Here is a 55,725-nt window from a genome sequence, read left to right as displayed (position 1 = left end):
CCGACGAGTTGGAATCCTTCAAGGTAGATGTCACCTGGGCGCCGGTAGCTGCCGGAGAACAACCGGACGCCGATCTTCCAGGGATCGGCTCGCGTGTCGGCGGTCACTCTCCGACCGTCCTTGAAGATCAGTGCGACCCGAGTGGTCTGGGCGGTGGTGACGCCGAACCAGCGGTCGCCATGGTCCCGGAACTCAACGGGGTACTTACGGTCGCCCATGTCGGTCATCAGGTCCTTCGACCGGACCAGGTGGATGCCGACTTCCTGGCCATCCAGCGTCCAGATGAGCGTTTTGTCGGGAGTCTCGTACGCGTTGGCTGTGAGGCCTCCGGGCATCCGCATGGCCGAACCGAGGGGGTTGCTGTTGGCTTCCGGCCCGAGATGGTCGGTCTGCTTCTTAACCCGTTCGATGACCCGCCCCTCGGTGTCGGTGAACGTGAATGCCGTTATATGCGCCTTCGATGGCACGCTCACCGTCCAGATCGACAGGGGTGCGCCCTCGGGCCGTTGGAGCCTACCGACAACTGTGGAGCCGTCCTCGGCAACGGCCGAGACCCCCGCCACACCCTCACGGGCGACCCCGTAATACAGCACCGCCTCCGGCAACGGCCATGACGCTGTCGCCCCTTCCTCCCAGGCCTGTTCCTCCTGTGGCCGGGTGTCGATGAGAACGTTGCCGCAGGATGCGTCGCTTCCACCGTCTCTTGACTGAGTGGCCGTACAGAACGCCGTGCCGGCCACACCTTGTGCGTCTGTCGTCTTTGCAAACCAAAGGAGCATCGGTCTGTGCTCCGATGGGTTGTCGAGGATCAGTCGGTCACCAAGCGCTGTCTTGTCCTGCATGACATCCGCATAGATGTCACCATCACGTGCTGTGCTGGCATAAGCGGTCACAACACCGGTGCCGGCCTCGTCGTTCTGTGCGCTTCCTATGGCCAGGAACATCGGTAGAGCGGTTGCGGCCGCAGCCATTGGGACCAGCGTGAGTAGCCAGATGCGGCGCTGCCGCGAGCGGAGAGTGCGCTTGCGCACCTCGATCCACGCCTGAGGGCTGGTTCCGTAGGTGTGGGCGCGTGCTTCGAGTGCCGAACGCAGACGGTCTTCGAGCTCAGTCATGACGTCTCCAGTACTTTGCTCAGAGCGGCGATGCCGCGGCTGGCGTGTGTTTTCACCGAGCCCGGCGATACACCAATGGCCTCGGCGATCTCACGTTCGGATAGATCCAGCCAATAACGCAGGACAAGAACCTCACGCTGACGGCGCGGCAGGCCGTCCAGGGCGGCAAGCAACTCACGATGCTCTTCAGAGACGATCGCGATGTGCTCGCTGCTGGGCATCGGACCGGACGGTTCTATGCGGCACAGCCTTGCCACTCGTAGATGACGCAGCCGTTTACGGGTCAGGTTGCAGACAGTCACGCGCAAGTAGCCAAGCGCGGCCCCGTCGTCCCGTAGCCGACGCGAGTGCAGGCGAGCGAACGCCTCCTGAACGATGTCTTCTGGATCATCCGCGCCGAGCAGCCCCGCCAGCCGTACCAATGCCCGGCACTGGCTCGCGAACAGCTCCGCGAATGCCGAGACCTCGCTCGTCCTCGTCGAGGTGTCTATCACACCTTCAAGACCCTCGAAGGGGCGGTTCGTTGACACGTCGAAGGACAAGGATCAAAGGTACGTGTTTCGCACGTGCGATCAGAGCGTGCAGCCACGGCGGCCAGCACCAAGGCGGATCATGGAAGTGGAGGCCGGGGAGACCCATCTCCTTGACCACATCCACCCAGCGCGTCCAGGTGTTGAAGCCGCTCCGCCGATCAGGCAGGCGAGGCGTGCGCGCCGCGCGGAAAGATCCCGGTCACGGGCTGATCGTCGGGGCATGGGGAGAAGCATGCGGCGCCGCACAACCAATGATGGTTGCTATAGCCAGTGAACATGTTCGCCCTCTCTCTCATACTCAATCCCTGTGCATGTGAAGAACAAGACTGTGATTATGCGAAATACATCAGGACACTCGTGTGCATGAAGCCTCCCGGCACTGCCCCAGGCAGCGATAGGACGCTCATCGAGCATCTGGCGCACGTACGTTGGATCGCCGGTGGAACAGGAGCCGGCAAGAGCACAGTGACTATGGCGCTGGCCCGCCGACACGACGCCCGGCTCTACAACGGTGACCGAGCAGAACACGACTGGGTGGCCCGAAGTACGCGGCAGCATCACCCTCACCTGCACGCCCTATTGGGCGCTGCGCCTGGACAGGTATGGGCGGGCCGGTCGGCACAGGAAGTGTTCCAGTCGATGGCCAGCCTGCATGGAGAGGTGATCGGCTTCCTCATCGAGGATCTCCTTGCCCTTCCCAATGACCGGATCGTCCTGGTCGACTACTTCGGCGTCCTGCCCCGCGATGTCGCGCCCCTGCTTGCCGGCTTTCACCAGGCGGTGTTCTTGCTGCCTTCCCCCGAGTTCCGTCGGCGTGTTCTGGCCATGCGCTATGCCGACCCTCTGCGAGCCCGAGCCACATGGGGATCCCACGGTCCAGAAGAAATGCTCGCCAAACGCCTCGCCCGAGACGCGCTGTGGGATGAGGAGGTCCGCCAGCAAGCCACCGCCCACGGGCTGTGTACGGTCTCGGTAGACGGCACCCGTCCCGTCGAAGACCTCGTCACCGAGGTGGCCACCCATCTCCGCCTGCCTCAGGCGCCGGGGTGCTCTTGAACTGATTCTCGTACTGCAATAGCTATTGCAACAGGGGCACATCCGCGTCCGTGATCGCCTTGTCCGCCCCACGTGCAGCGTGCTGATAGATCATCGCCGCCCTGACGTTGTCGTGCCCCATCCTTGCCATCAGGTCCTTGAGGCCCCCTGACTCGGCGGCGAGCATGTTGCCGGTGCGTGGCATGGCCAGCGTTGCGAGGCCGGACGCATTGCTATGGCGAACAGGTTGAGTGCGGTGCGAGGGACGACGGGGGTGTCATCGAGGCGACTCCGAAACGATCACGAGACCGCTTGGCTGAACCTTCACAGGAAGAAAGCGAGAGCCCGCTCGGCCACAACCGGGGCTGATTTCTGTTCGGATGGCCCCAAATGGTTGAGGCCGTCCAAGGTTTCGAGTGCGGCGTTGGGCAGCGTGTCGCGGAGCATTGCGAACTCGGCTCGGTGCGCGGGCGACGAGCGGCCGCCCACCAGGAGCAGCACTGAGCTGGTGACGTTCGCGAACTCGGTGAGCCGACCCTGTTGGGCTGCAATCTGCTCGTGCTCGACCAGACAGGCCTCCAGAAGGGGCCGCATCCGCTGCCAGGTCGGCCCGCGGAATCCCACACGCAACGCCATGCGCAGATACCAGTGGGGCAGTTTGGTCATAATGGCCGGCGCACCGCCCGAACCTTGGATGAAATGAACGAACGCGCCGTAGGGGTCACCCGCGCCCAGCCGTTCCCGGTACGGGGCCATCCAGGCGGTGGGCACAGGGGCGCAGGGCACTCCGGGCTCGTAGACCGCGATGCGATCGAACAGCCGGAACGAGCGTGCGGTCTCGAGGATGACCAGTCCGCCGTAGCTGTGTCCGAACGCTAGTCGCGCCCCGGTCTCCGCCTGGACAGCGAGGAGATCTTCTACTTCCTTTCCCAGGGCGTATTGGGGTCCCTGCGGGCCGCTGGCGCCACGCCCTCGCCGGTCGACGATGTGCACCGTAAAGGAGCGGGCCAGCGTGGAGGCCAGCGGCAGGTAGTCCTCCGAGGTTTTCAGAGTGCCACCGACCACGATGAGACCCGGTCCGGCACCCATCGTCTGATAGCTGATCGCCGTGCCGTCTGCTGAAAAGATGGTGCGCTGGCGTAACGACGGGGTCTGGATGCCCTGGTTCACTTGCCCGCCTCCCGCTCCAGCCGGTCGAACGTCGCCAGCAGCCGCGCGGTGTGCTCGGCATACTCCTCGTACGGCACGCCACTCTGTGCAACAACTGCGGCCAGCCGGTCTTCGAACCCCTGCTGGATCGAGGCCACCAGCTGCTTTCCCTCATCGGTGAGGCTCAGCCGTCGGCGGTGCCCCCCGGCCGGGTCGGGCTGGACGTCGAGAAGCCCGTCGGCGGCAAGGACAGCGGTCATGCGGCTTACCGACGGCTCGGTCACACCGAGGTATTCGGCAAGGGTCCGTTGCGTCGAAGCCCCCAGCTCCCCCACCAGGGTCAGCGCCACAAAGCGGCTGTAGGACACGTTGTGCTCCGCCCGCAGGATCCGGTCGGCCGCCCGGTCCAGCCGGGCGGTGAGCACATGCAGGTTGAAACTCAGGTTGCGTTCCACGTAGTAGAACTTAACATGCTAACTTAGCCGCTGCAAGTTAGTCGTTGCCCACGAGGGCATCGTCGAGTACCGACGTCTGGCGGAGATCATTCACGTCGCTTGGTACGGCTGGGCGTTGCAGAAGACAGGCGTGCCCGTTGCGTGCCCGTTCGGTCGGCGATCAGCGGGAAGCAGCGGGGACTCACGGTGACTCGACCACATCAGGTCCAGGTCAGCGTTTGCGCAGCCCAGGAGGCTCGGTCTTGAAAGACTTCCCAAGCTGACAGCGCGGGTCCGACCCCCGTCACCCGCTCTCAGAGCGAATCAGGGACACATTCCCGGCCCGGGCGTCTGTGTGCGCGCGGTTGAAGTCACCGTGGACCATTCCGATGACTCCCTGGTGGTCGTGATGAAGGTCCAGACCGAGACCCCGCGCTGATCGCCCGTGCCGCCGGAGCATCAGGCCGGACGGTTCTCCATGGAGATCGACACTACTGAATGAGGCCCGTCCATCAGTTCCTCGTCCAGACACACGCCGCTTTCCATTTACGGGTCGAAGATGAGAACGGGTGGGTGGCTCGGCGAAAACTAGACTTGCGCCATGCCCATCTACCTGAGCCTGCTCGACGGCGTGCGGTGGCGAGGGCAGCCGGTGGTCGGCGAGAGGGCTCAGGCGCTGCTCGCAGCCCTCGCACTCGCCTGCCGGACCGTGAACGCGGACCGGCTCGTCGCAGAGGTATGGGGGGACGACGAACCGGCCAATCCGGCGAAAGCGCTGCAGGTCCTGGTGTCGCGGACGAGGGCGGTCGTGGGGTCGGAGGCGCTCGTCACGGAAGGGGGCGGCTACCGGCTCGAGGTTCCGCCCGACCGGGTCGACGCCGGTCGGCTGCACGATCTGGCAAGCCGGGCGCGGGCGCTGCTCGTCGAGAATCCGGCCGCGGCGGCCGCGGCCGCGGAGGAGGCGCTCGCGCAGGGCATCGGGGCGCTGCCGCCCGAGGGCGGCGGCCCGCTGGCCGAGGTGCGCCGGCTCGCGGAACGCGACCTGGCGTCCGCGCGGCTCGTGCTCTCCCGGGCCCGGAGCCGGAGCGGCGACCACGGCCCCGCCCTGCCCGGCCTCGAGGAGGCCGTGCGCGTCCACCCCGAGGACGAGGGGCTGCTCACCGACCTCCTGCGCAGCGAGGCGGCGGTGCGCGGGACGGGCGCCGCGCTGGACCGCTTCGAGCGCTACCGGTCGGACCTGCGTGAGCGGATCGGCGCCGACGTCGGCCCGGAGCTGCGGCGGGTCCACCAGGAGCTGCTGGCGCTCGACAGCCCCGTACGTGCCGGCGTGCGGTTCGACACGACTCCGTTGCTCGGCCGCGGGGACGACCTCCGACGGGTGCGGGCACTGCTCGCCACCTCCCGGGTGGTCTCGATCCTCGGCCCGGGCGGGCTCGGCAAGACCCGGCTCGGCCATGCCGTCGCCCGCGAGGCCCCGCAGCCGGTGGTGCACTTCGTCGAGCTGGTCGGCGTGACCGCGGCCGAGGACCTGGTCGGCGAGGTCGGGTCGGCGCTCGGCGTCCGCGACTCGGTGACCGGACGCCGCACGCTCACCCCGCGGCAGCGCGCCGACATCCGGGCCCGGATCGCCCAGCAGCTCGACGTGGCCCCGACACTGCTGGTGCTCGACAACTGCGAGCATCTGGTGGAGGCGGTCGCCGACCTGGTCGCCTATCTGACCGCGACCACGCGGGAGCTCCGCGTTCTCACCACGACCCGCTCGCCGCTGGCGATCGCCGCCGAACGCGTCTACCCGCTGCCCCAGCTGGGAACCGGCGACGCCGTCGAGCTGTTCCGCGACCGCGCGACCGCGGCCCGGCCCGGCGTACGCCTCGACGAGGAGGACGTGCGCGCCGTCGTGGCCCGCCTGGACGGCCTGCCGCTCGCGATCGAACTGGCCGCCGCGAAGGTGAGGGTGATGTCCCCGGCCGAGATCGCCCGCCGGCTGGCGGACAGGTTCGCGCTGCTGCGCGGCGGCGACCGGAGCGCGCCCTCACGGCACCAGACGCTGCTGGCGGTGATCGACTGGTCCTGGAACCTTCTCGGCGAGCGGCAGCGCCTGGCCCTGCGCCGCCTCTCGGCCTTCCCGGACGGCTTCGCCCTCGACGCGGCGGAGGAGGTGCTCGGCGGAGACGCTCTCGGCGACATCGAGGAGCTCGTGGAGCAGTCCCTGCTCACCGTCGTGGAGACGGCCGACGGCGTCCGGTACCGCATGCTGGAGACGGTGCGCGAGTTCGGCCGGGTGCGGCTGGACTCGGCCGGCGAGACCGCCGAGGCGCGGGCCGCCGTGCGCGCGTGGGCCGTCGGTTACGCCGACCGGCACGGCGTTCGGCTGTACTCGCCGGAGCAGGTCGACGCGGTGGACCGGCTGCGTTCGGAGGAGACGAACCTCGCCGACATCCTGCGCGAGTCCCTCGCCGACCCCGACCCGGAAACGGTGGTCGTGCTGTTCTCCGCTCTGGGCGGCTACTGGACGATCCGCGGGGACCATCCGCGCGGCATCGTCCTCACTCCGGCCGTCGCCGCCGCGCTGACCGGCTGGACGCCACCGCCCCGGCTCCTCGACCGGACCCGGGTGGCCCTGAGCATGGCGCTGTTCAACACCCTCATGGTCTCCGCCGAAGAGATCGGGGGGCTGGTACGGATGTTGTCCGCGCTGGGCGCCGACTCGGCGAACCCGGCCATCCGGGCGCTGGTGACCACGCTGCTCACCACGGTGGCGAACCCCGAGAACGGCTTCGACACGCTGATCGCCGATCCCGACCCCATGATCCGCCAGATCGCGCTGCACTGGCTGAGCCACGGCCTGGAGAACGCCGGCGACCCGGCCGGCGCGATCGAAGCGGCCCGGGCCGCCCTCCAGCTCGTCGGTGACGACGACGGTCCCTGGCGCCGGGCCGTGCTGCACACCCAGCTCGCCGGCCTGTACGCGCACCTCGGTGACTCCGTGTCGGCCTCCGGACACGCCACCGAGGCGCTCCCGGTGCTCGAACGCCTCGGGGCGGTGGACGACGCCATCCAGCTCCGCGCCGCCCTCGCCATGGCGGCGCTCACCGAGGGGCGCCGCGACGAGGCCGCACGGATGATCGACGACCTGGAGGCGCTCGCCTCCCAGGGCACCTACGGCGGGGTCCTGTCGGCCGCCGCCGGCAGAGCCCAGCTGGCCCTCGTCGACGGCGACATCGCCGAGGGACTGCGGCGGCACCGCGAGACCGCCGAGGTGCTCCAGAATCTGCGCGTCCCGGGCACGCCGGACGGTTTCACACCGTGGACCATCCTGGGCGAGGTCATCGCGCTCTCGGCGTTCGCGCAGTACGGCGAGGGCGACGACGGCGCGGACTTCTTCGAGTCGCTGCGGACCAAGGTCCTGGTCATATTCGGTCCGGACCACACGTTCAGGGACTTCCCGGTGGTGGGGATGGTGCTCGCCGGGCTGGGCATCTGGGGCCTGCTGAAGGGGGCGCTGCCCGCCGAGGAGGCGGTCCGGCTGCTCGTGCTCGCCGACCGGTTCGCCTACAACCGGTTCACCCCGACGATGCAGTGGTCGGTGCTGTCCGCGCACGCCGAGCGGATCGCTCCCGGCGTGTTGTCGCGGATCGGGGCCGAATACGGCGAACAGCGCGGCCCCGACCTGCTGGCCGAGGCCCGTACCGTCCTGGAGCGGGTGGGCTGACACCGTCTACATCTTGCGGGAGTACGAGCGGACCGCCAGCGGAGCGAAGATCACGACGACGACCACGCAGCCGACGAGCGCCCAGCCGACCTCGGCTGTCACGGCCCCGTCGTTGAACAGGTCGCGCACCGCGGAGACGACGTGCGACACCGGGTTGACCTTCACGAACGCCTCCAGCCAGCCGGGCAGCGTCTCGGCGGGGACGAAGGCGTTGGACAGGAAGGTGAGCGGGAACATGATCATCATCGAGATGCCCTGGACGCTCTGCGCGGAACGCGCCATCGTGCCCAGCCAGGTGAAGATCCACGCCAGTGACCAGCCTGAGATCACGGTGAGGGCGATGCCGCCGACGCAGCCGAGCACGCCGCCGCCGGGGCGGTAACCGATGACCAGGCCGGTGACGAGCGTCAGCACCGACGCGATGCCGTAACGGATCAGGTCGGCGATCATCGGCCCCGCCAGGGGGGCGATCCTCGCGATCGGCAGGGACTTGAAGCGGTCGAACACCCCCTTGTCCATGTCTTCGCGCAACTGCACGCCGGTCGCCATGCAGACGGTCAGGGCCGTCTGGGCGAGGATGCCGGGGATCAGTACCGGGAGGTAGTCCGACACGCTGCCGGAGATCGCACCGCCGAAGATGAACGCGAACATCGCGGTGAACAGCAGGGGCTGGATGAGGACGTCGAAGAACTGCTCGGGCTTGCGGCGCATCTTCTTCAGGGCTCGCCGTGCCATCGCCAGGACCTGGACCCAGGTCTCCTGGACCGAGCTGCGGGACGTGGTGCGGGCGACCACGGCGGCCGGATCGACGCGCCGAGGGGCGAGGGGGGTCGCGGTCATGGTGCTCGTAGTGGTCATCGGGCCGCCTCCATCTGGGGTTCGTCGACGGCGCCGTGGCCGGTCAGCGCCAGGAAGACCTCGTCCAGCGTCGGTTTGGCGACGCTCACCGAGGAGATGCCAAGGCCTGCTTCCCGCAGGCCGATCAGGACGTCCGCGGCCCGGTTGGGGTCGGGGAGGGGGATGTTCATACGTCCTGATTCCGGGGTCAGGACCGGCTCCTCGCCCAGCAGTCGGCGGACGACGTCCGCGGCCAGGGCGATGTCGGAGCCGTCGGCGAGGCTGAGCTGCAGGGTCGAGTCGCCCACCTGGGTCTTCAGTGCGTCGGGGGTGTCTTCGGCGACCTTCCGGCCTCGGTCGATCACGGCAACACGGTCGGCCAGTTGGTCGGCCTCGTCCAGATACTGAGTGGTAAGGAGGATCGTGGAGCCGTCGGTGACCAGCTCGCGAATGGTGTCCCACATCTGGCCCCGGGTTCTCGGGTCAAGGCCGGTCGTGGGCTCGTCCAGGAAGATCAGGGGTGGACGGGTGATCAGGCTCGACGCGAGGTCCAGTCGGCGGCGCATGCCACCGCTGAACTGGGACAGGGGACGGTCGGCCGCCTCCTGAAGGCCGAATCGTTCGAGCAACTCGACGGCTATGGCCTTGGCTCGGGTGCCGGTCAGACCTTGTAGACGGGCGAACAGCCAGAGGTTCTCCCGGGCGGTCAGGTCCTCGTCAACCGAGGCGTACTGGCCGGTGACGCCCACCAGCTGTCGGATGCGGTGGGGTTCCCGCCGGACGTCGACGCCGAAGATCTCCGCGTGGCCGCCGTCGATCGGGAGCAGGGTGGCGAGCATCCGGAGCATCGTGGTCTTACCCGCTCCGTTGGGGCCCAGGACTCCGAAGATCTCGCCTTGCCGTACATGAAGGTCGATTCCGTCCACGGCCCGGAAGTCTCCGAAGTTCTTGACCAAACTCTCGGCCCGGACGGCACTGAGGTCCGCCATGACGCGTCTCCTCTCTCCGCCGGGTACCTCCCGGCGTCCGAGGAGAGCTTCCGCGTTGTCGGCTTCATCGCGGCTTCACGGTGGTTTCACCTCTGACCTGGCGGTTTCACCGGCTCCGGTGTGATTCTCCGCTACGGCGTGTCTTCGCCATTTGCCGCCGCACCTTCACCGTCCGGGAGAAGGGCCCGCGCGTTGTCCCCGCTCCCGCGAGCCGATGGGTTGAGGATCGTGATCCCCTGGCACCGGGCGGATGCTCACCGATCATGAGGAGCCGCGACGCTATCAGCGGTCCGATGTATTACTCCGGCCTGCGCGATCAGGTCGCGGCCAGCGGTGCGCCGATCTGGATGTCGAAGTACGCCACCAGATCATCTCCCTCGACAGCGCCCCGGCGGGCGTCGATGATCACGACCGTTCCGGCCACGATGCCGGCGAAGCTGGTGCCTGATCGCCGGGACTGTTCGATGCGCTCCCTGACCGGACGGCGGACCGCCTCGGTAAGAAAGGTGAGGCCGTGCGGGAACTCCTCGCTGAGCAGGTGTCGTTGCCGCCCCGACTCGATCAGGCTGCCAATGCCGAACTGTGCCGAGACGATCTGGTCACCACGGAGGGCGACACGGAAGTAGCCGTTCGACTGGGGGCGGTCGCAGCTCTGCTGGGGTGGATAGAAGCAGTCATAACCACCAGCCAGAAGGTCATCAACAGCGGAGCTCATCGCGGTCGCGTAGTGCTCGGAGCCGAACGGCCAGCGCCGCACGGAGGTGTCCCGGGCGGTGACGACCAGTCCGTTGTGCCCGTCGTAGCTGTAGTCCGCGTGTGTGTCCCGCCACCCCGTCCGGGGGATATCGTCACTCCGCCCCGTCGTACGGGTCTCGAGATCCCGATCGAAGTCGTCGATCTCCTGCCGCACGCGATCACCGGCGTCGGGCCAGATCGCGGTCAGCGCCGGTGCCGCGGCCGCGGCAACCTGATCGTCCTCATGGTTCGCCTGGGTGGGCGGGAACCACACCCAGGCGAGCCGGTCGGCGCGGTCGAGCAGGAACTGCGCCACCTGCGGATAGACCGAGTCCGCCTCGTCGCGGTGACCGATCCGGCACCACAGGGCACGGCCGTCCGCATTGGCTCGGACCTGCGCACAGAACCAACCGGCCTCCCTCAACGGCCGAGTGAGAGCCCCTGCCGTACCGTCGGTCGGGGCCGGTTCGGCCCGCGAGTTCTCACCCGCTGCGTCATGTTCGTAGACGTCGGCGGGCGGCAGCGACGGCGGCCCGTCCGACCGGGTGCAGCCCGTCAGCGCGAGCGGACCGAGGCACACGGTGATAAAGGCGATGACAAGCGCGCGACGGACCGGCCGATGTCGGCATGCGGGCGCGGAAAATGGGCGGGACACGGAGTTCATCGAAGCCGCGGCCCCCCAAGTCGGCAACTTCGGTCATCAAGCGCGGTGGCGTCGGGGCAGTCGGCGGCCTCCGCTACGAGCCCCTGCCAGGCCCTGTCGAACCCGATACCAAGGTCACCCGCTGCCCCTCGGTGGGCTGCTCCGCGAGCCGGCCGACGAGCAGGACGCCCGATGGCCGGCCTTGAGACCGGCGAGACCGATCATTTCGCTGGTGCCCGCCTCTGTGCCGGCGTGAGCCCGCCGCGATCCGGCAATCTCAACATCTGCCCGAGCAGAGCGGCGGTTCTCTCTTCGGTTACCGATGGGTTGGCGGAGCGGGCGAGGTCGGTCACGATGTTCAGTGCCGCATGAGTTCGGAAGCGAGTCTCGGACGGCTCTTCCTCCGGACACACCTCGGCGACCAGGCCGACCCAGGTGTCGACGTGCCGCCGCTGCGCGGCTCGCAGTCGCCGGAGGTCGGCCGGGGGCAGGTTATCGCTCTCCGAGAGGTAGACCGCGGCCAGGTCGGCCTGGTCGAACGTGATCTTGACGTACGCGTCGATCAGTCGGCCCAGGGCCTGCGCCGGTGTGTTCGCGTCGGCCAGCGTCGCGGCCACGGTGTGCTCCAGGCGGCTGGTGGCACGGTAGTAGGCGGCGGCCAGCAACTCGGCCTTGCTCGCGAAATGCGTGTACACACTGGAGGCGTTGATCCCGGCGGCCTGGCCGATGTCGGAGATGCTCACCTGGTGGTAACCGCGCTCGTGGAACAGCCGTATCGCCTCGGCCAGCAGCCGCTCGCGGCGGGGCAGCAGAGTGAACTGGTCGGGCCGATGACGCCGCTGCCTCTGTCGCGGTGCCACGGGCAGGTCAGCAGAGATCACGGCGGTGACACAGTCGAGGATCGTGCGTTCGGCCTTGGTTCTGGACAGGCTCGCGCGGTGGGTGGAGGGGCTCGCGATCACACTCAGTGCCGCGGCCGTCAGGAGCGCGGCATCGTGTTTGGCCAGTTCGGGCCGGAGGTCTAGCAGCAACTCGCGGAGCGTGCGCACCGCGCCGTCGAACGACGCGGTGACCACCGCCCGTTGCTCGGCGGGGAGATAGCGACCCTCCCACTGGTAGAGCCGCGCCATGGTGCGCCTGTCCAGGGTGTAGCGCGCCAACGCCCGCAGAGCGGCGTGCAGGCGGTCGTGGGGAGCATCCATGTGAGCGCCGGAGCGGACGCACTCCACGAAGCGGGTGACCAGTTCCTGGACGGCGGCGGCGAGGACGGCCTGTTTGGTCGAGAAGTGCCGGTAGATCGCCGGGCCGGTGATACCGACTTCCTCGGCGATGTCCTCGATGCCGACATTGTGATAGCCGCGAGCGCAGAACAGTTCCGCGGCGACGAAAGCGATGGCCTCCTTGCGATCCTTCGACCGTCGGCGCTGGCTTGTTGGCATGAACCGAGTGTAGCGGCCGATCGGTGACGCCAGGATCGTGATTGCTCAGATCAATAGATGCCGCTGACCTGCGAAAACGGAAAATCAAGTAAGTGGAGATTCGGATGCCTTGACGATAGAACGTTGTTCGGGTTCTGATGGATGCGCTCAGTGCCCGGCGAAGGGAGCCAAGGATGGTCACAGAGGAGGACGTGCGCGCCGCGGTGGGGGCGCACACAGTGCCAGGACTGCTGCGGCGCAATGCCGATGCGTACGGAGACCTGCCCGCCCTGACCGGAGCCGACGGGCGCACCTGGACCTGGCGGGAGCTGTACGACCAGGTGCTGTCCATGGCGAGTGGGCTACGGGCGCTGGGACTGCGACGCGGTGACCGGATGCTCATCGGCATGTCCAGCCGCCCGGAGCACTGGGTCGTCGACCTCGCCGCGGTCGAGCTGGGCGCGATCCCGTGCACGACCTACGCGACATTGAGCCCCGAGCAGATCCGGCAGGTCGCCGTGCACAGCGCGGCGGCCGTGGTGGTGCTGGAAGGTCCCGCCGAGTTGGCCCGCTGGGCGCTCGCGCTGGCCGAGATGCCCGCGGTCAAGGTCGTCGTCATCGAGGACCCGGATGGCCGGCACACGCGCTACGCCGATCTGCTGGCGGCGGCGCATGAAACGCCGGTCGCGGAAGCCGGCCAGGACGACCCGGTAGCGATGATCTACACCTCGGGCACGACCGGCGATCCGAAGGGCGTGGTGCTGTCGCATCGCAACGTGCTCTATCAGTGCGCGCTCCAGGAGCTGGTCCAGCCGGTTCCCGCGCATCCCAGATCAGTCGCCTACCTGCCGCTCGCGCACATCGCCGAGCGGGTGCTCGGCATCTATCTGCCGATCTACACGGCGGGACACGTGACGATCTGCGCCGACCCCACCCAACTGCTCGCCACCCTGAGCAAGGTACGGCCGCAGGGGTTCTTCGGCGTGCCACGCATATGGGAGAAGTTCGCGGCCGGGATACAGCACATGCTGTCCGGCCTGGACGATGACCGTCGTGCCGCAGTCGGCCACGCGCGGGAGCTGGCCGCCGAGGCGTACCGGATCCATGCCACCGGGGACCCGCTGCCCGACGATCTCGCCACTGCGCTGGAGCGCGCGGACCGGACGGTGCTGCGCCCGATGCGGGAACGGATCGGACTCGCCGAAGCGGCCCGGCTGGGCAGCGGTGCCGCCCCCATCCCGGCCCAGGTGCTGGAGTTCTTCGGCAGCCTCGGCATGACGATCATGGAAGTCTGGGGCCTCAGCGAGACCACGGGCGCGGCCACCAGCACATTCCCCGACAACTACCAGGCCGGCACGGTCGGCCTGCCCATGCCCGGGATGGAGGTCCGGCTCGCCCCGGACGGCGAGATCCAGGTGCGCGGCCCCCTGGTGTTCCTGGGCTACCTCCAGCCGGATGGGCGGATCCAGGCGGATATGGACGCGGACGGCTGGCTGTCGACAGGCGACATCGGCAGGTTCGACGAGCGCGGGCTGCTGCAGATCATCGACCGCAAGAAGGAGATGATCATCACCTCGAGCGGCAAGAACATCGCGCCGAGCGCGGTCGAGTCACTGCTGCGGGCACACCCCTTGATCAGCTATGCGATGGTGGTGGGCGATCGCCGCCCCTACCTGACGGCGTTACTGGCGCTGGACGAGGAAGCCGCGCCTGCCTGGGCCGCGGCCCACGGCCTGGCCACTGTGGACCTGAAGGAGCTGGCCGCGGAACCACGCCTGCATGAGGAACTGGCCGCCGCCGTCCAGCGGGCGAACAAGGCCTTGTCGCGGCCGGAACAGGTGAAGGCGTTCCGCGTGCTCGACCACGCGTGGCGCCCGGACGGCGGAGAGCTCACCCCATCACTGAAGCTGCGGCGTCGCGTGATCCAGCAGCGCTACGCCGACGTGATCGAGAAGCTCTACACGGAAGGATCGTGACCTTGACCTTGACCGATGAGCGACGTGACTTCGTCGCCGCGATCGACGACTTCTGCAAACGCGAGGTCGGGACCCGCGAGCAGTGGCTCAAGCTGACCGACGGCGGCAGCTCACCGCACAACGCCGAGCTGTACCGGAAGATGGCCGAGCTTGGCTGGCTGGGGGTCGCGGTGCCGGAGGAGTACGGCGGCGCCGGTCAGAGCATGGTCGATCTACTCCTGTTCCTGGAGACGACCGCCTACCGGCAGGCCCCGATCGGCGGGTTCGCCACGTCCGCGATCACCGCCGCCTCGTACGAGAAGTTCGGCAGCGAGGAGCAGAAACGGCGCGTGCTCGGCGACTTCCTGAGCGGCAAGGTGCTGGCGGTGTCGATGTCCGAGCCCGGCGCCGGTTCGGACGTCGGCGCGCTGACCTGCAAGGCCGAGCGGCGTGACGGCGGGTGGGTGATCAACGGCCAGAAGACCTGGTGCTCCAACGCGCACATCGCTGAGCACATCCTGCTTGTCGCCCGCACCTCCACGGAAGACCGCAAGCACGACGGGCTCACCATGTTCTCCGTACCGGCCGGAATCGACGGTCTCACCGTGCGCGGCATCGACACGATGGGCGGCCGCGAGGTCAACGACCTTTACTTCACCGACTGCCTCCTGCCCGACGACGCGGTGGTCGGCCGGGTCGACCAGGCCTGGCGCCAGTTGATGGCGGGGCTGAACCTGGAGCGCATGATCATCGCCGGTCTGATGCTCGGCACCGCACGCAGGGTGTTCGACGACACGGTGTCCTACGTGCGGGAACGCCGGCAGTTCGGCCGTCCGGTCGGCAGCTTCCAGGCGCTGCGGCACCGGCTCGCCGACCACGCGACGGAGTTGGAGTGCACCCGGCTGCTGGTGCACGATGTGGCGCGGCGGATCGAGGCCGACCCGCAGCGGCAACTGCCGCGCGAGACGTCGATGGCCAAGCTGAAGGCCACGGAGTTCGCCAAGGCCATGGCGCTCGACGGCATGCAGATGATGGGCGGCTACGGCTACGCCACGGAGTACGGCATGGAACGCCTGCTGCGATCCACGGTGGTGTCCACGGTCTACGGCGGCACGAGCGAGATCCAGCGCGACATCATCGGAAAGGCCTACGGGCTCTGACAGTGATGACGCGGATGAGCGCCTCCCGCTGGGGTCCGACCCAGCGTATGGCTGACCTCGGGTCCTCAACGGGATCCGCCGGCCTCGGCCGGGAGGCGCTCATCCGCTGTCGAGGACCCCTCCCCAGAACGGCTCCTTGGGCTCGGCATCAAGCCGCTCCACGATGACGAACCGATTAGCGGAGGTCAGTCCATCCAACAGCACACGGACATCCTTTGAGGTCGGGCACTCCACCACGTCGCCGCGCTCATTCGATGCGCATGCCCGTAAATCCATGAGTTCAGCCTCCACCCCATGACCTGGTCATCGCCCCGCCTGGCGCCGAGCCGAACCTTGAACCCGTCGCCGTGGGCGGCTGGACGTCCACCCAAGAAACGCCACGTGGTAGCGGCTGCTCTCGGACAGGCCCCGGTGAAAGATTTCAAGGGTCCTGCCGTCCCGCACCAGGATGTAATCGCCGAGCTGAAACTCGGCCGCCATAGCTCCCGCTTCGAAAACCGTGTAGATAGCAGTGCCCCGGCTGTCCCATACGATCGATAACTACACGCCGAGCGTGTGGCGTACGTATCGGCGATCTGGAGGCCCGACCTCGATGCCGTTCTCGTCGAGCGCGTTGTAGATCGCTACCCGGTCCTCCGGGAAGATGAAGCCGACAGCGACCGCCCCCTGCGCCATGTCCTCACCTGCCCATTCGAGAAGCTCCACCGCTTGCAACCGCTGCCCCTCCAACGCGGCCAGCTCGCCGGGCACGCCCTCTCGCCACGCGAGCCGAAATCCCTCTCCGGCCCAATCCAGCGGCTGAGCCGGATCCACGGTGTTCCACGTGATCGAGATTTCATCGAACCTCTGGTGAACGATCTCGACTTGCTCGCCCTCGAAGTCCAGCAGAACCAGCCCGTCAGAGAACCACGCATCCTCATCGAGATCCCACACCAGCAGAGCACCGGTCAACCGCCGGCCTTTCAGCATGGCCAGTCTCCGGCCATGAGCAGCGGCGACAGCCGAACACCCCCTCAGCCACATCGGCCGGTAGCCGGCGACCCCGAAGTCGAACATCTGGCGATGATGTCAGGTGACGGCGCCAGGAGGTCGAGCCTGTGCGAACCGCGGCACTGATGAGGAGAGATCGGTGTCGTGCCAGAAGCAGACGGGGGAATCTCATCTGGCATTTTGCCTTCCGCTATGTCTTACGCCACCAGGGCCGCTACCCCGAGCGCGTGCCCGACGGCCGCCTCGTTGAACGCCCGAATCGCCGCCGTCTCCGCCGTCTTCACCCAAGCCAGGCCGAGGATCGAGGGAGGCAACCCCGTGACGGGGACGAAGCTGACATCCGGGCGCGCGTGGCGAGCCGCCGTGGGGGTGCAGAACAACATGCCGCCCCGGTCGAGCGCCACCTGGGTCAGGCCCTCCTGGCTGGTGGCCACCGTACCGGCCAGGGGAATGGGCCGGCCGGAAGGGGTTGCGGACGGTGCCACACGCTCGCGCCACGTGCGCGGAGCCGGGCCGTCCAGGCCGATCAGGGACACGTCGGCCAGCTCCTCCGCTCCGATGCTCGTACGGGCGGCCAACGGGTGGCGCGAAGAGACGCCGAGCTGGTACGAGACCCGGTTCAGCCCTTCGCCCGTCGCCAGATCGGGCTCGTCCACCGGGAGCAGCGTGAACGCGATGTCCACCTGTCCGGCCCGCAACTTGCCGAAGGGGTCGGAGAGCGGGATCTCCACCAGCTCGACCTCGCACCCCGGGTACTGGCGCTCGAAGGCACGCACGCTGCCGACGACGACGTCCGTGGGCGTGGCCAAAAAGCCGAGCCTGATCACGCCTGTCACCTCGCGGGCGGCCGCCTTGGCCCGGCTGACCGCGTTCGCGAGGCCGTCATAGGAGAGGCGCAGGTCGGCCAGGAAACGTTCGCCCAAGGTCGTAAGGCGCACGCGCCTGCTGGTCCGGTGGAAGAGCCGGCCGCCGATCCTGGTCTCCAGCGAGCGCATGAGCTGGCTCACCCGGCCAGGTGACAGGTAGAGGCGCTCGGCCGTACGCGCGAAGTGCAGCTCCTCACTGAGCACAACGAAGCACTCCAGCTCCCTGAACTCCATCTCCGCCTCCGGCTGATCGTTTAGTCCACCTGAACCAAGCTTTCGACCTTCGCCATTGTTCCCGCTGGTAGCCGGCAGAAGGCTTGCCGGCATGACCATGACTGATGTCTCCGCCGCCACGCGGGCACGCTGGCTCGCCGTGTCCTCGGTCGCGGTAGGCACCTTCACCATCGTGACCAGCGAGATGCTGCCCGTTGGCCTGTTGACCTCGATCGCCGCCGCGCTCGACGTCTCCGACGGGACGGCCGGCCTGATGATGTCGGTTCCCGGACTGGTCGCCGCCGTCTCCGCGCCCGTGCTGGCGATCACCACCCGACGGCTCGACCGGCGCGTCACGCTGTTGGGGCTGATGGCGCTGCTGGCGGTGGCCAACCTGACGGGCGCGTTCGCGCCGAACTACCCCGTCATGCTGGCCGCCCGGGTGCTGACGGGGGTGAGCATCGGCGGGTTCTGGGCCTTCGCGGCCGGCCTCGGCCTGCGACTGGTGCCCGAAGGGTCCGTCGGGCGGGCCACGTCGATCATCTTGGCGGGAGTGTCGGTGGCGTCGGTGCTGGGGGTGCCCGTGGCGACGTTCATCTCGTCGTTCGCGGGATGGCGGACCGCGTTCATCGCCATGGGGGCGCTGGCACTGGCCCTACTCGCGCTGCTGGCCGCCACCCTGCCGCCCCTACCCGGCGAACCCCGAGCCCGCGCGTCTGAGCCATTGCCCCACGAAGCCCCGGCCCACGCATCGGAAGGGCAGCTCGCGTGGCTCTCGGGCCCGCTCGGGGTCGTCCTCGTCCTGACCGTCCTGATCGTGTCCGGCCACTTCGCGGCCTACACCTACGTCCGGCCGTTCCTGGAACAGGTCTCCCACGCCGGTCCCGCCCTCGTCAGCACCGCCCTCCTCCTGTACGGCGCCGCGGGCGTGGCCGGTAACTTCGCGGCAGGCGCACGGGCGGCCAGGAACCCCAAGCCGGTCCTGGTCGCGCTGGCCGTGCTCATGGCACTCTCCACGGCGGCGCTGCCCCTGATCGGCCTGCCCCTGATCGGCCTGCCCCTGATCGTGCTCGTGGTGTGGGGCCTGGGCTACGGCGGTGTGGGGGTGACCCTGCAGCTCTGGATCATGCGGTCGGGCGGCGGTGAAATGGGCACGGCGCTCTTCGTCGGCGCCTTCAACGTCTCCATCGCGCTCGGCTCGTTCGCCGGCGGCCGGGTCGTGGACGGCGTGTCGATCTCCGCGGTCATGTGGGTGGGAGCGGCACTCGCTGTGGCCGGCGCGGCCACCGCCGTCATCTCGGGCAGGAGTGGGACGACCGGTTCATGAAGGATCGCGCCTGATCGGGGTGCCGCCCCACTCCGCCGCACGTCGAAAGCGTGATCTGGCCACTCCTCGCGTCCCCCATGCCCGCATTCGTCTCCCTCAGTACCGGCGACCGGCCCCGCGCTTGCTAGGTTTACGCGTCTACGCGAATTGATCAATAGGGAGACATGGACCGCAGCAGCCGACGTACCGAGGCCCTGTGGACCGCCGTCGCGCTGGGGACGGTGGCGCTGCTCGCGGCGGCCTGGGCGACGGTGAACCAGGCGTGGCCGTGGAGCAACGCGCTGCCGGACCGGTCGTGCTGGAACTCCATCGACCGGTCACTGTTGTCGGACGCGGCACGGCGTGGCGACACGTCCTGGGAGGTCGCCGAAGGTGCGGACCGATGGGGTGACGCGGAGTGCACCGTCACGACGGGCGACTGGCGGTTCAGCACCACCGTGATGAAGACGCCGCTCAAGGCACATCTGTGGTGGAGGCTCGGCATCGTCCCGCTGGGCCCCGGCCTGCCAGGGATGATCAGGCCCAGCGGCGACCGCGTCGAAGGCTGGCTCTATCTGCCCCCATGCGGGAACGAACTAGTCGCGGGCGACATGGGGTGTCACTGACGACAGCGGTGACAAGGACGGGCGAGGGCCTGGCTCATCGGGCGCCGGCCGAGCCGGTTGGCCCAGCCGTGCGGGTGCTGGGAACGATGCAGTGGGGTCCCACTGGCCCGGCGGGCGGCGGGTTGCCTCCATCTCCGCGGTAGGGCCGCCGACCCGCGTTCCGGTCCTTCTGATGACGCTCAGCGCCACACCCTCGATCGTGAAGGAGGTCCGCACCTGGCCGGCCCGCCACACCGAGCACCCGCCGTACCAAGCCGCACCCGCCGGCCAGGGACGCGCCGCCGAACCGGGACTCTACGGAACGACGGCTCTGTCTCTCTTTCTCAACCGGACAGACCCGTTGCCGACTCCCCGGTGCGCTCGTCCTCGGTGGGGAGGGAGAAGCGGTCCCGCCGGTCAGGCGGAACCAGGTCGAGGTATCCGGGGTGCCGGGCGATGTAGTCGCGGACGAACGGGCAGTACGGCATGACCGACAGTCCGGCGGCCCGGGACGCGTCCAGCGCGCCCCGGACGAGTGCCGAACCGAGGCCGCGCCCCTCGTACGCGGGATCGACCTCGGTGTGGATGAACGAGATCCTCGATCCGTGACGCCGGTACTCGGCGAAACCTGCGACCTTCCCGTCCACGGTGATCTCGAACCGCCTGGCCTCCGGGTTGTCGGCAACCCGTGGTTCGGTCTGCTCCATGTGTGTCTCGGCTCCTTCGGCGGGCGCCCGGGTCGCCCCACGGCGACCCGGTTCGTACGGACGAACTCTCTGCGGCGTGACGGTCAGGCGGCGATCGTGGCGTGCATCTCCCACACCAGGATCTCGGCGGGCTCGACGGCGGTGACCCGCTGCCCACCGGTCGCGGTGAACCGTACGGCGTCGCCGGGGCCGAGCGTGCCCGCGCCTTCGAGCGTGACCGTGCCGCGCGGCACGAACAGGTGCAGGAACGGGGCCTCGGGCAGCTCGACGCTCTGCTCCGGCCGCAGCCGGGCGGCGTAGAGCGCGGCGTACCGGTTCTTGATCCGGATGGCGGAGGCGCCGTCGTGCTTGTCCATCCCGGACGCCACCGGAACCAGGCCGCCGGACAGCAGCTCGTTCTCGATTTCGAGTTGCTCGTAGCCGGGGGTGATGCCGGGCTCGTCGGGGACCACCCACATCTGGACGAAGTGCACCGGCTCGTCGTGGGCGGCGCCGCCCCGCAGCCGCCAGGAGTCGTTCTTCTCCGAGTGCAGGATGCCGGTGCCCGCGCTCATCCGCTGCGCCAGGCCGGGGTAGATCACGCCGGAGTGGCCGGTCGAGTCCTGGTGGACCAGAGAGCCCTCCATGACCCAGGTGACGATCTCCATGTCCTGGTGCGGGTGAGTGTCGAACCCGGTGCCGGGGAGCACCCGGTCGTCGTTGTTGACCAGCAGCGTGCCGTGGTGAGTGTTGCCGGGGTCGTAGTGACGGCTGAAGGAGAAGGAGTGCTTTGAATCAAGCCACGTGGTGGCCGTGGCGAACCGCTCGTCCGCGCGGCGGACGTCCACTCGCGGGGTCGGCGTGGTCCTGGTCATGGGATCCCCTTCCGGAGGTCTCGCCCGAAGCGCCGGAGGTGAGGTCCGGCCCTGTAGATGATCTGTCATCTACGTCCCGGCTCAACGTACATGACGCATCATCTATTCCGCAAGCGCATGACGTGTCATCCATCCGAGGTAGGCTGGACGGCATGGACGGTCCCTCCTCCCCACTCGCCCCCTCCGGTCGGGCAGACGCCGGAGTCGGCACTCCCTGGCTGGACGCGGACGAGCAGCGCGCCTGGCGGGCCTACGTGCGCATGCAGGGCCTGCTGGCGGCGCGGCTCAACCGCGAGCTCCAGCTCGAGTCGGGCCTGTCCCTCGCCGACTACGACGTGCTGGTCCAGCTCACCGACACCCCGGAGGCGCGGCTGCGCCCGTTCGAGCTGCAACACGAGTTGCAGTGGGAGCAGAGCCGCCTGTCACACCACCTGGCCCGGATGCGCCGCCGCGGCCTGGTCGAGCGCGAGGAGTGCTCCGAGGACGGGCGAGGCGCGTTCGTCGTGCTCACCGAGAAGGGGCGCCATGCCATCACCGCCGCCGCACCCGGCCATGTCGGCGTGGTGCGGCGGTTCTTCTTCGACGGGCTGACCCGCGAGGAGGTCGCCATGCTCGAACGGCTCACCACTCGGATTCTCGATCGCCTCTCCGACGCGGACGCCGAAACCCAAGGCGACGTCGGCTGACAGTGACCTCGCGCGCGTATCGGTGAGAAGACCCGGACAACGACGTCGGGAACCGCTTGCGTCGTTCGCGACGGTGACAGCCCGCGAGCGAGGAACGCATGCCGCGCGCGCTCCGCTCACCGCCGCCCGGCGAAGGCCATGTGCCTCGCTCGCGGGATATCGTTCGCGGCCACGCGGCGGGCTGGATCACGACCCTTGCGATGAACCAGCTCACCGCGGCTGTTATACGTATATGAGAGGTTCGGTGGGAACCGTGCAGATCGAGAAGGGAGCGGAGGTCCCACCCATGAGCGATGTCGAAGATTACGCCTATGGCGGTGCTGGCCTCCCCCTTCACCGCGGCGACCTACCTCGGCGGCGGAATGCGGCGGACCAGGACGTGGGCGACAGAACAGGTCCGGCGGTGGACGGGTGGGACATCTCCCGCGTCCTCCGTACAGGTCAAGAACGTCCCTGAGGGGGCGATTCCGGCCGCGGTGAAGGGGGTCTCCTTCGTCGAGGCGCGGCCGGAGGGACTCGCTCCGATGACCCTGGCCTACGAGCGGCATGGGAGCGGAGAGCCGGTGGTCCTGCTGCACGGCCTCGGGTCACGCCGCCAGGCATGGGATCCGGTGGTGCCGTTGCTGGTGGCCGAGCGTGAGGTGATCACGGTCGATCTGCCGGGCTTCGGGGAGTCTCCCGAGTCCCCTGCCTGCGTACCGTGCGATCTGCCCACCGTGGTGAGCGAGCTGGGCGCGGTGTTCACCGCGCTGGGGCTGGACCGGCCGCACGTCGTGGGGCATTCGCTGGGAGGGCTGATCGCGCTGCGACTGGCCCAGGCTCACCTCGCCCGCAGTGTGATCGCCCTCGCTCCGGCCGGATTCTGGAACGAGGCCGAGCGACGGTATGCCTACGCCGTCCTGGCCGCGGCGCACCAGATGGCGCGCCTGCCGGATTCGATCGTGGTGCCGTTGTCGAAGACACCCGTCGGGCGGGTGGCCCTGACCGGCACCCTCTACGGGCGTCCCGAACTCTGCCCTCCGGACGCCGTGGCCGCGTCGTTGCAGGCGATGCGCCAGGCGGCGGGGTTCGCCGCCACATTGCGGGCCGGGCGCGCGCCGGATCTGTTCCTCGGTGACATCCCCGGCGTTCCGGTGACCATCGCCTGGGGCAGTGGCGACCACATCCTTCCCATACGTCAGGCGGCGCGGGCAGCCGCGATGATCCCTGGCGCGCGGATGGTGCGGCTGCCCGGATGCGGGCACATCCCCATGAACGACACTCCCGAAGTCGTCGCCCGGATCATTCTCCAAGGGACGACCGTGCCCCCGGACCCCACATGGCCGCGGTACACGAGCCCGACTTCGTGCACGCTGAAGCGGCAACGTCCACCCGGCGAACCCGACGAGACCCCGCGAGCGGTGTGACCCGGCGCCTCACCGTCGTCTGGGGCTACGGCCTCCGCACACCTCGTGCCGAAACGCCGACCCAAATCATCACAACATCCATCCCGGCCACTACACGGAGTGGATCCGTACCGATACCGTCGATCATCATGATCGAATCGCTCCTCGCGCTTCTCATGTTCCTCCCTCTCCTAGCGCCGGTAGCGGTAGCCGTGGCCATGGGGTTGGTGATTCACAGCATCGTCGTCCGCGCCCGGGGCGTCAGGAACGCGGATGGGTGATGTGGGCGAAACTCGCCATCATCGGGGTCTGTCTCGCACTGGCGACCTACGGAGTGGGGCTGTTCTCCGGTGGCCTGCTCTATCTCGCTGACCCGGAGGACCTATGCGTGATCGCTGGGAATGGCTACTCGTACTCGCCGGCACCGTCGAGCCTGTTGCCACTGCGAAACCCTGTGTGCCTGTACGAGGGCCGGCGTGTCGACTTGGTGCCCGCATTCGTCGGCCCCGTCTTCTACATTTCCATCGGCCTGTTCATAATCGGCATGGTCGGAGTGATCTCCTCGCGGCGATCGCGAGTTGCAGCTACGCGGCAGAGCCCAGCCTCGTGAGCTCCATTCCGCCGAGGACGCCTTCCTTCCGCGGGGGCCGATCGGTGGGTCAGACCTGCTTGAGGAACCCACCGTCGACGGCGAAGTCCGCGCCGGTCGTGCTGGCCGAGCGAGGTGAGGCGAGCAAGGCGACCACATCGGCGATCTCCTGGGGCTCGACCAGACGGCCGGTCGACAGCTTCATCATTTCGGGTGCCACCTGGTTGATGACGCTGTCGCGGTCGGTTCCGGCCTGGGCGGCGATGATGTCGGCCGCGCCGCCGCTCTCCGTCCACCATGCCGTACGCACGGGACCTGGGGAGATGGTGTTCACCCGGATGCCCTGGGGTGCGAACTCCTCCGAGAGGGCCTTGGTCAGATTGTTGAGGCCCGCCTTGGCGGCGTTGTAGTCGACGTTCATTGGAGCGGGCAGGCGGGCGCTGCCCGAGGAAACGTTGACGATCGAACCTCCGCCACGGGCGAGCATCGGTGTGATGGCTGCCCGGACGGTGCGCACGATCGAGAACAGGTTGAACTCGAACATCACCCGCCAGTCTTCGTCAGTAGGAGCCAGGAACGAGAAGCGCGGCAGGGCCACGCCGGGCGGCGGTCCACCGGCGTTGTTCACCAGGATGTCGAGCCCACCGAACTCGGACACGGCCCTCGCCACGATCTCCCCGGGGGCCTCGGGGTCCATCAGGTCGGCCGGGACATGGTGCAGATCGCCACTGAGCGCCTCCAACTCGGGGGTGCTTTTCCGCGAGGCGGCCACGACGCGGACGCCCTCGCTCAGGAGGGTGCGGGTGACGGCCAGGCCGATGCCCTTGGAAGCGCCGGTGACAACGGCGACCCGGCCGGAAAGCTGGAGATCCATACTGTCTTCCCTCGTGTAATCGCCATCCGGAAAAGTGGATGGACTCTTCGCGGAATACGTTAGGAGCGATCACCTGGCGAGGGATGGCGTGATTCGGACCAGTAATCGCAGCGGAAATCGGACGCGACATCCGTATATCCGCGCATAATTGACGAACTCTTCGATCTCGACGGGGATCGCAGAACCGAATTACGAGGAACAGCCAGAACAGGAAACCTTCCGGTGAGAGCCCTGTGAGTGGTCCGGTTCGATTCCCGTCACCCGCTCCAGGGGCGAGGAAGCCTGCGTACGCTCTCTGTCATGGCTCTCAACGTGCTCGAATGGGGCGACGGTGACCGCACGGCGGTACTCATTCACGGCATGATGGGAGACTCGGGCTCCTGGTGGGAGATCGGCCCGGCTCTCGCAGAGCGAGGTTACCGAGCGGTCGCCGTCGACCTCCCCGGACATGGGTGTTCTGCGCGCGATCCCGACAGTGATCTCGAATCGTTCGCCATGTCGGTGCTGGAGTCGGTCCCGGCACGCCCCGCCCTCGCGATGGGTCACTCGCTGGGCGGCTCGGTCCTGGCCGCCGCCGTCTCACGACTGCGCCCAGAGCGCGCGGTCTACGTGGAGACGCCGTTCGGCCCGGGCCGTGCCCATCTCGACGTCGCCGCGTTCGCCGCAGGACTGGAGGAGGCCAAGACGGCCCGAACCGTGGAGAACCTACGGCGGGAACGGCCATGGTGGAGCGAGCGGGACATCGCGGTCGAGGCGGAAGCGGCGAGCCTGTTCGACGTGGCCACGACCGTAAGTCTGCACGCCGGCCGCGTGGGCGGTCCGGACAACACGCCTCCCCTCGTGGCGCCCTCGCTCATGATCCGCTCCGACCCGAGCCAGTACATCTCGGAGGAGGCCGCCGACAGCCTCCGTGCCCGTGGATTCGAGGTGCGCTCCGTCGCGGGCGCCGGGCACTGCGTGTGGTACGGCCGCCATGAAGAGTTCATGGCAGTCCTGGACGGATGGGTGTGAACCTTACTGGAGGTGCCCCGACCCACCAGCGCGACAGGTACCGGCCCGCCAGTGGGACACCCGGGCCGGGACGGTCGAACCGGCCATCCCCAAGCTGAGGCAGGGATCCCACTTCCCCGCCTGGCTGCCCCAGCGCCGCCGCCGTTTTCGCGGTAGCTCGTGATCTCCTCGTCGAAGCGCCGGTCGTCAACGAGACCGCCGGAACGCGAAACCTGACAGGTCCGCTAACGGGGGAACTCGGCTCTGACGCCCAGTAACCGCACCGGCCTCCGTCCGTCGAACCGGTCGAGGGCGGCGAGGGCGGCCCGCTCGATCGCCGCCACATCCGTGGTCGGCGCCGCCAGGGGGTAGCCGTGGGTGTGAGTCACGAAAGGCGCGTATCGCACCTTGACCACGATCCGAGTGGCGGGCCGCCGCTCGGCGACCACGTCGTGCGCTACGCGCCGGGCCAGCCGTACGACCTCGCGCCGTACCTCGTCCCAGTCGTCGAGATCGTGCTGGAAGGTGGTCTCACGGCCGCGTGAGCGCGGAACGTACGGCGTGTCGACCACCGGCGACTCGTCCCGGCCGAGGGCGAGCCGTACCAGCCACGGCCCGATCGTGGGACCGAACCGTTCAGCGAGGGCGTGCGGGTCGGTGGTCGCGAGCTCGGAGACAGTGCCGATGCCCATCGCGGCGAGCCGCTTGGCGGTCTTGGCCCCCACCCCCCACAGCGCATCGGTCGGCCGGTCGCCGAGCACCTCGAACCATGTCTCGTCGGTCAGCCGGAAGACGCCGGCGGGCTTGCCGAAGCCGGTCGCCAGCTTGGCCTGCAGCTTGTTCCGCCCGATGCCGACGGTGCACTCGAGGTCGGTGGACTCGCGTACGCGCCTCCGGATCAGGTGCGCCGTCTCCTCGGGAGCGCCGTCGACCGCGAGGAACGCCTCATCCCAGCCGACCACTTCGACCACGGCGTCGAATTCCTTCAACGTCGCCATCACTTCGGACGACGCCGCTTCGTACGCCTCCCGGTCGACCGGGAGGAACACCGCGTCCGGACATCGCCGCGCCGCCGTACGGAGCGGGAGGCCGGAGTGCACGCCGTACGGGCGCGCCTCGTACGAGGCCGTGCTGACCACGCCGCGCTTGGTCGGATCGCCGTCCCCGCCGACGACCACCGGGCGCCCGCGCAGTTCCGGACGGCGCAGCAGCTCGACGGCGGCGATGAACTGGTCGAGGTCGACGTGCAGCACCCAACGGCTCACATCTCATTGTGCGCACCGTCCCACCCCGAGCAGGAGCCGGGTGACCGACCGAAGCCCGTACGAGATCGCCGGAGTCCTGGTCTCGCACGGCCGGCGGGGACGAGCGCCCGCCGACCGGCCGTGCCGGCGGGCGCTCGTCCTCAGTCCGCGACCCGCTCCACGGGGATCCACAGCTCGGCGTCCGCCTCCGTCCCGTCCTGCGACAGCCGCGTGCGGGAGATCTCGGGCCCCGGCCTGCTCCGGTACGGGTTGGAGGGGAACCACTGCGTGAACACATCCCGCCACAGGTACTGGAGTGCCTGCGGGAACGCCCCCGAACTCTCGAACACCGCCCAGGTCCCCGCCGGGACGGTGAGGGTCTCCATGTCCTCGGGCGCGACGGCGCTGGTCACCACGCCGTGGTAGTAGTCCAGTTCTGTGCCCTCCTCACGGCCGTCGGCGACGTGGTCGGCCACGTTGACGACTCCCTGCGGCTCCTGGTCGGAGAGCCGCTCCATCCGCCGCACGGTCTCCTGGTCGATGCTCCGTATGAACGCGACGATCGCCGGGTTCATCCCCTCGTGGACGAGTGGGACGCGTGCCTTCTTGCCCACCAGGCGGAACTCTTCCTTCTCCACGATCCGGTACCGCATGCTGCTGCTCCCTTCGATGATGAGGCGGAAGGACATCCGGGGCTGGGAGTACAGAACCGCACCGGTCCGCCGGGCCTCGCCCGGGCCGACGCCGTGCACGGCGCGGAACGCGCGTGCGAACGCCTCAGCCGAGCCGTAGCCGTACCGCACCGCGATATCGAGCAGCGTCTCCTCGCCGGCGAGCACCTGGGCGCCCGCGACGGTGAGCCGCCTGCGGCGGATGTACTCCGACAGCGGGATGCCCGCCAGCGCGGAGAACAGCCGCCGGAAGTGGTACTCCGACGTGAGGGCTAACCGCGCCAACTCGGCCACCTCGATCCGCTGATCGAGATGGCGCTCGATGTGCTCCATGGCCTGGTTCAGCCGCTCCAGCATCTCCGGCCCTCCTTCCTCTTACGATCACCAACGCTAGGCAGGAACGCCCCGCCGGACCCGACATCCTGTGCCCGGCACGATCGGGTACTGCAGAAGAGCGGACTCTGGACGGGTCAAGATGATGGGGACGTCCGCCTTGCCCGCCCAGAAGTTGGACGGCCTCCGCACCAGGTTCACGGGAACCGGCGACGTGCCGATATCGACCGCGATCTTCGGGATGTCACCCGCACGGTGAGCGGTTCCCATGAAGTACGCCTGAACACCGCAGGTGGTGCCGGGCGTCAGTGGCTCCGCCGACGCCTGCAGCTTGGTGTGGGTCGTGAGACTCTCGATCATCGCCGTCTGACCTCAGTCATTGTCTCGGAGGTCCCCACCCGCCTGTTGAGGAAAGTGGTGGCCAGAGGGTCGGAGTGCTGGAGTTGACGCACATCTCGTAACAGGTGCGACGCCCACACGACGTCGGCGGCGCCTGCGGCGAACGGCGCATCGGATCGCACCTGGCATCGGCTCCGGGATCCTTACGCGCCTGCCGCTGAACCTCGCCGGTCGCGTGGGGCGGCGCATCACCACCGCACAGCAGTCGCACCAGCACGTCGTGACGATCGAGCCGTTTGCTTCCTGTCTTGCCGGCGGAATCTGAGGCGCGAATTACCCTCTCCACCATGCTTGATATTCATTTCGTGATTGATCAGAAAGCCATATCGATATTGGACATGATCTGACGAGTTCTGGTCTGCTCTCTCACTGAAGATCGATAGTGAGGAGCTTGACATGCAGAACTCCCCCACCCTCGCCCCTCGGGCACGGCTGCGCGGGGCGCTGGGCGTGGCCGTCCTGACCGCCTCCGCACTGTTCGGAGGAACCGCCTACGGCGCCACCGGCGGCCACGCCACGAGCACCGCCGCCCCCGCGGCGTCGCAGGCGGTAGGCCACCACGACCTGATCGTCCGCGACGACCTTCAGGCGCTGTTCCGCGATGCGGCCGTGCGTGGAACCTTCGCGCTCTACGACGTGAAGCGGGGACAGACCACCGTCGTCGACTCGCAGCGGGCGCGACAGCGGTTGATCCCGGCCTCCACGTTCAAGATCCCGCACAGCCTGATCGCGCTGGAGACCCGAGCCGTCAAAGACGAGAACGAGGTGATCCCCTACGGCGGGCAGCCGCAGCCGTTCCCGGAGTGGGAGCACGACATGAACCTGCGTGACGCGGTCCGGGCGTCCAACGTCCCGGTGTTCCAGACGCTCTCCCGCCGGATCGGCCTCAAGCGGGAACAGCAGTGGGTCAACCGGCTGCACTACGGCAACCGCCGGATCGGCACGGTCGTGGACCGCTTCTGGCTGGACGGCCCGCTGGAGATCTCGGCGGTCGAGCAGACCGGCTTCCTGTCCCGGCTGGCCCGTCAGCAGTTGCCGGCGGCCAAGCGGAACCAGCTGACGGTGCGTGACCTGCTGAAGATCGAGGAGAAGGACGGCTACGCGCTGTTCGCCAAGACCGGCTGGGGCATGTCCACCAAGCCCGGCATCGGCTGGTGGGTCGGCTGGGTCGAACGCGGTGACCGCCTCTACACCTTCGCGCTGAACATCGACATCAACGCCGACAAGGACACCGAGAAGCGGATCCCCCTCGCCAGAGAGCTGCTGAAGGCGCTCGGCGCCCTCCCGAAGGCATGACCGGTTCTCCGGGCGTCGCGATCACATGGAATCCTGCGATGCCATGACGTCGCCGCGCACGGATCCCGATGCCCCCGGCCGCCCGTCGGCCGGGGGTGCGGCGACAGCACCCACCCCTGCGCGGCGAGGACGGCAGGCGGTCTCCGACCGCCGGGCGGTCGCGATCGTCGTGGGGATACAGCTGGCCATCTCACTCGGCTACTACGCGGTGATGGCGCACCTGGTCCTCCACCTGCGCCATGATCTCGGCATGCTCGCCGGCACCATCGCCGTGGTGCTCGGCATTCGCGTCGCGATCCAGTACATGCTGTACCTGCCCGCCGGCGCGATCACGGACGCGATCGGCCCGGCGCGTACGGGAGCGCTGGCCTGCGGGCTGCGGGCGACGGCGTTCGCGCTGCTGGGGTTCACCAGTGGATTCGGCGAGCTGCTCTGCGCGGCCGTGGTGATGGCGGTGGGCGGGGCGCTGTTCCATCCGGCCGCCCAGTCGATGCTGGCCGGGGTGACTCCGGCACATCGCTCCCGTGGCTTCGCGGCCTACGTGATCGTCGGCCAGCTGGGCGCGGTGGCGGGCCCGCCCATCGGGCTGGTCCTGCTGGCGGGCGGGTTCTGGCTGCTGTCGGCGGTGACCGCGGGTGCGTGGGCGGCCGGTGCCGTGCTGTTCATGCTGCTACGTCGCGAGCCCGGCAACCCGCGTACGGACACACCAGCGGACACGCCGGCGGACACGCCGGCGGACACGCCGGCGGACACGCGCCTGGACGTACGGGCGCTCGCCGAAGGGGTGTCGGTGGCGCTCCGCGACCGGGGCTTCCTCCGATACGCCCTGATCGCGGCGCCCGTCACGCTGCTCACCAACCAGATCGCGACCGTGGTCCCGCTCACAGGGGTCGGCTCCGGCGCGACGACTCTGTTCTTCTGCGTGGTGGCGGCGGCCACGGCCGCGATCCAGCCCTGGTGCGCCGGTGGCGGGCGAGGCGAGCGCCCCTGGTTGCTCAGGAGCGGCCTGCTCTGCGCGGGGACCGGCTATCTGGTGCTGCTGGCGGTGCCTCCCGACGGAGGTGACCGGACCGCCGTGCTGGTGGCGGCCGCCGTACTGCACGGACTGGCCGCCGGGCTGACGCAGTCGGCGGTGTTCCAGACCATCACCCGCTGCGCTCCACCCCAGCGGTTCGGCGCCTATTTCGGTCTGCTCAGCTTCCTCTCCGGAGTAGTCTCCCTGGCGGGAGGGTTCGCCGTCGGCCCGCTTCTCGACGCCGGGAGCCAGGGCATGGCGACGGCGCTGGTCGGACTCGGCCTGGTCGCGGCGCTCTCCGCCGCCGCCCTGCGCCTTCCCCGCCCCCATCCGCCGGGACGCGGAAGCGCGTAGCCCTGTTCGGACGACGGCCATGTCGTCCGGTGAGCCGCGAGCGACCGGCTCCCCGGCTCGGCTAGTGGTTCCCGGGGCGGGAGAAGCCGACGCGGGGCGTCGAATAGTTCGCGTAGCTCTCGATACGGACCACCGAGTGCGAGTTGGGCGCGTGGATCATCGTGTGCTTCTCGGGGTCGAGCACGATGCCCACGTGGTCGGGGCTGCCGTCCCCGTTGTTGTCGAAGAAGATGAGGTCTCCCGCCTGCTCCGTACCGTCGGGGATGCGGGGTCCCTGGAACCACTGGTCCGCGGCGACCCGGGGAATGTTGATCCCCGCCGCCTGGTAGGCGCGTAGCGTCAGCCCGGAGCAGTCGAAGGAGTTCGGCCCCGTCGCACCCCAGACATAGCGGTCGCCGAGTTGCGCGAGCGCGTAGTCGATGACGGCACCTGCCCGGGGGTTCTTGGCAAGGCTGTGGGCGTTCGGCGGGACCCTGGTGTTCTGCGGCCCGTAGACGCCTCCGCCCGAGCCGTACCCGTTGCCGCCGGTCTGAGCGGCGGTGCTGCTGCCGGCGCCCGTACCGGAGGCGGGGTCGGGTCCCGCGCCGGTCTCGGTGCCGGTGCCGGTGTAGCTCGCCAGATCGACGTTCCCATGTGAGTACGCGGGGTCGGGGATCCAGCGCATCCCAGGGTTGTCCTTCGCGGTGAAGGTCTGCTGGCTGGGAGGACTGATGGACGTGAAGAAGGAGACCCCGACGTGCTTGTCGACCTCGTCGACCGCCTTCGTGACGGCGTCGACCGCCCGCCGCTTCGGCTCCGCCGCCCGGCTCACGCCGTCGTCCACCTCGATCCTGATGCTCGTCATGGAGATCACGTTGCTGCTGCTGTTGCTACGCTGCTCGTCCAGCCAGAGGCGCTTCTCGTTGTAGATCGTCTGGACGTCGCCCTTGGCGGTCGCCAGCGCCGTCGCCGCAGCGTCGATCATGTTGGCGCAGCTGGTCAGAGCGCTGCTCAGCTCCGTGGCGGCATTGGGATAGGCGCTCATGTAGGTGACGAAGCTCTCGGCGGCCTCGCCGTTCCACGCGTCGTCGACGGTGCCCACCACGCGCTTGAGGGCATCGGTGTGCTCGGTCACGTCGCCGGCCACCTTCCGCAGGCGTGCCGAGAGCGCGCTGATCTCGGACTGATCGGACGCCAGTTGGTCGATGATGCGCTGGATGGGCTGGAGATACGTGTCCCAGATATCCGTCACGCCTGCACCACCTCAGGGCCCGGGGAGTTGGCGCTCTTGACGTTCCCGATGACCGTGTGCACGGCCGACTCGACCTCGACCAGGTTCTGCTGGGCGTACCGCGTCTCGGATTGGATCTTCGCCTGGAGCTTGCCGACGGCGTCGACGAGCCTGCCGGACGCGTTCTCAAGTGTCCCGAAAGAGAGCTTGCCGACGTGCACGGGAGCCTCGTCGGCATCAGCCTTGAACAGGTTGGAGACACTCATGGCTTTGCCCGCGCAATCCTCCAGAGCGTCGACGTAGACCTCGAACCCCGCCATGTAAGCCTCGCCCCAGGTGCTCGTCTGACATCCGTCGTGCCGGAAATTTTACGATCAGGTGCGTAATGCGATCAAGCGGCGAGCCCCGACGGCCTTGTGGCCGGGCGGATCAGGCAGGTGGATATTCTCCGTTCCGTGGAAATCCGACAAGGCACCGCGAACGACATCGAAGCGGTCGCGGCGCTGCACACCGCGAGCTGGCGGACGGCCTATGCCGGGCTCATGCCGGACAGCTACCTCAACGGGCCGCTGCTCGACGAGCGATCACGCCTGTGGCGTGCCCGGCTGGGAGCCGATCCGCACCCCGGAGGCGACACCACCTCGCGCCTCCTGATCGCCGAGGACGGCGACGCTATCAGCGGATTCGTCTATCTCCTTCTCCAGGACGACGGGCGCATCCTGCTGGACAACCTCCACGTCAGCCCGGCCCTGAAGCGTTCGGGCATCGGACGCCACCTCATGCATCACGGCTTCGAGTGGGCGGCCGCGCACCACCCCGGCCGGGCCGTCTATCTGGAGGTGCTCCGGGACAACACCCCGGCACGATCCTTCTACCGGCGCATGGGAGGTCGGGTGACCCGGGAGTTCGTGGAACCGTTCGCCGCGGGATTCGAGGTCGCCGTCGTCGAGTACACCTGGGACGCACCCGCCATGAGGAGCATCCCCACCCCGGATCCCATCACCTCGTAACGCCGGTCCAGTCGGCTCACATGCAGCGGAGGTCCCAGAAGGAGCCGTGATCGCGGTCCTGGATCTCAACGATGACCGGCCGATCATCAGCGCCGTACCGGTATCCCGGCAGGTGAGGGGACTCCCACACCATGAACTCAAGGGAGTCGTTCCCGCCCTCACTCGGCCGGATCCCGGCCGCCCTGTAGTAGCGGGCGATCTCATCCAGAGACAGTGTGGTGCTCAGGTCGAAGCGCAGCCGGAAGGTGCACATGTCCTTCATGTCGTACGCCCCCACCGAACCGTGGTAGTCGGTACCGCTGATGGACGTCTTCGGCGGAGGGGGATGGTCCAGGAATCGGTCGGCGACTCCGGCCATCTGGTGGTCGTGGATCCACACAGGCGCCATGGCGAGAACGTAGAGCAGAGGAAGAACCGACAGGCTCGCGATGACGCGTCCTGCTTGGCGATTCGGTCTCGACGCCGTGCGCGGCCGTACGTCGTGCCGAGCCTCCGGCGGAGCTGTCGACATGGGGTCCCCTTCTCTTCAGCACGTCCGGCGATCACATGAAATTCACGATCTCACGATTACCCGGATCGGGACATCCTTCTCACTCTGGATGGGATGACGCACGTGCCGACGGGGGGACCGTGGGCCCGGCGAGTCCGGTGGGCAGCACCAGGAAGACCTTCGTGTCCAGCCGCTCCATCCCGCCTCCCCGCCCCACGAGCAGATCGACTGGATCGGGCACATGTGCGTCGCGGGACGCGTACGGCATGTGACGCGGCCTCCGGATCAACCGGTCGCGGTTTCACCGGCGAGCACCGGGGCCACGCTGGTCCGGCGGCGCGGGATCGCCAGGGCCAGCAGCGCGGCCAGCAGCGCCGCGCCGCCGCCGATCACGAAGCTGGTACGGAACCCGGCCATGGAGGGCAGCGAACTCGGCCCCAGGTGAACGATCATGTGGCTGAGCACCACACCGATGACGGCACTCGCGGTGGAGGTGCCGATGGACCGCATCAGGCTGTTGAGCCCGTTCGCCGCCGCCGTCTCCGAGGTCGGCACCACGGACATGATCAGCGCGGGCATGGCGGCGTACGTGAAGGCGATCCCGGCGGAGATGACCGCGGAGATCACCATGATCTGCCATACCTCGCGGGTCATCCCGAGCCCCATCGCGTATCCGCCGACGATCACCAGGCAACCGGTGACCAGCGACGCCCTGGGTCCGCGAGCCGCCGAGATGCGCGCGGACAGCGACGAGACCAGCACCATCACGAGTCCGCCGGGGAGCAGACACAGCCCGGCCGCCAGCATGGACTGGCCCAGGCCGTACCCGGTCGCCGTGGGCAGCTGCAGGAGCTGCGGGATGACCAGCGCCTGCGCGTACATGGCGAATCCGACCACGACGGAGGCGAGGTTGGTCATCAGGACCTGACGGCGGGCTGTCGTCCTCAGGTCCACGAGGGGCTCCCGGGCGCGCAGCTCGTACCAGCCCCAGACGAGCAGCACCAGCACGGCCGCGCCGAGAAGTCCGAGGGTGACCCCGCTCGTCCAGCCCCAGTCGCCCCCCTTGGAGACGCCCAGCAGCAGGCAGATCAGCCCCGTACAGAGGCCGAACGCGCCGACGAGGTCGAACCTGCCTCCGCTGCGCACCGGCGACTCCGGCACCAGGACGATCACCAGCGCCAGCACCACCAGGGCCAGCCCGCCGGACGCCCAGAAGAGCACGTGCCAGTGGACATACTGCGCCACCGCCGCCGCGGCCGGCAGGCCCAGCGCCCCGCCGATGCCCATCGAGGAACTCATCAGCGCCATCGCCGCGCCCAGCCTCTCGGGCGGCAGTTCGTCGCGCATGATGCTGATGCCGAGCGGGATCACCCCGATGCCGAATCCCTGCAGAGCCCGCCCGATCACCATCGGTACGAGCGATTCACTCAGCGCGCACACCAGGGAACCCACGATCAGCAGCGTCAGGCTGAGCAGCAGCATCCGCCGCTTGCCGTACATGTCGGCGAGCCTGGTGATGACGGGGGTGGCGACCGCGCCGGCGAGCAGCGTCGAGGTGAACACCCAGGACGCGTTCGATGCGGAGGTGTGCAGCAGGACGGGCAGTTCGGACACCAGCGGCAGCACCAGGGTCTGCATCAAGGCGACCAGGATGCCGGCGAAGCACAGGACGGCGATCACGCCTCTGGTGCGCGACGAGCCGGTCGCGGACCCCTTTTCGTGACCGGTGAGTGACGTCGCGCTCAAAAGGCCCCCCGCTCGCATGTCCGGCGGACCGGCCCACACCCCGACATACGCATCATGCACAGTCGCTTCCGGCAACATTCAGGCGGCCCTCGCTCAAGGGGGCATGATCGGCGATGCCGCACGTCACCCGGGAGCCCGGTGGCCTGCGTAGGAGGAATGCCCGGATACGATCAACGCGGAACCGTGCGCCGTTCTTAGGGCAGGCTGATCTTGGATACCTCCCGCTTCCACGCGATCCGCACGCGTGCGGTCAAGCTGGCCGTCGCGGCCGTCGTCATCGTCATGCTGGGCGTCGTCGCGCTCGCGCCGAACGGGCAGCAGGAGCGCGCCGCCGCCTCTCCGTCCGACCTCGTCTCGTTCCGTCCCGACGGGACCATCATGATGGCGCGCCCCGGAGTCACCGCCCCCGTCCTGGAGGTGTACGAGGACTACCAGTGCCCGTACTGCCGGGACTTCGAGCGGCTCAACGGCGGCGTCGTCCGGGAATGGGCGGTGCAGGGCAAGGTCGCGGTGATCATCCACCCGTTCACGGTCTTCGGCGAGAACACCCGCGTGACGCGGGACAACTCGCGTCGTGCGCTCATGGCGTCCCTGTGCGTCACCGACCCGCGCAAGTGGCTGGACTTCCACGACGCGCTGTACTCCCACCAGCCCGAAGAGACGCTGGAGGGCGGATTCGCCGTCGAGGAACTCGTGGGGTACGCGAAGGGGATCGGCATCGCCGAGGCCGAGTTCACCACATGCCTGAACTCCCAGGAGACCGCCGACCGCGCCGACGCGCTGTCGAAGCTCGCCTTCGCCCGCGGTGTCCAGGGCACGCCGACCATCCGGCTGGACGGACGCGACCTCGACTGGAGCACCTCCTGGGCCACGCCCGTACAGCAGGTCTGATTCTCCGGTGATCATCAGACGTCCCGTGTAGGAGGCGCCGCCAGATCCACCAGGAGTCTCGCGGCGACATGGCCCGTTTCAATGATCCACACCGGCGATCTCGCCCGTGAGGCGCGGCCGCGCAGTCGCTCCGGCGCCCGACGTCCCTACTCAGCCGTACGGCCTCGGCCTCGGCGAGGAGACGTCAGACGGCCTTGGTGAGGGCGTCGTACTCGTCGTCGGTGAGGTCGACCTCCACCGCGGCGACGTTCTCCTCCAAGTGCGCGACCCGTGACGTGCCGGGGATCGGGAGCATCACAGGAGAGCGGCGCAGCAACCATGCCAGCGCGAGCTGGGCCGGACTGACGCCATGGTCCTTCGCCGCACCCGCCAGCGGGCCGCCGGGCTTGGCCAGCTCACCGGTCGCGATCGGGAACCAGGGGATGAAGCCCAGCCCCTCCCGCTCCGCGTAGTCCAGCACCGCCTCGGACTGGCGGTTCGCCAGGTTGTACAGGTTCTGCACGGAGACGATCTCTGCGATCTTCCTTACCTGCTCGATCTCCTCCACGGAGACCTCGGACACCCCGATGTGCCGGATCTTTCCCTCGTTCTTCAGATCGGCCAGCACGCCGATCTGGTCGGGCAGCGGCACCTGGGGGTCGATCCGGTGCAGTTGGAGCAGGTCGATCCGGTCGAGCCGCAACCGGCGAAGCGACATCTCGACCTCCTGGCGGAGGTATTCCGGGCGACCGACCGAATGCCACTCGCCCGGACCGGTGCGGACCAGACCCGCCTTGGTCGCGATCACCAGAGAGTCGCCGTACGGATGCAGCGCCTCGGCGATGATCTCCTCGCTGACATAGGGACCATAGGAGTCGGCGGTGTCGATGAAATTCACCCCGAGTTCCACGGCCCGGCGCAACACCGCGCGCGCCTCCCCCCGGTCACGCGGCTCGCCCCAGACGCCCGGCCCGGTGAGCTGCATCGCGCCGTAACCGAGCCGGACGACCGGCAGATCTCCGCCGAGAAGAAAGGTGCCGCTCCGCTGTGCCGGAAGGCGCTCCGCCTGCCCTGCCATGTGCCACCCCCGAAAAGTCATGAGACGAGGTCATGGGACGTCCCCCACCAGTCTCCGCGTACCCGAGAACGAGCAAGATGGAGCCCCGGAAAAGGTGGAATCCCAGCGACCGTCGCACCTGCGACTCCAGGACGTCCGGGAGTCGGCAGGCCGTAGAGCACGTCCGAGAGACAGAGGGACGTTGAGCACGCCCGAGAGATGGCGGGCCGTGAGCACGTCCAGAAAACAGAGCAGAGGGTCATGGAGCACGCCCGGCAGACCGCAGTCCGTAGAGCGCACCCGGGAGACGACGGTTAGCCCGAACAGATCGCCTCATTGCGACCGAGATCCCTGAGCGGTCACCCGGCCGCCTCATACTCCTCGACCAACCGGCGGGGAGCCGTGAGGCACCATGCCTCGGTCACCAACTCGGCCAGCTCGTCCGGCGGCACCATGTCCAGCCGGATCTGCACCCAGCCGAAACGGCCGGAGGTGTAGGAACGCGCGAAGATCTCCGGATCCTGCCCGACGAGCGCCTCACGCTCCTCCATGGTCACCTTCACCAGGGCGATGCCGGTGTCCTCCTGAAGGTAGGCGAACCCCTTTCCCCGCACCTTGATCCCGACATAGTTGGCGGGGGCACCGACCTGAGCCTCCGGAAGCGCCCGCACGAGCCGCAGGAACTCCTCGACGCCGGCCGCCTGATCATGGAGATTGTCCATGTCGCAGGTCTATCAGGCAGGACCGACATTCCTCCGGGCCGGCGACAACCACCGGCTGCGGCCCACAGCCTGGCACCACAACCACGACCTGCCCATCAGGGATGCGCGCCGCCGGGGCCTGCCTCAGGGGTACGCGCCGCCCGGCCTGCCCTCAGGGGTACGCGCCGCCCGGCCTGCCCTCAGGGGTACACGCGGCGTAGCGGCCGAGCCTGGCGTCGGGATCGCGCCGTTCTGGTCGGCCTGGCCACGCGTCCGGCCCCGCCCCGAAGACCCGCCCAAGCACGCGATCGGCAGACCCGCTCGCAGAACCGGCCGGCGGTTCGCTCGGCAGACCCGGCCGACGGGCCGCTCGGCAGACCCGGTCGGAGGAGTCAGGCGCGCTGCCCGACTCCCGTGGCGAACTCCTTGATGCGGCCCTTCACTCCGGTCTCCATCGCCAGCGGGGGCGTGTCCATCCCCTCGCCGGCGCGCAGGCCCTCGAAGAACTCCTCCAGCGCCTGCCGTCCGGTACGGAGGGGATGCCAGCCGAGCTCGTCGTGGGCCCGGGAGATGTCCATCCGGGGGATCTTCAAGGCCATCTCCAGCAGCCCGGGGGACGCGGGCACCAGGCGCAGATGCCAGCCGGCCGCCACCGCCGCCCTCGCCAGCATGGTCGGCATGCTCACCGTCCGGGTGCCGAGGATCTCCGCCAGCACGTCCGGGGTGATGACCGGGTCGGCGGCGATGTTGAAGGCGCCGATGACGGGACGGGTCACCGCGAGCCGGTAGGCCTCCGCGGCGTCCTCGGCGTGCAGCGCCTGCAGCCGCAGCCCCGGGATGTCCGGCACGAACGGAATCATGCCGGGGCGCACCAGCCGTCCCGGCAGGAAGGGACCTGCGAAGATGCGTCGCTGCTCGGTCGCGGCCTCGCGCTTGAAGATGAAGCCCGGCCGCATCCGCACCACGCGGATGTCAGGGTGATCCCGCTCGAAGATGTCCAGCAGCCGCTCGACATAGGCCTTCTCGCGCCCGTACGCGGCGTTCGGCCAGCCGTGGGTCGGCCACGTCTCGTCGACGCCCTGTTCCTTCGGCCCCGGAGAGTACGCGCCCACCGACGAGGCGTACACCAGCGTGGACACGCCCGCTTTCGCCGCCGCGCGGAACACCCGCTGGCTGCCCATCACGTTGGCGCGCCAGGTGGTCACCGGGTCGTGCGTCGGCTGGAACAACCACGCCAGATGGATGACGGCGTCGGCCCCGGTGAAGATCCGGGCCAGGTCCGCCGTGATGACGTCGGCCGCCCGCCACTCCGTCTTGCCGGGCCTCCATCCGGGGAACCGCCTCGCCACACCCAGGATCGTGGTGATGTCGGGATCCGATTCCAGCGCGGAGACCACGCTCGTCCCGACGTTTCCGGTCGCTCCGACCACGACTACTCGCATGTGCCGTTGGCTGCCCAGATGGCGGCTGTCGAAACACGTCCTGCCTGCGGGTTCGCCCGTTTCGCCCGAGCTCTGGACGGGCATGAGGGGATCTCTCGGGGAAGAAGGACGATCATGTTGACCAAGCTGGTGCACGGCGCCGCAAGCGGCGCCCTCGCCACCGTGGCGCTGGCCGCGGTGTCGCTGGCCGGAGACCAGGCCGGGCTGATGCGCGACCAGCCGTCCAGACATGTCTCGCCCGGCGGTCTGCCTCCCCGGGCCTCCCGCAATCCCCTCACACCCGGCCTGCTTCCCCGGACTTCCCGCAATCCCCTCACGTCCGGCCTGGCTCCCGGGGCTTCCCACGCCCCCCGGCACGGAGGCCGCCGGACCCGGCGTGGTGAGGCGCTCGCCCACTTCGGAATCGGCGTGGCATCCGGTGTCGTGTTCTCCGCCCTTTCCCGAGGGCGGCGAGCCCGGCTGCCGCTGGGCGTCGGCTACGCCCTCGCGGCCTGGATCGCGAGCCACAACGGCTGGGTGCCGTGCATCGGCATCCTCCCGCCGGAGACCCGTGACGACTCCTGCCGCGCCGCCGTGGCGGCCGCCGGGCACGTGGTGTACGGCATGGTCCTCGTGGCCACCATGAACCGCCTCCTCCGGCAGCCGTCACCTCCGGTCTGACCATGGAGCCGGGGCGCCGTACACGGGGCTCCGGACACGGCGGGCGCGCCATGGAGATGTCGGGAAGTTTGCATGCGTCCCCACGTACCGGAAGACGCGCGCGGGAACGCGACTGTCTCCGATCGCCGTACCGGCAGGCGTCGCTCCGGTATCCTTCCGCTGCCGCCAATCACCCCCTCGGCTCCTGACGCACGAAGGCAGGCGTTCGACGCCCGCCACGGCGAAACGAGCGACCCAGCGCGGAAGGCCGTCCGTGAAGCGCCCCTTTCCCAGCAGCGCGACTGGTGGCGTGCCCGGGACACGGCTGCCGGCATGTCGCGGACTTCATCGCCGAGCCGGTTCTCACCGGCGGCTTCCCCTTAATGGCGCCAATGGCGCCCGGACCGCCTGCCACCGGCACCCGCCGAATGGCGGGACATCGTCGAGGAACACGGCAGCCCCCACCACCAGGCAGGGCGTCACCACATCGATCACGGCACCACCTTCGACGCCGGCGCCGTACGCGAACACCGCGAACACCCGGGACAGCCGGTGGGCCCTGACGGACCCCGACCCAGGAGAGGCGGATCTATGAGGAACGGCTCCTGCCCGAAATGCGGCTCCTCCCACATCATGGCCGATATCGACGTGCATGACCGCGGACAGAACGGTGCGCTCCCGCTGCGCGTCCACATCACGGAGCCGGAACCGCCGAACCACGGCTTCATCTGGAAGCAGGGCTCGTCATCGGGGGTCGTCCGCGCCTGGATCTGCGCGGCCTGCGGTTACACCGAGCTCTACACCGACAACCTCGCCGCGCTGTACGAGAGCTACCGGAAGGGCCGACCCTGAACCGGGTCCCCTGAACATGCGGGCTTCCCGCCCGCCTCCCGTACGGAGACCGGCTCCTGATCTGCCCGCGCCCGGCAGCACCCGCAAAGTGAGAGGCCGTTCTCCGAGGGGAACGGCCTCGGACGTCGGCGGAGCCCAGGTTGTGAACCCCAGGCCGACAGGTCGCGGACACGGCGTGTCGCAAGCAGCTCCGGCCGATGCTCCCGGGAGGCGCCGAAGTGATGGACGGCACCTTCACGCCGTAGTCACTCAGAAGATCGAAGAGGCCGGTCCCGCTGGGCGGAACCGGCCTCTGACATTGGTGGAGCTATGGGGATTTGAACCCCAGACCCCTTCGATGCGAACGAAGTGCGCTACCGGACTGCGCTATAGCCCCAATGCCTCGACTAGGTTAGCAAACATTCGAGGCTCCTCGCGCCATCTGATCAATCACCGACCGCCCGCCTGTCGGTGAACTGGTCGGAGTACTGGTCGAAGACCTGAACCCGCTTGCGCGCCTCGAGCATGATGATCTCCGCCTCACGCGCCTTGGCCTCGATGGCGCGACGGCGCGCACGCTGCCTCTCGATCCGCTCCGCCCGCGCCTTGGCGGCCAGTTCACGCCGCTCCACGTCCACGCGTACGGCGACGCGCAGCACGGCGAGGTACCCGACGAGGAGGACCGCCGACGGCGTGACGGCCCACCAGGGCACGACCCTGACGGCGGCGGTGACGGTGGAGGCGATGATGAGAAGGATGCTCCAGAGCAGCCTCCTGCGGCGACGTGCGACGATGATCGCCCGGCGCCTCCGCTCGGCGCGACGCATCCGCGCCGCCCGGTCCTCGGGGCCCCGAGGGGCTCCCGCGGCGGTCGGTGAGGCGGACTCGGCACCCTCCGCCTTACCTGTGGCGCCTCTCTCGGCGGGCGCGCCCTCGCCCGACGCGGATTCGGTGGCCCTGGCGGCGCCGCCGGACCTCTCGGCCTCGCGCTCCGCGACCGGAGCCGCGAGCGGGACCGTGAGGGGAGCGTCGGAAGCCTCCGAGGACTCCGCGCGCGGTCTCTCGACGACCGTGTCCGCGTCGGCCGCGGGCTCCGCGGAATCCGCAGGATCCCCTGGCTCGGCGAGCTCTGCGAGCTCGTCCTCGTAAAGGTCGTCGATGGCGTGCTTGTCCCTGCGCAGCCACATGGGCAGCAGGACGCCGAGCCACATGACGACGATGGCGAGGTAGAGGAGGACGCTACCCATGCGACCACCTCCGGAGATGCCGAGCACACCTGCGGACTCTGGGCGTCTGAGATGTGCTCACGTCACGCACCGTAAGACTGCGTGTCACTGATTGACGAGCATTCGATGCGGTGTGTCGCGAGATCGTCAAAGCTGTTCATGTAATTCGATCCCGGTGCGTAGTCACCGGGAAGCGCTCACTGTCCCGGGGTCGTCTCCGTGCGCCTGGACGCCGCCGCCTCGCGGGCGCGGCGCCACTGGACGAGGAGGCCGCGCGGGACGTCCTCGACCGTCAGCGCGTAGCAGATGTGGTCGCGCCAGGCGCCGTCGATGTGGAGCTGGCGCCGGCGGACGCCCTCCTCCCGGAAGCCGAGCTTCTCGACCACCCTGCGGCTCGCGTGGTTCTCCGGGCGGATGTTCGCCTCCAGGCGGTGCAGTCCCGTGGTGAAGAAGCAGTGGTCGACGGCCATGGCCAGCGCGGTCGGGATGATGCCGCGCCCGGCGAGCGCGCCGTCCACCCAGTAACCGACCTGGGCGGACCGGGCGGAACCCCAGACGACGGCGCCCACAGTGAGCTGCCCGGCGAACGCTCCCTGGTAGGTGACCACCCAGGGCAGGGCGAGCCCCTGCCGCGCCTCGCGCCGCAACGTGCCCACCATCGAGACGTACGGCCCGAGGCCGGTCCTGAACAGCGGCGTCTCGGGGTTGCTCGGCTCCCAGGGCCGAAGCCAGTCGGCGTTGCGCAGCCGGGTCTCACGCCAGGCACGGACGTCACGCAACCGCAGGGGCCGGAGTCCGACGGGCCCCTCGGTCAGGGCCGCCGGCCAGCCGCGAAGTCGATCCACGCGTCAATCATCTCCCGGAAGTCCTCCGCCGCGCCACGCCGGTCCCCGAACCCCGTCATCTGCGGTGGTCACCGCCCCGGATCTGGTCGACGGCGTGCCCCAGGATCGGGGCGAGCACCGCCATCCCGTCACGTACGCCGCCCGAGGAGCCGGGCAGGTTGACGATCAAAGTGGATCCCGCCTGGCCGGCCAGCCCGCGGGACAGGATCGAGGCGGGCACCTTCTCCCTGTTCACCTGGCGTACGGCCTCCGCGATGCCGGGGATCTCACGGTCGAGGACGCGGCGCGTCATCTCGGGCGTGAGATCCAGGGGGGTGAGGCCCGTGCCGCCGGTCGTCACGATGACGTCGTAGCCGTCGCCGACCCCCTGTCGAAGGGCCGCCTCGACCGGCTCGCCGTCGGGGACGACCTTGGGGCCGTCCACGGTGTCGCAGCCGGTCTCCAGGAGCAGCCGCGCCAGCAACGGCCCCGAGGTGTCCTCGTAGATCCCGGCGGACGCGCGGTTCGACACCGTGATCACGAGCGCTCTCACGGACGGGTCCAGACACCGGTCTTGCCGCCGGTCTTCTCCTCGACGCGCACGCCCGTGATGACGGCCGCGGGATCGACGGCCTTGACCATGTCGATCAGGGCCAGGGCCGCGACCGTGACCGCGGTCAGCGCCTCCATCTCGACACCGGTGCGGTCGGCGGTCTTGACCCGGGCGGTGATCTCCACGCCCGTGTCGACGACGTCGAGCACGACCTCGACGCCCTGTACGGCGATCGGATGGCAGAGCGGGATGAGGTCGGGAGTGCGCTTGGCGCCCATGATCCCGGCGATCCTGGCCACGCCGAGGGCGTCACCCTTGGGCACGTCACCGGCGCGGAGCGCGGCCACGGCGGGGGCGGCGAGCAGGACGCGTCCGGTGGCGGTCGCCGTACGGACGCTGACGTCCTTCGCTGAGACGTCCACCATGCGGGCGGCGCCGGTTTCGTCGATGTGCGTCAGTTCGTCGCTCACAGCGGGATCACCTCCACTTCGGCTCCCTCGGGGAGCTCGGTCACCTCTTCGGGCACGACGACGAGGGCGTTGGCGGACGCGAGCGCGGCGAGCTGGTGCGACCCCTGCCCGACGACCGGGGCCACCGTCTCCCCCGACAGCACGGCGCGCAGGTAGGACCGTTTCCCCGCGGGGGAGCGCAGGTAGGCCGTGGTGGTCGCTCTCACCGTCCGGGGCGGCCCTTCGGGGAGGCCGCGCATCTTGCGCAGCGCCGGTTCGACGAAGAGCACGAACGACACGAAGGACGAGACCGGATTGCCGGGCAGTGTGAAGATCGGCACGTCGTCGTCGCCGACCACTCCGAAGCCCTGGGGCATCCCCGGCTGCATGGCGACCTTCTCGAAGACGACCTTGCCGAGCGGGGCCAGGGCCTCCTTGACCGGTTCGTACGCGCCCATGGAGACGCCGCCACTGGTGATCACGGCGTCGGCTCGGACGAGCTGGGCCTCCAGCGCGCTCAGGAACCGCTGCGGGTCGTCCGTCACGGCTCCGGCGCGGAACACCTCTCCCCCGGCCTCCTGTACGGCGGCCGCGAGCATGAAGCTGTTGGACTCCCAGATCTGGCCGTGGCCCAGCGATGTGCCCGGCTCGGCCAGCTCGGCTCCGGTGGAGATCACGACGACCCGGGGCCGGGGCCGTACCAGCACGCGGCGGCGCCCGACCCCGGCCAGGATGCCGAGCTGGGCCGGCCCGATCACGCTGCCTTCGCGCAGCACGATCTCACCCGCGTGCACGTCCTCACCGGCGCGCCGGATGGCGTTGCCCGCAGGGGCCGGCCGGTGAACGGTGACCCTGACCGTGCCGCCGTCGGTCCACTCGACGGGGACGACGGCGTCGGCACCCGCGGGCACGGGCGCGCCGGTCATGATGCGCGTGACCATGCCCGGCCCCATCGCGCGCAGCTCGCTGTCCCCCGCCGCCACGTCCTCGATCACCGGGAGCACGACCGGCGCGCCGGCCACGTCCGCCGCGCGTACGGCATAGCCGTCCATGGCCGAGTTGTCGAAGGGGGGAAGCGCCACTGGCGATGCGACGTCCTCGGCGAGCACCGTGCCGTGCGCCCGCTCGAGGTCGACCTCAAGCGGGGCCAGCGGCTGCACGGTCGCGAGGATGTCGGTCAGGTGCCGATCAACCGATTTCATACTTCTAGGATCCCGCCTGGTCGAGGAACTCCCGCAGCCAAGGGATGAACTCGGGCGCCAGGTCTTCGCGGCCGGCCGCGAACTGGACGACCGTGCGCAGGTAGTCGAGCTTGTTTCCGGTGTCGTAACGGCGGCCGCGGAACAGCACGCCGTGGACCGGGCCGCCCTCGCTCGTGCCGCGGGAGGCCAGCGTGCGCAGGGCGTCGGTGAGCTGGATCTCGCCGCCACGGCCGGGCGGAGTGTTCTCCAGAACCTCGAAGACGGCCGGGTCGATCACGTAACGGCCGATGACGGCCCAGTTGGACGGCGCCTCGTCGGCCGGCGGCTTCTCCACCAGGTCGGTCACGCGGACCACGTCGTCCTGGTCGGTCGCCTCGATGGCGGCCGCGCCGTACAAAGAGACCTGCTCGCGCGGCACCTCCATCAGGGCGATGACGCTGCCGCCGTAGGTGGCGCGTACCTCGATCATGCGCTTGAGCAACGGGTCACGGGGGTCGATCAGGTCGTCGCCGAGCAGACAGGCGAACGGCTCGTCGCCGACGTGCTGCTTGGCGCACAGGACGGCGTGACCAAGGCCCTTGGGCTCACCCTGGCGTACGTAGTGCATGGTGGCGAGGTCGACGGGCTCCTGGACCTGCGAGAGGCGCTCCTCGTCGCCCTTGGCGCGCAGCGCGTCCTCGAGCTCGTAGGCGACGTCGAAATGGTCTTCGATCGAACGCTTGTTACGGCCGGTCACCATCAGAACGTCGAGCAGACCGGCGGAAACCGCCTCCTCGACGACATACTGAATGGCCGGCTTGTCGACGATGGGCAGCATCTCCTTGGGAGTCGCCTTGGTCGCGGGCAGGAATCGGGTACCGAGACCCGCCGCCGGTACAACGGCTTTCGTTACGTTCTCAAAGTCAGCCATGGTGGAACACTAATGGAGCAGGCTATGGACAAGATGAACCTGCGGCGACGGATTCTTAACACACGGTCAGGACTCGATGAGAAGGTCCTGCGCGAGTCATCCGCCGCCATCCGGGAGCACCTCCTCGAACAGCCCTGGGTCCAGATGGCCGGGCTGGTCGCGTGTTACTGGTCGATCGGCTCGGAGCCGTCGACCCACGGCCTGGTCTTCGCGCTCTGGAAGCACGGGACGACGGTCATGCTCCCGGTGCTCCAGCCGGACCATGATCTCGACTGGGCGGTGTACGACGGTCCGGACTCCCTCGCCCCCGGTCCCTACGGGATCATGGAGCCGGTGGACACGCGACGCGGCGTGGACGCGATCAGGACCGCCGCGCTGGTCATCGTCCCCGCGCTCGCGGTGGACGCCTCGACGGGGGTCCGGCTCGGGCGTGGCGGCGGGTCCTATGACCGCGCACTCGCCAGAGTGGGTCCCAACGTCCCCACGGTGGCGCTGCTGCACGAAGGGGAGCTGATCGAGGACATTCCGACCGAGTCGCACGATCAGCGCGTCGCATTTGGGGCTTTACCGACCGGTATTATTCGATTGCGACAAATGTGACGAGACTGCCGTAGAGCTCGAAAGGGGGGCAGGTGGGGCTGAATGTATGGCTGCTCCTGTCCGCCATCATCGTCATCACGGCAATCGTCTCGGTCCGCATCGCCCACCGCACCGGCCTGCCCAGCCTCCTGATCTACCTCGGCCTCGGCCTACTGGTCGGAGAGTCGGGATTCGCGCACATCCACTTCGAGAACGCGGCGCTCGCCCAGCAGCTCGGTCTCGTCGCGCTCGCCGTGATCCTCGCCGAAGGTGGTCTGACGACCAACTGGCAGTCCGTACGGCATGCCGCGCCTGCGGCTCTGGTCATGGCCACGGTCGGCGTCGCGGTCAGCATCGTCGCGTTCGCGGTCGCCGTACAGGGCCTGCTCGACCTCAGCTGGCGGATGTCGCTGCTGCTCGGAGCCGTACTCGCCTCGACTGACGCGGCGGCCGTGTTCTCCGTGCTGCGACGGCTTCCGCTGCCTCCACGGCTCGCAGGGGTCCTGGAGGCGGAGTCGGGCTTCAACGACGCGCCGACCGTGATCGTCGTGACGATGCTGAGCCTGCCCACCGCGCCCATGCCGTCGACGTGGGACATCCTGGTCAACTCCACGTACGAACTGGCCGTGGGCGCCGTGGTCGGGTTGGCGATCGGGCCCCTGGCGGCGTACCTGCTGCGCAGGGTCGCACTGCCCGCCTCAGGTCTCTATCCGATCGCCGTGATGGCCGTCGCGTTCCTCGCGTACACCGGGGCAGTGCAACTCCACGCGAGCGGCTTCCTCGCCGTCTACCTCGCGACGCTGATCATCGGAAACAGCCGGTTGCCGCACCGTTCGGCCACCCGGGGGTTCGCGGAGGGCGCCGCCTGGCTGGCGCAGATCGGCCTCTTCGTCATGCTCGGCATGCTCGCCAGCCCGTCGGAGCTCCCGAACGCGATCGTCCCCGGTCTGCTGGCGGGCGTGGTCCTCGTGCTGCTCGCCCGCCCACTCTCCGTCGCCGTCTGCGCGCTTCTCCTACGGCTCACGCGTATCGACCGGATCTCCTGGCGAGAACAGGTGTTCCTCTCCTGGGCCGGCCTGCGCGGCGCGGTTCCCATCGTCCTGGCCACGATCCCGTGGGCGGACGGCATGATGGGAGCCAAGGGCGTGTTCAACGAGGTCTTCATCATCGTGATCGTCTTCACGCTGGTGCAGGGCCCGACCCTGCCGTTCCTGGCTCGGCTGCTCGGGATCAGCGCCGAGGGAGAGGCCCGGGACCTCGACGTCGAGGCCGCGCCACTGGAGGAGCTGAAGGCGGACCTGCTGCAGGTGCGGATCCCTCCCGGATCCCTCATGAACGGTGTGGAGATCTTCGAGCTGCGGCTCCCCGCGAACGCCGCGGTGACGATGATCGTGCGCGACGGGCGTTCCTTCGTCCCCTCGGAGACCACCAAGTTGCAGGCCGAGGACCAGTTGCTCGTGGTCACCACGGCCGCACAGCGGCAGGTCGTCGAACAGCGCCTGCGCGCCGTGAGCCGCAAGGGCAAGCTGGCCGGCTGGTACGGCGAACGCGGCCTCACCTGAAGAAGCAGCCACGAGCGACATGCAGTGCGAGGCGACACGCAGTCCGGCACGGCGTTCAGTGCGGGGGGGTCGTTCACTGCGGGGGTTCACTGCGGGGGTCACTGCGGGGGTTCACTGCGGGGGGCGTTCACTGAGGGGGCATGTTCACCGCGAGGCCGATATTCGTCGCGGGTCGACGCCGGCCACAGGGCGGGGCGAGCGTTCCGTGGCCCGTCCGCGACGTCCCACTATGTGAACGGTAAGTGTTCCGGGATGTGGCAGCGGCGCCTCTTGCAGAGCGACACCCGATCACGCGCGAGGCACGGCGGGGCACGTGCGCTTGGGGCGTTCGGGCCTGTGGCACAGGCGTTCCGGCACGTCGGAAGGGTGCGCCGGCCGAGGGTACGCAATAAACAGGGCCTGAGTAGCGTTTATGCTTGTCGGCTGCGTACCATTAGCAGTCGCACCGGTCGAGTGCCAGTTTCAGGAGGAGCGCGTGCCCACCTACCAGTACGCCTGTACCGCTTGCGGTGAGCAGCTGGAGGCCGTCCAGAAGTTCTCTGACGCCCCGCTCACCGACTGTCCGCAATGCACCGGCAAGCTGCGCAAGGTGTTCTCCGCGGTCGGCATCGTGTTCAAGGGATCCGGTTTCTACCGCACCGACAACCGGTCCTCGAACTCGTCGAAGTCGACGAGCTCGACCTCGACGTCCGGCGACTCGTCGAAGACCGACTCCACTCCGGCTCCGGCGAAGACCGAGTCCACCAGCAGCAGCACCCCGGCGACGAGTTCGACAACCGCGTCGTCCACCTCCGCGGCATAGCCCCCGGCCCGGCTCGGCCGGGCCGCACCGGGCGTGGACGAAGGGGCCTGCCCAGGACCGGACCGCCCAGGACCAGGCCGCCCAGGTTGACCGGCCCGCGCGTGCCGCACTGCCCGAACCGGCCTCGGGCCGCGAGCGGACCGAGTCGATCGGGACCGAGTCGATCGGGACCGAGTCGATCGGGAACGCGCCCGAGCCAGGCCGCCTCAAAGCGGACACGGAGCAGTCGCGCGGTCGGCGGCGAAAAGTTATCCACAGGGCCGAGATCCATCCCCTCGGGCTTTCGCTAGTGTCTGCCCATGGTCACTCGCGCAGACATCGGTGTCATCGGCGGTTCGGGGCTCTACTCGCTGCTCGACGATGCCGAAGAGGTCCAGGTCTCCACACCGTACGGCCCGCCCAGCGACACGATCACGCTGGGCCGCATCGGCGGCCGCTCTGTGGCGTTCCTCCCCCGGCACGGGCGTGGTCACGAGCATCCGCCCCATCGCATTCCCTATCGCGCCAACATGTGGGCGCTGCGTTCACTCGGCGTCCGCCAGGTGCTCGCCCCATGCGCCGTCGGCTCTCTCCGCGTCGAGTACGGCCCGGGCACCCTGGTGATCCCCGACCAGCTCGTGGACCGGACGACGAGCCGGGAGCAGACCTACTACGACTCCGGCTGCGCCGTTCACGTCTCCTTCTCCGATCCCTACTGCCCCTCCGGGCGCGGTGTCGCACTGAGCGCCGCCCGCGAGGAAGGGTGGCCCCCCGTCGACGGCGGCGCGCTCGTGGTGATCGAGGGCCCTCGCTTCTCCACCAGGGCCGAGTCGCAGTGGTACGCGGGAGCTGGGTGGTCGATCATCGGCATGACGGCGCTGCCCGAGGCCGTGCTCGCCCGCGAGCTGGCCCTCTGCTACACACAGATCTCCCTGGTGACCGACCACGACGCCGGGGTGGTGGCGGGCGAGGGCGTCACCCACGAAGAGGTCCTGGCAGTCTTCGCCGCCAACGTCGAGCGGATGCGCTCCCTCATCGGGCGGGCCGTGGCCGCCCTTCCGTCCGAGCGTTCCTGCTTCTGCGGCAGCGTCCTCGACGGCATCCCGCTCCCGTTCGAGCTTCCTTGAGCGCATGCGCGCGCTGAGCCGTCCGCTCGCCCGTCACCGCCGCCTCATCGCCGCGTTCCTCGCCGCCACCGCGGTGGCGTGTGCACTGCTGTCCGTGCGGCAGCCGTCCGGCGTCGCCGTTCTCGCCGCGGCTCGCGACCTGTCCGGGGGTCGCGTGTCCGCGCAGGACGTCACCGTCGTACGGCTGCCGCCGGAAGCGGTTCCCGACGGCGCGTTCGATGAGAGAGCCTCGGTCGTCGGCAGGGTCCTGTCCGGTCCGGTGCGCCGGGGCGAACTGCTCACGGACGCCCGGCTGCTCGGGCGGGGATTCCTGTCGACCCTGGGCTCCGGCCTGGTGGCGACCCCCGTGCGGCTCGCCGACGCGGACGCGGCCACTCTGCTCTCGCCGGGTGACGTGGTCGACGTCCTCGCCGCCTTCGGACAGGAAGCCGCTCCTCAGGCGGTCACCGTCGCCAGGCAGGTCACCGTCGTGACCAGACCGGCGGCAGGGGCCGTCGAGGGCGCGCTCCTTGTCCTCGCCACCACGAGTGAACAGGCGACCGCGCTGGCCCGCGCCCAGTCCGCCAGCCGTCTCTCCGTGACCATCCACCCGCGCTAGCGCCCCTCATTGCGCCAGATCACGGCTGGGCACGGATCGGTTCGGCGCAGATCGGTTCGGCGCAGATCGGTTCGGCCCAGATCACCGAGGGGGCGGCCCATCAGGAGACGGACCAAGGAGGGAACGCCTGCCGCGCCTTTCGACGGTGCCCGCCTACGAAGTGGCTGCGGTGGGCGCGGGCCGTCGTGATCTTCTCGACACCGGACGCCAGGTCGTCAGCAGGGCCATGGCCAGCAGCAACTCCGCGATGTCTCCGCCGTAGTACATGATCTCGGCGGCCCCCCGCAGCCCCGTCACGGGCACCCGTACGTCGACGAATAGCCCGGCGTACATGAACTGGGCCAGCGTGGCATGTGACGTGATCGCCACTCCCAGCACGACAAGCCGTGTCTTGACGGACGGGCGTCGAGGCGCGGGATCCGGTCCCGCGATGACCCAAGCGAACAGATAGCCGGCCAGCAGAAAGTGGAGGTGCACGAGATGATGCGAGACCTGGCCTCCGGAGACCAGCCGATACACCGGGGTGAAATACACCGCGGCCATGCCACCTATGTTGAGCACCAGTGCGAACCACGGATTGACGGCCACGTGCAGAACGCGACTGCGGAGAACCTTCGCGACATGGCGCCTGTGCCGCGGCGGAAGCGACCGCAGCAGCAAGGTCAGCGGTGCCCCCAGCACGAGAGCGGTGGGGACCACCATGCCGATGAGCAGATGTTGCAGCATGTGCCCACGGAAATCAGTGTCGGCGAAGGTGCCGATCGGCGGGAGCACCGCCACCATGAGCAGTGCGCAACCGGTGGCGAAGCTCGCCGTACGCCACCGGCTCCATCCCCTCGGCTCATGCCGTACGCGTCCGGCGAGCACGAGATATCCGCCGAGCAGGAGGGCGACCGCCACCGCCTGCGGAGCCGACGCGATCACACCACCATGACCCTCGTGAGCGACGAAGGTCATGCGGCCGAGCCGTTCGGCTCAGTGTGAAGGCGGACCGACCCGCGTTGCAGCAGCCACCCTCCGGCGACGAGCAACGCGCCCAGCACGAGGAACCCCACGTCCCACCAGGTCTGGTACGGCCCGCCGCGCACGTGGTGAATGCCGAGGATGTGATGGTCGATGACGCCTTCGACGAGGTTGAACAGCCCCCAGCCGACCAGGATCCAGCCCCACAGTCCACGCGAAGCCCAGACGCCGCTCCGGCGGTGGGACATCCGCGAGTACAGCATGGCCAGGCCCACCAGCACCGCCGTCCAGGTGAACACGTGGAAGAACCCGTCCCACAGGGTGTTCATCCGCAGCCCGGGAACGGTGTCCGCGGGGTAGTAGCGCACGCCGATGTTGTCGCTGTCGGTGCTGCTCAACATGTGGTGCCACTGCAACACCTGGTGAAGCATGATGCCGTCCACGAACCCGCCGAGTCCCACACCGAGGATCACTCCCGGCAGTGCGATGTCCCCTGTCACGTCGGCTGGTCGGGCCGCTCTGATCCCCATCATGAGCCTCTCCTGCGGTCACACCAGCGTCTGTCTCAAGGAGTGCGCCGGCTCTCGGCCTGTTCGTCGTCCACTGCGCGGGGCATGTCGACCGGCGCGTCCAGCCGAAAGGCCACGGCGGCGGCCGGACGTCCACGGGAAGGCACCCGGACACGATCTGATGCTAAGCCGGGAAACCGCAGATCAGAGCGCAGGAAACGCCGTCATCCCCCATGATCGGCCGTCGGCGGATCGGTCGCGCACGATCCCGGTGGCGACCGCCGTACACGATCGGAGCTGTCGTCCACGGCACCGGCCGGACACGCCTCGGCACGGAAGCCGGTGACGTGCCGGGACCCACCCCATTTCTGGGTCAGACGACTCCATGTCAGCTGTAAAGGATCAGACGGCGCGGACTCTGGCTTGCGGCCCCAGATGGACGGGCTCCTCAGAGGAGCGAACCCACCTTGGGGTCGTACTCCCAGTGCCACGGCTCGAACGGACTGCTGTAGGCCCAGTCGGGGTGGATGAAGCCATAGCGCTTCGAGTTGGCCTCAAGCCAGTTGAACTGCGCGGACCGGAAGATCTGCACGCCCCCGCAGAGGTCGACGGCCATGCCGAGACCGTGGTTGCTCTTGCCCGGGGTCGCCGCCAGCCCGGGACGCTGGTAGTAGACGGCCTGCTGTTCCGAGAGGCTGCGGTAACTGTCGGAGATGCAGATGGGCGTGCCGAATCGCTGCTTGTAGGCGACGTTGAGATCGGCGAACGCGATCGCCGCGTCGGCACGCAGTTCCTCGCCCTTCTGCGGAAGCGGGCAGAGATAACCCCTCGGCAACAGGCCGTTGGGGAACTGCGCCGCGAGGTCGACCCGCGTGGGGTCGCAGGCTCCCGTACCACGGTTGTTGGCGTTGACCTTGACGCCCAGCTTGACCAGCGCCCGGGTGAGTGACTTGACGAGAGCGGCCGAGCGCGTGCGCAACGTGTCGATCTCGGCGTCCAGTTGGGCCTCCTGCAGGAGGTTCTCTGCACGTAGCTCCTGCGCCTCGGTGGCCAGCCGTTCTCGCTCCTGGAGGAGCTTCCCCGCGTCGGACACGACGTTGTTCTGTCCGGCGACCATGTGGTTCACGTCGCTGAGCGCGCGGAGAGGGTGCGTGCCGTCACCAGTCGGGAAGAACGCGCCCATACCGTTGGCCGTGGGGTCCTGGTAGACGTACTCGACGATCTCGGACAGGGGCCTGCGCACCTTGGCCAGCTGCTGGTTGGCGGCCTGGAGCTGGGTCAGCTTGGTGGTGACCTGCTTCTGGAGGGCGTCGAACTGCTTCTGCCGTGCCTTCAGCGTTCGGTTGGCGTCCTCGATGCCCTTGAACGCCTTCTGGGCCTCACGCCGCAGCTCGGTGAGGTTCGCCGGGGCCTTCAGCGGGACGACGCCCAAGGCGTTGCGCGGCGCAGTGTCCCCGTGAGCGGCGCCGGCGGTGGCTCCACCGACGAGCGAAGTCATCACCATGACAACCGCGATCAGACCCGCCGATCGAGGAGATGACACGATCGACTCCTCCATTGCGAATTCATGACCTGGGCCAGGGACGCACGTTACTACAGCCGGATGAATGCCCGGGTCCGGGGCGTCAAGCGGTCAGGCTGTCCGGCGCGCACGCTCCTGACACGCCTCCCACAACCAGGTGTCCTGCCATTCCCTCGCGCACGAGAACTCCGGGGTACTGGGCTCCGCCCGCCGCGCGGGCCGCTGGGGCCGAGATCTCGGTGACACTTTCCTTACCGGCCACTTCGGCGGCAGGAGGTGATGGGGCTTACGAATCAAGGGCCGCGGCACCATCCCCTGGTACAGCGGTACGAGCGCCTGGTAGAGCAGATCCGGACGGGCCCGGACGTGATCGTTCACCTTCGGCGGCGCCTGCCGTGGTGCGGCCACCCCGAACGAGCCACGGATCGAGTCCCCGTATCCCGTGAGTTCGCCGATGAGCAGGCCAAGGGCGAGCAACGCCGGCGCGAGCAACGCCGCGACGAACATGTGCGCACCCCGAGGGAGTCTGCGTCGCCGTATGGTCACAATGCGTGACGGTAATCAGATAGGCTGCTGACGGGTCGTCCGCTTGCCAGGGCTTTACCGCCCGTCAGGGCAGTGATGACCATGAAGTCGGCCGACTTATCCGCCCCAACGGCGCACGCGGTGCCAACCTTTCGCTAGGCTTACAGGGCATGTCTCGCCTCCGTAGCTCAGGGGATAGAGCACCGCTCTCCTAAAGCGGGTGCCGCAGGTTCGAATCCTGCCGGGGGCACGCACCAAATCTTCGACACAGGCACTCGCACTCTTCAGCGGGTGCCTGTTTTCGTTCCCGGGAAGTTGCTCTGCCATGGCCGCGACTTCCCCGATCGTGTCGCCGTCGAGCGTGATCCGGATCAGCGCCATACCTGCGCCCGCGTCGTAGCGGATCTCCAGCCGGAAGGCGGAGAACAGCTCTCACTGGAGCGCTTCAGGAAGGTCCGCGAGCCTCATTTGGAGCATCGGAACCCTGTCGAGCAGGTCCACCTGCTGGTCGCGGCCGGGCCGGTGGGCTTCGAGGTCGGCCAGCTCCTGCACCTTGGCCCGGCGCTCGGCCTCCAGCTCGCCGAAGCGGGCGCGAAGGCGACGCGAGAACTCCGTATCCGCATCGACGTCCTCAAGTTGGGCGATCAGCCGATCCTGCTTCTTGGTGATCTCCAGCCTGCGCCGCCTCCAGGTTCTCGAACGGCACCGCATCGTCCAGCAGTTCGCGGCGCAGCGTCCTGCGGAACCGCTCGACCTTCCCGGCCAAGTCTGTCCAAGAAGGGGCCGGATCGTTGGACACGATCACTAGTGCACGCCTTTCCAGATCTGGAGGTGTGCGGCAGGACGGGCAACGTTCCGGCGGTGCGCGACTTGGTGGAGGATTCGGGTCCAGGAGGCGTCGAGCGGCTCAGGGGAAAAGGCCACGCGGTCGGTGACCGAGCGGCGCACAATGCGGACGGCGCCCAGGAACTTGATCCGGTCGGGGTCGATCCCAGCCGCCGTGGCGGCGGTGCAGATCAACGTGCACAACGCCCAATGGGTCAGCAGGTAGGCCCAGATTTCCTGGTAGACCAGCTCGGGGGTGCGCGAGCGCAGGATACGACCCGGCCCGCGCAGGTGGGTCTTCAGCTGATCGATACCGGTTTCGGCCTCCCAGCGGTCGTGGTAGCAACGGGCCAGGTCCTCGGCGGTGGCCTCGGCAGGGTCGAGGATGCTAGTGCCGTGTCAGGCCACGTTTGCCCTCTTCACGATCCGGCGTAGGCGGGGGTTATCGACGTTGCGGTTACGCCAGGCGATGTAGCGGCGGA

The 55,725-nt window shown here is 68.8% G+C and carries 56 protein-coding genes, 2 tRNA genes and 2 pseudogenes (1 of these 60 only partly in view); 22 read left to right on the top strand and 38 right to left on the bottom strand.

All coding sequences use genetic code 11. From position 1 onward, the window contains the following. On the bottom strand, positions 1-1,115 hold the 5' portion of the coding sequence (locus AB0I59_RS40380; RefSeq protein ID WP_358141980.1) for a hypothetical protein. The gene continues 94 nt to the left of window position 1, outside the view; only the first 1,115 of its 1,209 coding nucleotides appear in the window; it begins with the start codon at positions 1,113-1,115; its stop codon lies beyond the left edge, outside the window. Beyond that, positions 1,112-1,657, bottom strand: coding sequence for a SigE family RNA polymerase sigma factor (locus AB0I59_RS40375; RefSeq protein WP_358141977.1), 546 nt, complete (start codon positions 1,655-1,657; stop codon positions 1,112-1,114). Before AB0I59_RS40375 ends, AB0I59_RS40380 begins: the two co-directional genes overlap by 4 nt. Before the next feature lie 354 nt (positions 1,658-2,011). On the opposite strand from AB0I59_RS40375, the gene AB0I59_RS40370 reads away from it, so the two are divergent. Then, positions 2,012-2,704 (top strand): hypothetical protein, encoded by a 693-nt coding sequence (locus tag AB0I59_RS40370; protein ID WP_358141974.1) that lies wholly within the window; start codon positions 2,012-2,014, stop codon positions 2,702-2,704. Positions 2,705-3,007: 303 nt separating this feature from the next. Here AB0I59_RS40370 and AB0I59_RS40365 read toward each other — a convergent pair whose 3' ends face one another. Both AB0I59_RS40365 and AB0I59_RS40360 read right to left on the bottom strand, forming a co-directional pair. Further along, a complete protein-coding gene (locus tag AB0I59_RS40365; RefSeq protein WP_358141971.1) occupies positions 3,008-3,853 on the bottom strand; it encodes an alpha/beta fold hydrolase in 846 nt (281 codons plus the stop codon). Then, the gene (locus AB0I59_RS40360; protein WP_082776519.1) at positions 3,850-4,287 is read right to left on the bottom strand and encodes a MarR family winged helix-turn-helix transcriptional regulator; all 438 of its coding nucleotides are present in this window, start codon (positions 4,285-4,287) and stop codon (positions 3,850-3,852) included. Before AB0I59_RS40360 ends, AB0I59_RS40365 begins: the two co-directional genes overlap by 4 nt. 580 nt (positions 4,288-4,867) lie before the next feature. Here AB0I59_RS40360 and AB0I59_RS40355 point away from each other — a divergent pair. Further along, positions 4,868-7,978 (top strand): ATP-binding protein, encoded by a 3,111-nt coding sequence (locus tag AB0I59_RS40355; protein ID WP_358141968.1) that lies wholly within the window; start codon positions 4,868-4,870, stop codon positions 7,976-7,978. 6 nt (positions 7,979-7,984) lie between these two features. Here AB0I59_RS40355 and AB0I59_RS40350 read toward each other — a convergent pair whose 3' ends face one another. From AB0I59_RS40350 to AB0I59_RS40335, 4 genes are all read right to left on the bottom strand, one after another. Continuing rightward, entirely contained in the window at positions 7,985-8,836 is an 852-nt protein-coding gene (locus tag AB0I59_RS40350) for an ABC transporter permease (protein WP_061253096.1), read from the bottom strand. Then, positions 8,833-9,804, bottom strand: a complete 972-nt coding sequence (locus tag AB0I59_RS40345) for an ATP-binding cassette domain-containing protein (RefSeq protein ID WP_061253095.1) — start codon at positions 9,802-9,804, stop codon at positions 8,833-8,835. Before AB0I59_RS40345 ends, AB0I59_RS40350 begins: the two co-directional genes overlap by 4 nt. A gap of 316 nt (positions 9,805-10,120) precedes the next feature. Beyond that, complete coding sequence (locus AB0I59_RS40340) at positions 10,121-10,963, bottom strand: hypothetical protein (RefSeq protein WP_358141964.1); 843 nt, start codon at positions 10,961-10,963, stop codon at positions 10,121-10,123. A 440-nt stretch (positions 10,964-11,403) separates the two neighbouring features. Then, positions 11,404-12,621, bottom strand: a complete 1,218-nt coding sequence (locus AB0I59_RS40335; protein ID WP_358141961.1) for a TetR/AcrR family transcriptional regulator — start codon at positions 12,619-12,621, stop codon at positions 11,404-11,406. A 173-nt stretch (positions 12,622-12,794) separates the two neighbouring features. Here AB0I59_RS40335 and AB0I59_RS40330 point away from each other — a divergent pair, with 173 nt between their 5' ends. Then, on the top strand, positions 12,795-14,576 hold the full coding sequence (locus AB0I59_RS40330) for an AMP-dependent synthetase/ligase (protein WP_358141958.1): 1,782 nt from the start codon (positions 12,795-12,797) through the stop codon (positions 14,574-14,576). Then, positions 14,573-15,715, top strand: a complete 1,143-nt coding sequence (locus AB0I59_RS40325) for an acyl-CoA dehydrogenase family protein (protein ID WP_358141955.1) — start codon at positions 14,573-14,575, stop codon at positions 15,713-15,715. The genes AB0I59_RS40330 and AB0I59_RS40325 overlap by 4 nt, the downstream gene beginning before the upstream one ends. A gap of 99 nt (positions 15,716-15,814) precedes the next feature. Here AB0I59_RS40325 and AB0I59_RS40320 read toward each other — a convergent pair whose 3' ends face one another. From AB0I59_RS40320 to AB0I59_RS40310, 3 genes are all read right to left on the bottom strand, one after another. Then, positions 15,815-16,006, bottom strand: coding sequence for a hypothetical protein (locus AB0I59_RS40320; protein WP_358141952.1), 192 nt, complete (start codon positions 16,004-16,006; stop codon positions 15,815-15,817). Positions 16,007-16,255: 249 nt separating this feature from the next. Then, positions 16,256-16,771 (bottom strand): hypothetical protein, encoded by a 516-nt coding sequence (locus tag AB0I59_RS40315; RefSeq protein WP_061253091.1) that lies wholly within the window; start codon positions 16,769-16,771, stop codon positions 16,256-16,258. Positions 16,772-16,902: 131 nt separating this feature from the next. Continuing rightward, the gene (locus tag AB0I59_RS40310; RefSeq protein ID WP_358141949.1) at positions 16,903-17,805 is read right to left on the bottom strand and encodes a LysR family transcriptional regulator; all 903 of its coding nucleotides are present in this window, start codon (positions 17,803-17,805) and stop codon (positions 16,903-16,905) included. Between the two features lie 91 nt (positions 17,806-17,896). On the opposite strand from AB0I59_RS40310, the gene AB0I59_RS40305 reads away from it, so the two are divergent. Together AB0I59_RS40305 and AB0I59_RS40300 are read left to right on the top strand one after the other, a co-directional pair. After that, positions 17,897-19,111, top strand: coding sequence for an MFS transporter (locus AB0I59_RS40305; protein ID WP_358141946.1), 1,215 nt, complete (start codon positions 17,897-17,899; stop codon positions 19,109-19,111). 164 nt (positions 19,112-19,275) lie between these two features. Further along, complete coding sequence (locus AB0I59_RS40300) at positions 19,276-19,716, top strand: hypothetical protein (protein ID WP_358141943.1); 441 nt, start codon at positions 19,276-19,278, stop codon at positions 19,714-19,716. 323 nt (positions 19,717-20,039) lie between these two features. Here AB0I59_RS40300 and AB0I59_RS40295 read toward each other — a convergent pair whose 3' ends face one another. Further along, a complete protein-coding gene (locus AB0I59_RS40295) occupies positions 20,040-20,402 on the bottom strand; it encodes a GNAT family N-acetyltransferase (protein ID WP_061253087.1) in 363 nt (120 codons plus the stop codon). Between the two features lie 83 nt (positions 20,403-20,485). After that, a complete protein-coding gene (locus AB0I59_RS40290; protein ID WP_061253086.1) occupies positions 20,486-21,256 on the bottom strand; it encodes a pirin family protein in 771 nt (256 codons plus the stop codon). A 152-nt stretch (positions 21,257-21,408) separates the two neighbouring features. Between AB0I59_RS40290 and AB0I59_RS40285 the strand changes: the two genes are divergently transcribed. Then, complete coding sequence (locus AB0I59_RS40285; RefSeq protein ID WP_358141939.1) at positions 21,409-21,942, top strand: MarR family winged helix-turn-helix transcriptional regulator; 534 nt, start codon at positions 21,409-21,411, stop codon at positions 21,940-21,942. A gap of 311 nt (positions 21,943-22,253) precedes the next feature. After that, the gene (locus AB0I59_RS40280) at positions 22,254-23,348 is read left to right on the top strand and encodes an alpha/beta fold hydrolase (RefSeq protein WP_358141936.1); all 1,095 of its coding nucleotides are present in this window, start codon (positions 22,254-22,256) and stop codon (positions 23,346-23,348) included. A gap of 638 nt (positions 23,349-23,986) precedes the next feature. On the opposite strand, the gene AB0I59_RS40275 is transcribed toward AB0I59_RS40280, so the two are convergent. Further along, a complete protein-coding gene (locus AB0I59_RS40275) occupies positions 23,987-24,790 on the bottom strand; it encodes an SDR family NAD(P)-dependent oxidoreductase (RefSeq protein WP_358141933.1) in 804 nt (267 codons plus the stop codon). A gap of 300 nt (positions 24,791-25,090) precedes the next feature. On the opposite strand from AB0I59_RS40275, the gene AB0I59_RS40270 reads away from it, so the two are divergent. Next, positions 25,091-25,801, top strand: a complete 711-nt coding sequence (locus AB0I59_RS40270; protein WP_358141931.1) for an alpha/beta fold hydrolase — start codon at positions 25,091-25,093, stop codon at positions 25,799-25,801. A 43-nt stretch (positions 25,802-25,844) separates the two neighbouring features. Next, positions 25,845-25,940, top strand: a pseudogene (locus tag AB0I59_RS40265) (transposase); the annotation flags it as partial. A gap of 85 nt (positions 25,941-26,025) precedes the next feature. Here AB0I59_RS40265 and AB0I59_RS40260 read toward each other — a convergent pair. From AB0I59_RS40260 to AB0I59_RS40250, 3 genes are all read right to left on the bottom strand, one after another. Further along, on the bottom strand, positions 26,026-27,045 hold the full coding sequence (locus tag AB0I59_RS40260) for a DNA polymerase IV (protein ID WP_358141928.1): 1,020 nt from the start codon (positions 27,043-27,045) through the stop codon (positions 26,026-26,028). 140 nt (positions 27,046-27,185) lie between these two features. Further along, the gene (locus AB0I59_RS40255) at positions 27,186-28,052 is read right to left on the bottom strand and encodes a GyrI-like domain-containing protein (RefSeq protein WP_061253080.1); all 867 of its coding nucleotides are present in this window, start codon (positions 28,050-28,052) and stop codon (positions 27,186-27,188) included. A 33-nt stretch (positions 28,053-28,085) separates the two neighbouring features. Next, positions 28,086-28,388: a hypothetical protein gene (locus tag AB0I59_RS40250; RefSeq protein ID WP_061253079.1), complete on the bottom strand. Its 303-nt coding sequence runs from the start codon at positions 28,386-28,388 to the stop codon at positions 28,086-28,088. A 435-nt stretch (positions 28,389-28,823) separates the two neighbouring features. Here AB0I59_RS40250 and blaOXA point away from each other — a divergent pair, with 435 nt between their 5' ends. Both blaOXA and AB0I59_RS40240 read left to right on the top strand, forming a co-directional pair. Further along, complete coding sequence (gene blaOXA / locus AB0I59_RS40245) at positions 28,824-29,723, top strand: class D beta-lactamase (protein ID WP_358141925.1); 900 nt, start codon at positions 28,824-28,826, stop codon at positions 29,721-29,723. Between the two features lie 43 nt (positions 29,724-29,766). Continuing rightward, positions 29,767-31,092, top strand: a complete 1,326-nt coding sequence (locus AB0I59_RS40240) for an MFS transporter (RefSeq protein WP_358141922.1) — start codon at positions 29,767-29,769, stop codon at positions 31,090-31,092. A 61-nt stretch (positions 31,093-31,153) separates the two neighbouring features. Here AB0I59_RS40240 and AB0I59_RS40235 read toward each other — a convergent pair whose 3' ends face one another. Next, entirely contained in the window at positions 31,154-32,323 is a 1,170-nt protein-coding gene (locus tag AB0I59_RS40235) for a bifunctional WXG100 family type VII secretion target/C40 family peptidase (protein WP_358141920.1), read from the bottom strand. Beyond that, on the bottom strand, positions 32,320-32,622 hold the full coding sequence (locus tag AB0I59_RS40230) for a hypothetical protein (protein ID WP_358141917.1): 303 nt from the start codon (positions 32,620-32,622) through the stop codon (positions 32,320-32,322). The genes AB0I59_RS40235 and AB0I59_RS40230 overlap by 4 nt, the downstream gene beginning before the upstream one ends. 135 nt (positions 32,623-32,757) lie before the next feature. On the opposite strand from AB0I59_RS40230, the gene AB0I59_RS40225 reads away from it, so the two are divergent. Then, positions 32,758-33,312, top strand: a complete 555-nt coding sequence (locus AB0I59_RS40225; protein ID WP_061253074.1) for a GNAT family N-acetyltransferase — start codon at positions 32,758-32,760, stop codon at positions 33,310-33,312. Between the two features lie 16 nt (positions 33,313-33,328). Here the strand turns inward: AB0I59_RS40225 and AB0I59_RS40220 are convergent, their stop codons facing one another. Together AB0I59_RS40220 and AB0I59_RS40215 are read right to left on the bottom strand one after the other, a co-directional pair. Then, positions 33,329-33,700, bottom strand: a complete 372-nt coding sequence (locus AB0I59_RS40220; RefSeq protein ID WP_358141914.1) for a hypothetical protein — start codon at positions 33,698-33,700, stop codon at positions 33,329-33,331. A 387-nt stretch (positions 33,701-34,087) separates the two neighbouring features. Next, entirely contained in the window at positions 34,088-35,548 is a 1,461-nt protein-coding gene (locus tag AB0I59_RS40215; protein ID WP_358141911.1) for an MFS transporter, read from the bottom strand. A 210-nt stretch (positions 35,549-35,758) separates the two neighbouring features. On the opposite strand from AB0I59_RS40215, the gene AB0I59_RS40210 reads away from it, so the two are divergent. After that, a complete protein-coding gene (locus tag AB0I59_RS40210; protein ID WP_358141908.1) occupies positions 35,759-36,439 on the top strand; it encodes a DsbA family protein in 681 nt (226 codons plus the stop codon). 184 nt (positions 36,440-36,623) lie between these two features. Here the strand turns inward: AB0I59_RS40210 and AB0I59_RS40205 are convergent, their stop codons facing one another. The 3 genes from AB0I59_RS40205 to AB0I59_RS40195 all read right to left on the bottom strand — a co-directional run bounded on the left by AB0I59_RS40205 (position 36,624) and on the right by AB0I59_RS40195 (position 39,618). Continuing rightward, positions 36,624-37,496 (bottom strand): aldo/keto reductase, encoded by an 873-nt coding sequence (locus AB0I59_RS40205; protein ID WP_358141905.1) that lies wholly within the window; start codon positions 37,494-37,496, stop codon positions 36,624-36,626. Between the two features lie 338 nt (positions 37,497-37,834). Then, a complete protein-coding gene (locus AB0I59_RS40200) occupies positions 37,835-38,197 on the bottom strand; it encodes an MmcQ/YjbR family DNA-binding protein (protein WP_061253070.1) in 363 nt (120 codons plus the stop codon). 371 nt (positions 38,198-38,568) lie between these two features. Continuing rightward, on the bottom strand, positions 38,569-39,618 hold the full coding sequence (locus AB0I59_RS40195; RefSeq protein WP_228637191.1) for an NAD-dependent epimerase/dehydratase family protein: 1,050 nt from the start codon (positions 39,616-39,618) through the stop codon (positions 38,569-38,571). Between the two features lie 114 nt (positions 39,619-39,732). Between AB0I59_RS40195 and AB0I59_RS40190 the strand changes: the two genes are divergently transcribed. Together AB0I59_RS40190 and AB0I59_RS40185 are read left to right on the top strand one after the other, a co-directional pair. After that, on the top strand, positions 39,733-40,278 hold the full coding sequence (locus tag AB0I59_RS40190) for a hypothetical protein (protein ID WP_061253068.1): 546 nt from the start codon (positions 39,733-39,735) through the stop codon (positions 40,276-40,278). 627 nt (positions 40,279-40,905) lie between these two features. Beyond that, a complete protein-coding gene (locus AB0I59_RS40185) occupies positions 40,906-41,109 on the top strand; it encodes a hypothetical protein (protein WP_358141900.1) in 204 nt (67 codons plus the stop codon). Positions 41,110-41,408: 299 nt separating this feature from the next. On the opposite strand, the gene AB0I59_RS40180 is transcribed toward AB0I59_RS40185, so the two are convergent. The 7 genes from AB0I59_RS40180 to galU all read right to left on the bottom strand — a co-directional run bounded on the left by AB0I59_RS40180 (position 41,409) and on the right by galU (position 46,252). After that, positions 41,409-41,485 (bottom strand) — tRNA-Ala (locus tag AB0I59_RS40180). A 49-nt stretch (positions 41,486-41,534) separates the two neighbouring features. Next, positions 41,535-42,335: a divisome protein SepX/GlpR gene (sepX, locus tag AB0I59_RS40175; RefSeq protein WP_061253057.1), complete on the bottom strand. Its 801-nt coding sequence runs from the start codon at positions 42,333-42,335 to the stop codon at positions 41,535-41,537. A gap of 176 nt (positions 42,336-42,511) precedes the next feature. Continuing rightward, positions 42,512-43,159 carry a GNAT family N-acetyltransferase gene (locus AB0I59_RS40170; RefSeq protein WP_061253056.1) on the bottom strand — a complete coding sequence of 216 codons (648 nt, stop codon included), beginning with the start codon at positions 43,157-43,159 and terminating at the stop codon, positions 42,512-42,514. 55 nt (positions 43,160-43,214) lie between these two features. Further along, complete coding sequence (locus AB0I59_RS40165; RefSeq protein WP_082776515.1) at positions 43,215-43,691, bottom strand: MogA/MoaB family molybdenum cofactor biosynthesis protein; 477 nt, start codon at positions 43,689-43,691, stop codon at positions 43,215-43,217. After that, a complete protein-coding gene (gene moaC / locus AB0I59_RS40160; RefSeq protein WP_061253054.1) occupies positions 43,688-44,161 on the bottom strand; it encodes a cyclic pyranopterin monophosphate synthase MoaC in 474 nt (157 codons plus the stop codon). Before moaC ends, AB0I59_RS40165 begins: the two co-directional genes overlap by 4 nt. Beyond that, positions 44,158-45,342: a molybdotransferase-like divisome protein Glp gene (glp, locus tag AB0I59_RS40155; protein ID WP_061253053.1), complete on the bottom strand. Its 1,185-nt coding sequence runs from the start codon at positions 45,340-45,342 to the stop codon at positions 44,158-44,160. The genes moaC and glp overlap by 4 nt, the downstream gene beginning before the upstream one ends. A gap of 4 nt (positions 45,343-45,346) precedes the next feature. Then, positions 45,347-46,252, bottom strand: coding sequence for a UTP--glucose-1-phosphate uridylyltransferase GalU (gene galU / locus AB0I59_RS40150; RefSeq protein WP_061253052.1), 906 nt, complete (start codon positions 46,250-46,252; stop codon positions 45,347-45,349). A 24-nt stretch (positions 46,253-46,276) separates the two neighbouring features. Between galU and AB0I59_RS40145 the strand changes: the two genes are divergently transcribed. From AB0I59_RS40145 to AB0I59_RS42215, 3 genes and pseudogenes are all read left to right on the top strand, one after another. Beyond that, entirely contained in the window at positions 46,277-46,852 is a 576-nt protein-coding gene (locus AB0I59_RS40145) for a 5-formyltetrahydrofolate cyclo-ligase (protein ID WP_082776601.1), read from the top strand. Between the two features lie 32 nt (positions 46,853-46,884). Further along, positions 46,885-48,393, top strand: coding sequence for a potassium/proton antiporter (locus AB0I59_RS40140; RefSeq protein WP_061253050.1), 1,509 nt, complete (start codon positions 46,885-46,887; stop codon positions 48,391-48,393). Positions 48,394-48,805: 412 nt separating this feature from the next. After that, positions 48,806-48,961, top strand: a pseudogene (locus tag AB0I59_RS42215) (FmdB family zinc ribbon protein); the annotation flags it as partial. Positions 48,962-49,023: 62 nt separating this feature from the next. Here the strand turns inward: AB0I59_RS42215 and AB0I59_RS42210 are convergent. Beyond that, a complete protein-coding gene (locus tag AB0I59_RS42210) occupies positions 49,024-49,182 on the bottom strand; it encodes a hypothetical protein (RefSeq protein WP_435831190.1) in 159 nt (52 codons plus the stop codon). A 312-nt stretch (positions 49,183-49,494) separates the two neighbouring features. On the opposite strand from AB0I59_RS42210, the gene AB0I59_RS40130 reads away from it, so the two are divergent. After that, a complete protein-coding gene (locus AB0I59_RS40130) occupies positions 49,495-50,301 on the top strand; it encodes an S-methyl-5'-thioadenosine phosphorylase (protein WP_358141890.1) in 807 nt (268 codons plus the stop codon). A 4-nt stretch (positions 50,302-50,305) separates the two neighbouring features. Further along, a complete protein-coding gene (locus AB0I59_RS40125) occupies positions 50,306-50,899 on the top strand; it encodes an SAF domain-containing protein (protein ID WP_061253048.1) in 594 nt (197 codons plus the stop codon). A 153-nt stretch (positions 50,900-51,052) separates the two neighbouring features. On the opposite strand, the gene AB0I59_RS40120 is transcribed toward AB0I59_RS40125, so the two are convergent. The 4 genes from AB0I59_RS40120 to AB0I59_RS40105 all read right to left on the bottom strand — a co-directional run bounded on the left by AB0I59_RS40120 (position 51,053) and on the right by AB0I59_RS40105 (position 54,400). Continuing rightward, on the bottom strand, positions 51,053-51,856 hold the full coding sequence (locus AB0I59_RS40120) for a cytochrome c oxidase assembly protein (RefSeq protein ID WP_061253047.1): 804 nt from the start codon (positions 51,854-51,856) through the stop codon (positions 51,053-51,055). Beyond that, positions 51,853-52,395 carry a DUF2243 domain-containing protein gene (locus AB0I59_RS40115; RefSeq protein ID WP_358141886.1) on the bottom strand — a complete coding sequence of 181 codons (543 nt, stop codon included), beginning with the start codon at positions 52,393-52,395 and terminating at the stop codon, positions 51,853-51,855. The genes AB0I59_RS40120 and AB0I59_RS40115 overlap by 4 nt, the downstream gene beginning before the upstream one ends. Positions 52,396-52,819: 424 nt before the next feature. Beyond that, positions 52,820-53,914 carry a D-alanyl-D-alanine carboxypeptidase family protein gene (locus tag AB0I59_RS40110; protein ID WP_061253652.1) on the bottom strand — a complete coding sequence of 365 codons (1,095 nt, stop codon included), beginning with the start codon at positions 53,912-53,914 and terminating at the stop codon, positions 52,820-52,822. 90 nt (positions 53,915-54,004) lie between these two features. Then, complete coding sequence (locus AB0I59_RS40105; RefSeq protein ID WP_061253046.1) at positions 54,005-54,400, bottom strand: hypothetical protein; 396 nt, start codon at positions 54,398-54,400, stop codon at positions 54,005-54,007. 195 nt (positions 54,401-54,595) lie between these two features. Here AB0I59_RS40105 and AB0I59_RS40100 point away from each other — a divergent pair. Beyond that, positions 54,596-54,668, top strand: a tRNA-Arg gene (locus AB0I59_RS40100). A gap of 182 nt (positions 54,669-54,850) precedes the next feature. On the opposite strand, the gene AB0I59_RS40095 is transcribed toward AB0I59_RS40100, so the two are convergent. After that, positions 54,851-55,129 carry a hypothetical protein gene (locus AB0I59_RS40095; RefSeq protein WP_358141882.1) on the bottom strand — a complete coding sequence of 93 codons (279 nt, stop codon included), beginning with the start codon at positions 55,127-55,129 and terminating at the stop codon, positions 54,851-54,853. A gap of 93 nt (positions 55,130-55,222) precedes the next feature. Continuing rightward, on the bottom strand, positions 55,223-55,630 hold the full coding sequence (locus AB0I59_RS40090) for a transposase (RefSeq protein WP_358141997.1): 408 nt from the start codon (positions 55,628-55,630) through the stop codon (positions 55,223-55,225). Positions 55,631-55,725 lie beyond the last annotated feature (95 nt).

The organism is Microtetraspora glauca, from assembly GCF_040656155.1.
GTDB lineage: Bacteria > Actinomycetota > Actinomycetes > Streptosporangiales > Streptosporangiaceae > Microtetraspora > Microtetraspora glauca.
The sequence above is the reverse complement of the archived record's forward strand: the minus strand, read 5'-3'. Positions and strand labels throughout refer to the sequence as shown.

Coding starts and splice junctions, on each gene's coding strand:
- AB0I59_RS40370 (WP_358141974.1), top strand. CDS start 2,012: ATGAAGCCTCCCGGCACTGCCCCAGGCAGCGATAGGACGCTCATCGAG.
- AB0I59_RS40355 (WP_358141968.1), top strand. CDS start 4,868: ATGCCCATCTACCTGAGCCTGCTCGACGGCGTGCGGTGGCGAGGGCAG.
- AB0I59_RS40350 (WP_061253096.1), bottom strand. CDS start 8,836: ATGACCACTACGAGCACCATGACCGCGACCCCCCTCGCCCCTCGGCGC.
- AB0I59_RS40345 (WP_061253095.1), bottom strand. CDS start 9,804: ATGGCGGACCTCAGTGCCGTCCGGGCCGAGAGTTTGGTCAAGAACTTC.
- AB0I59_RS40335 (WP_358141961.1), bottom strand. CDS start 12,621: ATGCCAACAAGCCAGCGCCGACGGTCGAAGGATCGCAAGGAGGCCATC.
- AB0I59_RS40330 (WP_358141958.1), top strand. CDS start 12,795: ATGGTCACAGAGGAGGACGTGCGCGCCGCGGTGGGGGCGCACACAGTG.
- AB0I59_RS40315 (WP_061253091.1), bottom strand. CDS start 16,771: ATGTTCGACTTCGGGGTCGCCGGCTACCGGCCGATGTGGCTGAGGGGG.
- AB0I59_RS40310 (WP_358141949.1), bottom strand. CDS start 17,805: ATGGAGTTCAGGGAGCTGGAGTGCTTCGTTGTGCTCAGTGAGGAGCTG.
- AB0I59_RS40305 (WP_358141946.1), top strand. CDS start 17,897: ATGACCATGACTGATGTCTCCGCCGCCACGCGGGCACGCTGGCTCGCC.
- AB0I59_RS40300 (WP_358141943.1), top strand. CDS start 19,276: ATGGACCGCAGCAGCCGACGTACCGAGGCCCTGTGGACCGCCGTCGCG.
- AB0I59_RS40295 (WP_061253087.1), bottom strand. CDS start 20,402: ATGGAGCAGACCGAACCACGGGTTGCCGACAACCCGGAGGCCAGGCGG.
- AB0I59_RS40290 (WP_061253086.1), bottom strand. CDS start 21,256: ATGACCAGGACCACGCCGACCCCGCGAGTGGACGTCCGCCGCGCGGAC.
- AB0I59_RS40285 (WP_358141939.1), top strand. CDS start 21,409: ATGGACGGTCCCTCCTCCCCACTCGCCCCCTCCGGTCGGGCAGACGCC.
- AB0I59_RS40280 (WP_358141936.1), top strand. CDS start 22,254: ATGGCGGTGCTGGCCTCCCCCTTCACCGCGGCGACCTACCTCGGCGGC.
- AB0I59_RS40275 (WP_358141933.1), bottom strand. CDS start 24,790: ATGGATCTCCAGCTTTCCGGCCGGGTCGCCGTTGTCACCGGCGCTTCC.
- AB0I59_RS40270 (WP_358141931.1), top strand. CDS start 25,091: ATGGCTCTCAACGTGCTCGAATGGGGCGACGGTGACCGCACGGCGGTA.
- AB0I59_RS40255 (WP_061253080.1), bottom strand. CDS start 28,052: ATGCTGGAGCGGCTGAACCAGGCCATGGAGCACATCGAGCGCCATCTC.
- AB0I59_RS40250 (WP_061253079.1), bottom strand. CDS start 28,388: ATGATCGAGAGTCTCACGACCCACACCAAGCTGCAGGCGTCGGCGGAG.
- blaOXA (WP_358141925.1), top strand. CDS start 28,824: ATGCAGAACTCCCCCACCCTCGCCCCTCGGGCACGGCTGCGCGGGGCG.
- AB0I59_RS40240 (WP_358141922.1), top strand. CDS start 29,767: ATGACGTCGCCGCGCACGGATCCCGATGCCCCCGGCCGCCCGTCGGCC.
- AB0I59_RS40230 (WP_358141917.1), bottom strand. CDS start 32,622: ATGGCGGGGTTCGAGGTCTACGTCGACGCTCTGGAGGATTGCGCGGGC.
- AB0I59_RS40220 (WP_358141914.1), bottom strand. CDS start 33,700: ATGGCGCCTGTGTGGATCCACGACCACCAGATGGCCGGAGTCGCCGAC.
- AB0I59_RS40205 (WP_358141905.1), bottom strand. CDS start 37,496: ATGGCAGGGCAGGCGGAGCGCCTTCCGGCACAGCGGAGCGGCACCTTT.
- AB0I59_RS40200 (WP_061253070.1), bottom strand. CDS start 38,197: ATGGACAATCTCCATGATCAGGCGGCCGGCGTCGAGGAGTTCCTGCGG.
- AB0I59_RS40195 (WP_228637191.1), bottom strand. CDS start 39,618: ATGCGAGTAGTCGTGGTCGGAGCGACCGGAAACGTCGGGACGAGCGTG.
- AB0I59_RS40190 (WP_061253068.1), top strand. CDS start 39,733: ATGTTGACCAAGCTGGTGCACGGCGCCGCAAGCGGCGCCCTCGCCACC.
- sepX (WP_061253057.1), bottom strand. CDS start 42,335: ATGGGTAGCGTCCTCCTCTACCTCGCCATCGTCGTCATGTGGCTCGGC.
- glp (WP_061253053.1), bottom strand. CDS start 45,342: ATGAAATCGGTTGATCGGCACCTGACCGACATCCTCGCGACCGTGCAG.
- galU (WP_061253052.1), bottom strand. CDS start 46,252: ATGGCTGACTTTGAGAACGTAACGAAAGCCGTTGTACCGGCGGCGGGT.
- AB0I59_RS40145 (WP_082776601.1), top strand. CDS start 46,277: ATGGACAAGATGAACCTGCGGCGACGGATTCTTAACACACGGTCAGGA.
- AB0I59_RS40130 (WP_358141890.1), top strand. CDS start 49,495: ATGGTCACTCGCGCAGACATCGGTGTCATCGGCGGTTCGGGGCTCTAC.
- AB0I59_RS40125 (WP_061253048.1), top strand. CDS start 50,306: ATGCGCGCGCTGAGCCGTCCGCTCGCCCGTCACCGCCGCCTCATCGCC.
- AB0I59_RS40120 (WP_061253047.1), bottom strand. CDS start 51,856: ATGACCTTCGTCGCTCACGAGGGTCATGGTGGTGTGATCGCGTCGGCT.
- AB0I59_RS40115 (WP_358141886.1), bottom strand. CDS start 52,395: ATGATGGGGATCAGAGCGGCCCGACCAGCCGACGTGACAGGGGACATC.
- AB0I59_RS40105 (WP_061253046.1), bottom strand. CDS start 54,400: ATGTTCGTCGCGGCGTTGCTCGCGCCGGCGTTGCTCGCCCTTGGCCTG.
- AB0I59_RS40095 (WP_358141882.1), bottom strand. CDS start 55,129: ATGCGGTGCCGTTCGAGAACCTGGAGGCGGCGCAGGCTGGAGATCACC.